53 protein-coding genes, 1 tRNA gene and 2 pseudogenes (2 of these 56 running past the window's edge) are annotated in these 55,187 nt (G+C 67.5%); 20 read left to right on the top strand and 36 right to left on the bottom strand.

The features are described 5' to 3' along the window. A protein-coding gene (gene hisD, locus CLG85_RS07940; RefSeq protein WP_095882844.1) for a histidinol dehydrogenase crosses the window boundary here: on the bottom strand, positions 1 to 75 show its 5' end (the start). Its footprint begins 1,227 nt before the window's first position; the window shows 75 of its 1,302 coding nt (coding positions 1-75); its start codon is at positions 73 to 75; its stop codon lies off the left edge, out of view. 157 nt (positions 76 to 232) lie between these two features. Here hisD and CLG85_RS07935 point away from each other — a divergent pair, with 157 nt between their 5' ends. Beyond that, positions 233 to 658: a c-type cytochrome gene (locus tag CLG85_RS07935; RefSeq protein WP_375796906.1), complete on the top strand. Its 426-nt coding sequence runs from the start codon at positions 233 to 235 to the stop codon at positions 656 to 658. A 90-nt stretch (positions 659 to 748) separates the two neighbouring features. On the opposite strand, the gene CLG85_RS07930 is transcribed toward CLG85_RS07935, so the two are convergent. From CLG85_RS07930 to CLG85_RS07920, 3 genes are read right to left on the bottom strand one after another with little or no spacing between them, the layout of a single operon-like run. Then, complete coding sequence (locus tag CLG85_RS07930; protein WP_176476624.1) at positions 749 to 1,216, bottom strand: DUF2948 family protein; 468 nt, start codon at positions 1,214 to 1,216, stop codon at positions 749 to 751. Beyond that, a complete protein-coding gene (gene murA / locus CLG85_RS07925; protein WP_095882846.1) occupies positions 1,213 to 2,484 on the bottom strand; it encodes a UDP-N-acetylglucosamine 1-carboxyvinyltransferase in 1,272 nt (423 codons plus the stop codon). The genes CLG85_RS07930 and murA overlap by 4 nt, the downstream gene beginning before the upstream one ends. Continuing rightward, entirely contained in the window at positions 2,484 to 2,657 is a 174-nt protein-coding gene (locus tag CLG85_RS07920; protein WP_176476625.1) for a hypothetical protein, read from the bottom strand. The genes murA and CLG85_RS07920 overlap by 1 nt, the downstream gene beginning before the upstream one ends. A gap of 135 nt (positions 2,658 to 2,792) precedes the next feature. Between CLG85_RS07920 and CLG85_RS07915 the strand changes: the two genes are divergently transcribed. Continuing rightward, positions 2,793 to 2,867 (top strand) — tRNA-Thr (locus CLG85_RS07915). Between the two features lie 383 nt (positions 2,868 to 3,250). On the opposite strand, the gene CLG85_RS07910 is transcribed toward CLG85_RS07915, so the two are convergent. Genes CLG85_RS07910 through CLG85_RS07890 form a run of 5 tightly spaced genes read right to left on the bottom strand, consistent with a single transcriptional unit; the run spans position 3,251 to position 6,185 of the window. Next, positions 3,251 to 3,724, bottom strand: coding sequence for a CYTH domain-containing protein (locus CLG85_RS07910; RefSeq protein WP_095882847.1), 474 nt, complete (start codon positions 3,722 to 3,724; stop codon positions 3,251 to 3,253). Continuing rightward, complete coding sequence (locus tag CLG85_RS07905; RefSeq protein ID WP_095882848.1) at positions 3,721 to 4,473, bottom strand: ParA family protein; 753 nt, start codon at positions 4,471 to 4,473, stop codon at positions 3,721 to 3,723. The genes CLG85_RS07910 and CLG85_RS07905 overlap by 4 nt, the downstream gene beginning before the upstream one ends. Continuing rightward, complete coding sequence (locus tag CLG85_RS07900) at positions 4,470 to 5,486, bottom strand: CHAD domain-containing protein (RefSeq protein WP_260348677.1); 1,017 nt, start codon at positions 5,484 to 5,486, stop codon at positions 4,470 to 4,472. The genes CLG85_RS07905 and CLG85_RS07900 overlap by 4 nt, the downstream gene beginning before the upstream one ends. Continuing rightward, the gene (locus CLG85_RS07895) at positions 5,371 to 5,991 is read right to left on the bottom strand and encodes a hypothetical protein (RefSeq protein WP_260348676.1); all 621 of its coding nucleotides are present in this window, start codon (positions 5,989 to 5,991) and stop codon (positions 5,371 to 5,373) included. The genes CLG85_RS07900 and CLG85_RS07895 overlap by 116 nt, the downstream gene beginning before the upstream one ends. Continuing rightward, positions 5,988 to 6,185 (bottom strand): hypothetical protein, encoded by a 198-nt coding sequence (locus tag CLG85_RS07890; RefSeq protein WP_095882850.1) that lies wholly within the window; start codon positions 6,183 to 6,185, stop codon positions 5,988 to 5,990. Before CLG85_RS07890 ends, CLG85_RS07895 begins: the two co-directional genes overlap by 4 nt. Positions 6,186 to 6,369: 184 nt before the next feature. Between CLG85_RS07890 and CLG85_RS07885 the strand changes: the two genes are divergently transcribed. The 4 genes and pseudogenes from CLG85_RS07885 (at position 6,370) to CLG85_RS07870 (ending at position 11,215) form a co-directional block, all read left to right on the top strand. After that, positions 6,370 to 6,651 (top strand): hypothetical protein, encoded by a 282-nt coding sequence (locus tag CLG85_RS07885; RefSeq protein ID WP_095882855.1) that lies wholly within the window; start codon positions 6,370 to 6,372, stop codon positions 6,649 to 6,651. Positions 6,652 to 6,779: 128 nt separating this feature from the next. Beyond that, positions 6,780 to 8,777, top strand: coding sequence for a DNA primase (dnaG, locus tag CLG85_RS07880; protein WP_095882851.1), 1,998 nt, complete (start codon positions 6,780 to 6,782; stop codon positions 8,775 to 8,777). Positions 8,778 to 8,918: 141 nt separating this feature from the next. Continuing rightward, a pseudogene (gene rpoD / locus CLG85_RS07875) lies at positions 8,919 to 10,914 on the top strand (RNA polymerase sigma factor RpoD). A 16-nt stretch (positions 10,915 to 10,930) separates the two neighbouring features. Beyond that, positions 10,931 to 11,215, top strand: a complete 285-nt coding sequence (locus tag CLG85_RS07870; RefSeq protein ID WP_095882853.1) for an HlyU family transcriptional regulator — start codon at positions 10,931 to 10,933, stop codon at positions 11,213 to 11,215. A gap of 173 nt (positions 11,216 to 11,388) precedes the next feature. On the opposite strand, the gene CLG85_RS07865 is transcribed toward CLG85_RS07870, so the two are convergent. Further along, positions 11,389 to 12,300, bottom strand: a complete 912-nt coding sequence (locus CLG85_RS07865; RefSeq protein WP_260348675.1) for an NAD-dependent epimerase/dehydratase family protein — start codon at positions 12,298 to 12,300, stop codon at positions 11,389 to 11,391. Between the two features lie 217 nt (positions 12,301 to 12,517). Between CLG85_RS07865 and CLG85_RS07860 the strand changes: the two genes are divergently transcribed. After that, complete coding sequence (locus CLG85_RS07860) at positions 12,518 to 14,338, top strand: autotransporter assembly complex protein TamA (protein WP_095883653.1); 1,821 nt, start codon at positions 12,518 to 12,520, stop codon at positions 14,336 to 14,338. Between the two features lie 20 nt (positions 14,339 to 14,358). After that, a complete protein-coding gene (locus tag CLG85_RS07855) occupies positions 14,359 to 19,203 on the top strand; it encodes a translocation/assembly module TamB domain-containing protein (protein WP_095883658.1) in 4,845 nt (1,614 codons plus the stop codon). A 96-nt stretch (positions 19,204 to 19,299) separates the two neighbouring features. On the opposite strand, the gene argC is transcribed toward CLG85_RS07855, so the two are convergent. The 8 genes from argC to CLG85_RS07815 all read right to left on the bottom strand — a co-directional run bounded on the left by argC (position 19,300) and on the right by CLG85_RS07815 (position 26,403). Further along, positions 19,300 to 20,274 (bottom strand): N-acetyl-gamma-glutamyl-phosphate reductase, encoded by a 975-nt coding sequence (gene argC / locus CLG85_RS07850; protein WP_095883654.1) that lies wholly within the window; start codon positions 20,272 to 20,274, stop codon positions 19,300 to 19,302. Positions 20,275 to 20,623: 349 nt separating this feature from the next. Next, positions 20,624 to 21,595: a ketopantoate reductase family protein gene (locus CLG85_RS07845; RefSeq protein WP_095883655.1), complete on the bottom strand. Its 972-nt coding sequence runs from the start codon at positions 21,593 to 21,595 to the stop codon at positions 20,624 to 20,626. Then, positions 21,592 to 22,224 carry an urease accessory protein UreG gene (gene ureG / locus CLG85_RS07840; protein WP_095883656.1) on the bottom strand — a complete coding sequence of 211 codons (633 nt, stop codon included), beginning with the start codon at positions 22,222 to 22,224 and terminating at the stop codon, positions 21,592 to 21,594. The genes CLG85_RS07845 and ureG overlap by 4 nt, the downstream gene beginning before the upstream one ends. 17 nt (positions 22,225 to 22,241) lie before the next feature. Next, the gene (locus CLG85_RS07835) at positions 22,242 to 22,877 is read right to left on the bottom strand and encodes an urease accessory protein UreF (RefSeq protein ID WP_260348674.1); all 636 of its coding nucleotides are present in this window, start codon (positions 22,875 to 22,877) and stop codon (positions 22,242 to 22,244) included. After that, the gene (locus CLG85_RS07830) at positions 22,867 to 23,478 is read right to left on the bottom strand and encodes an urease accessory protein UreE (protein ID WP_095884255.1); all 612 of its coding nucleotides are present in this window, start codon (positions 23,476 to 23,478) and stop codon (positions 22,867 to 22,869) included. The genes CLG85_RS07835 and CLG85_RS07830 overlap by 11 nt, the downstream gene beginning before the upstream one ends. 137 nt (positions 23,479 to 23,615) lie before the next feature. Beyond that, a complete protein-coding gene (locus tag CLG85_RS07825) occupies positions 23,616 to 23,834 on the bottom strand; it encodes a DUF1127 domain-containing protein (RefSeq protein WP_092425344.1) in 219 nt (72 codons plus the stop codon). 452 nt (positions 23,835 to 24,286) lie between these two features. Beyond that, positions 24,287 to 26,026, bottom strand: coding sequence for an urease subunit alpha (gene ureC / locus CLG85_RS07820; RefSeq protein WP_095884254.1), 1,740 nt, complete (start codon positions 26,024 to 26,026; stop codon positions 24,287 to 24,289). Positions 26,027 to 26,046: 20 nt separating this feature from the next. Next, positions 26,047 to 26,403, bottom strand: coding sequence for a lysozyme inhibitor LprI family protein (locus CLG85_RS07815; protein WP_176476734.1), 357 nt, complete (start codon positions 26,401 to 26,403; stop codon positions 26,047 to 26,049). 100 nt (positions 26,404 to 26,503) lie between these two features. Here CLG85_RS07815 and CLG85_RS07810 point away from each other — a divergent pair, with 100 nt between their 5' ends. Next, positions 26,504 to 27,346 (top strand): c-type cytochrome, encoded by an 843-nt coding sequence (locus tag CLG85_RS07810; RefSeq protein WP_095884252.1) that lies wholly within the window; start codon positions 26,504 to 26,506, stop codon positions 27,344 to 27,346. A gap of 93 nt (positions 27,347 to 27,439) precedes the next feature. Here the strand turns inward: CLG85_RS07810 and CLG85_RS07805 are convergent, their stop codons facing one another. The 15 genes and pseudogenes from CLG85_RS07805 to CLG85_RS07735 all read right to left on the bottom strand — a co-directional run bounded on the left by CLG85_RS07805 (position 27,440) and on the right by CLG85_RS07735 (position 41,607). Beyond that, complete coding sequence (locus CLG85_RS07805) at positions 27,440 to 27,652, bottom strand: hypothetical protein (RefSeq protein ID WP_095884251.1); 213 nt, start codon at positions 27,650 to 27,652, stop codon at positions 27,440 to 27,442. Between the two features lie 27 nt (positions 27,653 to 27,679). Then, the gene (locus CLG85_RS07800; RefSeq protein ID WP_095884250.1) at positions 27,680 to 28,009 is read right to left on the bottom strand and encodes an antifreeze protein; all 330 of its coding nucleotides are present in this window, start codon (positions 28,007 to 28,009) and stop codon (positions 27,680 to 27,682) included. Positions 28,010 to 28,041: 32 nt separating this feature from the next. Beyond that, positions 28,042 to 28,347, bottom strand: coding sequence for an urease subunit beta (locus CLG85_RS07795; RefSeq protein WP_260348672.1), 306 nt, complete (start codon positions 28,345 to 28,347; stop codon positions 28,042 to 28,044). After that, a complete protein-coding gene (locus tag CLG85_RS07790) occupies positions 28,344 to 28,511 on the bottom strand; it encodes a hypothetical protein (RefSeq protein ID WP_224843777.1) in 168 nt (55 codons plus the stop codon). The genes CLG85_RS07795 and CLG85_RS07790 overlap by 4 nt, the downstream gene beginning before the upstream one ends. Before the next feature lie 59 nt (positions 28,512 to 28,570). Then, positions 28,571 to 28,873 (bottom strand): urease subunit gamma, encoded by a 303-nt coding sequence (locus CLG85_RS07785; protein WP_224843779.1) that lies wholly within the window; start codon positions 28,871 to 28,873, stop codon positions 28,571 to 28,573. 2 nt (positions 28,874 to 28,875) lie between these two features. After that, positions 28,876 to 29,673: an urease accessory protein UreD gene (locus CLG85_RS07780; RefSeq protein ID WP_512699365.1), complete on the bottom strand. Its 798-nt coding sequence runs from the start codon at positions 29,671 to 29,673 to the stop codon at positions 28,876 to 28,878. A gap of 211 nt (positions 29,674 to 29,884) precedes the next feature. Further along, on the bottom strand, positions 29,885 to 30,382 hold the full coding sequence (gene tsaA, locus CLG85_RS07775) for a tRNA (N6-threonylcarbamoyladenosine(37)-N6)-methyltransferase TrmO (protein WP_095884312.1): 498 nt from the start codon (positions 30,380 to 30,382) through the stop codon (positions 29,885 to 29,887). 52 nt (positions 30,383 to 30,434) lie between these two features. Further along, on the bottom strand, positions 30,435 to 31,055 hold the full coding sequence (locus CLG85_RS07770) for a 2-dehydro-3-deoxy-6-phosphogalactonate aldolase (protein WP_095884311.1): 621 nt from the start codon (positions 31,053 to 31,055) through the stop codon (positions 30,435 to 30,437). After that, the gene (locus CLG85_RS07765; protein ID WP_260348669.1) at positions 31,052 to 31,945 is read right to left on the bottom strand and encodes a 2-dehydro-3-deoxygalactonokinase; all 894 of its coding nucleotides are present in this window, start codon (positions 31,943 to 31,945) and stop codon (positions 31,052 to 31,054) included. The genes CLG85_RS07770 and CLG85_RS07765 overlap by 4 nt, the downstream gene beginning before the upstream one ends. A 182-nt stretch (positions 31,946 to 32,127) precedes the next feature. Next, the gene (locus CLG85_RS07760; protein WP_224843789.1) at positions 32,128 to 32,889 is read right to left on the bottom strand and encodes a sulfite exporter TauE/SafE family protein; all 762 of its coding nucleotides are present in this window, start codon (positions 32,887 to 32,889) and stop codon (positions 32,128 to 32,130) included. Positions 32,890 to 33,009: 120 nt separating this feature from the next. Next, on the bottom strand, positions 33,010 to 33,999 hold the full coding sequence (locus CLG85_RS07755; RefSeq protein ID WP_260348668.1) for a beta/alpha barrel domain-containing protein: 990 nt from the start codon (positions 33,997 to 33,999) through the stop codon (positions 33,010 to 33,012). 84 nt (positions 34,000 to 34,083) lie between these two features. Continuing rightward, positions 34,084 to 34,962, bottom strand: coding sequence for a transglutaminase family protein (locus CLG85_RS07750; protein WP_260348667.1), 879 nt, complete (start codon positions 34,960 to 34,962; stop codon positions 34,084 to 34,086). A 15-nt stretch (positions 34,963 to 34,977) separates the two neighbouring features. Then, positions 34,978 to 37,358: pseudogene (locus tag CLG85_RS07745) on the bottom strand (circularly permuted type 2 ATP-grasp protein). Beyond that, positions 37,250 to 40,801: a transglutaminase family protein gene (locus CLG85_RS07740; protein ID WP_446323472.1), complete on the bottom strand. Its 3,552-nt coding sequence runs from the start codon at positions 40,799 to 40,801 to the stop codon at positions 37,250 to 37,252. Before CLG85_RS07740 ends, CLG85_RS07745 begins: the two are co-directional and overlap by 109 nt. Before the next feature lie 131 nt (positions 40,802 to 40,932). Continuing rightward, complete coding sequence (locus CLG85_RS07735) at positions 40,933 to 41,607, bottom strand: SDR family oxidoreductase (RefSeq protein WP_095882778.1); 675 nt, start codon at positions 41,605 to 41,607, stop codon at positions 40,933 to 40,935. Positions 41,608 to 41,819: 212 nt separating this feature from the next. Between CLG85_RS07735 and CLG85_RS07730 the strand changes: the two genes are divergently transcribed. The 4 genes from CLG85_RS07730 to ribD all read left to right on the top strand — a co-directional run bounded on the left by CLG85_RS07730 (position 41,820) and on the right by ribD (position 44,333). Continuing rightward, positions 41,820 to 42,116 (top strand): hypothetical protein, encoded by a 297-nt coding sequence (locus CLG85_RS07730; RefSeq protein WP_260348666.1) that lies wholly within the window; start codon positions 41,820 to 41,822, stop codon positions 42,114 to 42,116. Positions 42,117 to 42,149: 33 nt separating this feature from the next. Next, positions 42,150 to 42,569, top strand: coding sequence for a secondary thiamine-phosphate synthase enzyme YjbQ (locus tag CLG85_RS07725; RefSeq protein WP_095882776.1), 420 nt, complete (start codon positions 42,150 to 42,152; stop codon positions 42,567 to 42,569). Between the two features lie 176 nt (positions 42,570 to 42,745). Then, complete coding sequence (gene nrdR, locus CLG85_RS07720) at positions 42,746 to 43,213, top strand: transcriptional regulator NrdR (RefSeq protein WP_095882775.1); 468 nt, start codon at positions 42,746 to 42,748, stop codon at positions 43,211 to 43,213. Between the two features lie 31 nt (positions 43,214 to 43,244). After that, positions 43,245 to 44,333, top strand: coding sequence for a bifunctional diaminohydroxyphosphoribosylaminopyrimidine deaminase/5-amino-6-(5-phosphoribosylamino)uracil reductase RibD (ribD, locus tag CLG85_RS07715; protein ID WP_260348665.1), 1,089 nt, complete (start codon positions 43,245 to 43,247; stop codon positions 44,331 to 44,333). Between the two features lie 54 nt (positions 44,334 to 44,387). Here ribD and CLG85_RS07710 read toward each other — a convergent pair whose 3' ends face one another. Beyond that, positions 44,388 to 45,824 carry a Glu/Leu/Phe/Val family dehydrogenase gene (locus CLG85_RS07710; protein WP_260348664.1) on the bottom strand — a complete coding sequence of 479 codons (1,437 nt, stop codon included), beginning with the start codon at positions 45,822 to 45,824 and terminating at the stop codon, positions 44,388 to 44,390. 354 nt (positions 45,825 to 46,178) lie between these two features. Between CLG85_RS07710 and CLG85_RS07705 the strand changes: the two genes are divergently transcribed. The 3 genes from CLG85_RS07705 to CLG85_RS07695 are packed head-to-tail and all read left to right on the top strand — an operon-like array spanning position 46,179 to position 48,906. Continuing rightward, a complete protein-coding gene (locus CLG85_RS07705; RefSeq protein ID WP_095880924.1) occupies positions 46,179 to 47,615 on the top strand; it encodes a TadE/TadG family type IV pilus assembly protein in 1,437 nt (478 codons plus the stop codon). Further along, positions 47,612 to 48,148, top strand: a complete 537-nt coding sequence (locus tag CLG85_RS07700; protein WP_095880925.1) for a TadE/TadG family type IV pilus assembly protein — start codon at positions 47,612 to 47,614, stop codon at positions 48,146 to 48,148. Before CLG85_RS07705 ends, CLG85_RS07700 begins: the two co-directional genes overlap by 4 nt. Positions 48,149 to 48,159: 11 nt before the next feature. Continuing rightward, positions 48,160 to 48,906, top strand: a complete 747-nt coding sequence (locus CLG85_RS07695; RefSeq protein WP_235865298.1) for a TadE/TadG family type IV pilus assembly protein — start codon at positions 48,160 to 48,162, stop codon at positions 48,904 to 48,906. A 79-nt stretch (positions 48,907 to 48,985) separates the two neighbouring features. On the opposite strand, the gene CLG85_RS07690 is transcribed toward CLG85_RS07695, so the two are convergent. Both CLG85_RS07690 and CLG85_RS07685 read right to left on the bottom strand, forming a co-directional pair. Further along, positions 48,986 to 49,492 (bottom strand): hypothetical protein, encoded by a 507-nt coding sequence (locus CLG85_RS07690; protein ID WP_224843815.1) that lies wholly within the window; start codon positions 49,490 to 49,492, stop codon positions 48,986 to 48,988. Between the two features lie 21 nt (positions 49,493 to 49,513). Then, a complete protein-coding gene (locus CLG85_RS07685) occupies positions 49,514 to 50,347 on the bottom strand; it encodes a prephenate dehydratase (protein ID WP_095880926.1) in 834 nt (277 codons plus the stop codon). Positions 50,348 to 50,491: 144 nt separating this feature from the next. On the opposite strand from CLG85_RS07685, the gene CLG85_RS07680 reads away from it, so the two are divergent. The 4 genes from CLG85_RS07680 to CLG85_RS07665 all read left to right on the top strand — a co-directional run. After that, positions 50,492 to 51,001, top strand: coding sequence for a c-type cytochrome (locus CLG85_RS07680; RefSeq protein WP_095880927.1), 510 nt, complete (start codon positions 50,492 to 50,494; stop codon positions 50,999 to 51,001). 313 nt (positions 51,002 to 51,314) lie between these two features. Continuing rightward, on the top strand, positions 51,315 to 53,294 hold the full coding sequence (locus CLG85_RS07675) for an extracellular solute-binding protein (RefSeq protein ID WP_095880928.1): 1,980 nt from the start codon (positions 51,315 to 51,317) through the stop codon (positions 53,292 to 53,294). A 1-nt stretch (position 53,295) separates the two neighbouring features. Next, on the top strand, positions 53,296 to 54,408 hold the full coding sequence (locus CLG85_RS07670; RefSeq protein ID WP_095880929.1) for a microcin C ABC transporter permease YejB: 1,113 nt from the start codon (positions 53,296 to 53,298) through the stop codon (positions 54,406 to 54,408). Between the two features lies 1 nt (position 54,409). Beyond that, positions 54,410 to 55,187 carry the 5' portion of an ABC transporter permease gene (locus CLG85_RS07665; RefSeq protein ID WP_095880930.1) on the top strand. 428 nt of this gene lie beyond the right edge of the window, so 778 of the gene's 1,206 nt are visible here — the first part of the coding sequence; the start codon lies at positions 54,410 to 54,412; its stop codon lies off the right edge, out of view.

The following is a 55,187-nucleotide window of genomic DNA, read 5'->3' as shown; positions in this document are numbered from 1 at the left end:
CTCGCGCTTGGCGCTGAGCAGCTGGGCGAACTCCAGCTCGAAATCCGGATCGGTCGTGTCGAGAAAGACGGGCATGGGCGGTCTCCTTGTCGCGGCATTGCTTAGAGAGAAGCGCAGCGCGGCTCAAGCCTTGAGACGGCCGCAGCGCGAAGGCAGTCCCGGCGCGCGGTATGATATGGATCAGTGACAGACATATGTCGGCGGCTGAATATCTTTGAACCGGCATGGGAGGATGCCGGCACATTTCGAGGAGGACATTATGAAATTCAGAGCGATAGGGGTGATTCTGCTCCCCATCTGCCTCGCGGCGGCCGCCCAGGCCCAGGAAGCGGGCATGACCGAATACATGAACGCCTGCGCGACCTGCCACGGCGAAGGCGGCGCCGGTGACGGGCCGCTGGCCGAGTTCCTGACCGTCACCCCCGCGGATCTGACCCAGATCAGCGCTCAGAACGACGGGGCTTTTCCGCTGCTCAAGGTGATCCAGACCATCGACGGGCGCGCGGGCACGCGCGGCCACGGCGGGCCGATGCCGGTGTGGGGCGCGCGCTTCAAGGAGGACCTTTCCGGCGAGATCGGTGCCTACGCGAGCGAGATCGTCACCCGCGGGCGCATCCTGGCGCTGGCGGAATACGTCGAGTCGCTGCAGGCGCAATAGGCACCGTCCGGCAAATGAAAGACGCGGGCGCGAGGTCTCGCCTTCGCCCGCGTCTCCTATGGCTATCGCTCGTGGCGCCCCGCGCCGCGATCAGGCGCCGTGGTCCGGCACCTGACCCGAGATCGCGGTGTAGGGCCGGGTCACATCCTTGAGCCGCAGCTCAAGCGCTTCGACCTCGGCCCGCAGCGCGCCGTCGCCGGCGAAGGTCAGCTCGACGTGGCCGCTGCCCTCTGCCCCGGGCTCGAAATTCACCGCGAGCAGCGACAGCACCGTGTCCTTCTCACCGGGATCGATGCCCTGCGCCCCGACCTTCAGCACGTTCTCGATCACCAGCAGCGACCGGACCCGTTCGGGCGGAGAGACATGCTGCCCGTCCTCGCGGCGCAGCCGGTTGATCAGCAGCGCCAGCCGCTGGTGGCGCTTTTCCCAGGCCACGTCGGCCACGGTCAGCACTGCATCCTGCACCAGCGCCGAGAGCACCTGCAGATCCTCGGGATCCATCGCCCCGAGATTGAGCGGCTGCCCGCCCGCGTCCTCGAATCTTGCGTCTTCGGTCACTCGCCCTTCACCCGTTCGATCTTGGCGCCCACGCCGCGCAGCTTGCGGACCACGTGCTCGTAGCCGCGGTCCAGATGATACACACGGCTTACCACGGTTTCGCCCTCTGCGGCTAGGCCCGCGAGGATCAGCGAGACCGAGGCCCGCAGATCGGTGGCCATAACCGGCGCCCCCTTCAGCTTGCTGACCCCGGTGACCCGCGCGGTGCCGCCGTGCACGTCGATCCTGGCGCCCATGCGCAGCAGCTCGGGGGCGTGCATGAACCGGTTCTCGAAGATCTTCTCTTCCAGCACGCTCTCGCCCTCGGCGGTGCAGAGCAGCGCCATCATCTGTGCCTGCAGGTCGGTCGGGAAGCCCGGGAAGGGCTCGGTGGTCACGTCCACGGCCTTCACCCGGCCGTTCTTGCGCGCCACCTTGAGGCCGGTCGGGGTTTCCTCGACCGAGATGCCCGCCTCGTCGAGCTTCGCGCAGAAACTCTCGACCAGCGCGATCGTGCCGCCGAGGCATTCCACCTCGCCGCCGCAGATCGCCGGGGCAAGCATGTAGGTGCCGAGTTCGATGCGGTCGGTGACCACCCGGTGGGTCGCGCCGCCCAGCGTCTCGACGCCCTGGATCTCGATGGTCGAGCTGCCCTCGCCCTCGATCTGCGCGCCCATCTTGCGCAGGCACTGCGCCAGGTCGACGATCTCGGGCTCGCGCGCGGCGTTCCTGATCACCGTGGTGCCCTTGGCCAGTGTTGCGGCCATCAGCGCGTTCTCGGTGGCGCCGACCGAGGCGAAGGGGAACTCGACAATGCCGCCCTTGAGCCCGCCCGAGGGCGCCTTGGCATGCACATAGCCCTCGCGCAGGTCGAGCTCGGCGCCCATAGCCTCGAGCGCCTTGAGGTGCAGGTCCACGGGGCGCGCGCCGATGGCACAGCCGCCGGGCAGCGAGACCTCGGCATGGCCGAAGCGCGCCAGCAGCGGGCCGAGCACGAGGATCGAGGCGCGCATCTTGCGCACGATGTCATAATCGGCGCGGGTCGAGGTCAGCGCGTGGCTCGACATAGCCAGCACCTGCCCGTCGTGCAGCGCCTGCACCTCGGCGCCGAGCGACTGCAGAAGCAGCGTCATGGTGCGGATGTCCGACAGGCGCGGCGCGTTGGTGAGGGTGAGCGGCTGGTCGGACAGCAGCGTCGCCGGCATCAGCGTGAGGCAGGCGTTCTTCGCCCCGGCGATCGGAATCTGTCCCGAAAGCGGGCCGTTGCCCGTGACGACGATCGAATCCATTAACTGTCCTTTTCACTGCTCGGCCCGTCTTCGGGCTTGTTTTCTTCTGTTGACGCTACGTTGCGCGCCTTGGCCTGCGCCTTGCGCCGGGCGAGATTCGCCTTCAGCGCGGCTTTTAGACGGGTTTCGCGCTCCTGCGCGGGGGAAATTCGGGGGCTGTTTTTCGGCTCCATGAACTTTCTTTACTTGAGAGGCAAAAAACCGTCCAGATTGCGCTTGCACCCCTCGGCGTTTGCCCTTAGACACCGCGCCACGCCACGAGGCACACCGACGCAACCTAGCGCGGACGCTTCGAAAGGCGAACCGGCGCTGCTGTAGCTCAGTGGTAGAGCACTCCCTTGGTAAGGGAGAGGTCGACAGTTCAATCCTGTCCAGCAGCACCACTTAAACCCCTGAAATTGCTAGACTTCACGACAAACCGCCCCCGGCGGTCGTTGGCGTTTTTTTGACCCGGTACATGGGTTTCCGCGTGATCGCGCCGGGATCTGCGTGCGCCTGTCCCTGTAAATCAGGGCCCTAGTGCAGACCGTCGCCCGGACGCTCCGAGCGCCTTCCGGCAGCGCGCGCAGAGCTGCCGTCGGGGCACCCCAAAGACCCCGGATCGAGGCCGCTTTCCGACCCTCGCGAAGCGGCCCCTGCGTCACCCAATTCCGGCTCGCAAACGAGTCGCTACGCGGCGACCCGACTCCGCGATTCCCCGAGGCGCAAAACGCCTCCCGCGAGTCGCCCGGGCGTGCCGCGAGAGGCGAACCTCACGTCACCCAGCTCAGCGCGGCACCCCGTCGTCGGCGAGGGCGCGATTCCTGTAGCGGCGATCCTCGGTCACATCCGCGCCGAACCAGTCCGGCGGTATGAAGACCAAGGCCGCCTCGACCGTATCGAACTCCACTTCGACCATCACCAGCGGCGCCAACGCGCCGGCGAAGACGTCGAGCTCGAAGGTCGTGCCGTCCGCCAGCGCCCCCACATAGCGGGTCTTTTCGACCACCCGCCCTCCGGTGGCCGGCCAGAGTTCCTCGAACTGGGCGCGATCGATCTCGATCTCGCGCTCCATCCGCGCCAGCCCGCCCTCGGACTTCAGCGTCAGGAAATACGCCCCACCCTTTTCGCGCAGGCGCAGCTCGATGGAATCGCCCTTGAGCGTCACATAGCCCTGCCGCACCGGCTTCGCCTTCAGCCCCTCCAGCACCGGCAGGCGGGCGACGAGGAACTTGCGCTCGATCTCCACCCCACCGCTCATTTGCCGAACACCCGGGCAACAAGCTCGTCATGCAGCGCGACATAGGCGGTGCTTGCGACGCTCGAGGGCGCCGAGACCATGACCGGCGCGCGATGCACCCCCATGCGCTCGACGTCCGATGTGAAGGGGATCGACGCCTTCAGCAGGCGCTTGCCATGCTCGCGGCGCATCTCGTCCATCGTCTCGCCGTGCAACGATTTCACCCCCTGCGCCATGGAAAAGAAGCCGTGCAGCTTCTTTGCCGGCAGGTCGTGCTCGCGGAAGAACCCCTTGAGCTGCTCGAAGGTGCGTTGCGAAAGCGTCGTGGGGATCACCGGCACGACGATGGCATCGGAGGCACGAAAGACATTCTCCGACAGCGTCGAGATGTTCGGCGGGCAATCGAGCAGGATCACGTCGTAATCCCCCTTCACCGCCTTCAGCGCCTTTTTCAGCCGCGAGCGCGAGTTGCGCATCCGCGCCAGGAAGACGTCGAAGTCGCGGAAGGTCATGTTGGCGGGCAGGATGTCGAGATTGTCGAAATCGCTGCCGCGGATCGCCTTGGTGAAACGCGCCACGTCATCGAAGAAACGCGTCTCGGTCAGCTTCTTCGACGGCTTCACCCGGAAATAGAACCCCGAGGCGCCCTGCGGGTCGAGATCGCAGAGCAGCACCCGCCGCCCGCCCTGCGCAAGCGCATAGGCGAGATTGACGGAGGTCGCGGTCTTCCCCACGCCACCCTTGTTGGAATAGCAGGCGATGATCTTCATTCTTTTCCCCCGTGGAACAGGTCGCGGAAGGTCTGGCGGGTCTCGTCGCTGTTGAAGGCGGCGAAGCTGCCCACAACCCGGGCGCGCTCGGCCAGCTGGCGCTCGTGCAGCACGAGGACAAGCGCGCCGACGCTCTGGGCGATTTGCAGGTTGCCCGGCGTGGCACCCTCGAGACGCCCGAGGAAGGCCTGCAGGCTCTCCTGCTGCACCGAGTAATCGTTGAAGAGGCCGAGGTTGTCCTGCAGCTTCTTCAGCGGTTTGATGATCTGCTTGAAGGGCTTCCCCGGGAAGAGCGGCGCAAAGAACTCCATGAGGTAGCGCAGCTTCTTGCAGTGGATGCGCAGCTCGTGGACCTCGTGGTCGGGCGTGCCCTCGTCGATGGCCTCGGCAATGGCGCAGATCCTGCGGTAGCGTTTCCAGATCAGCTTGCAGGCAAAGGGATAGGCCGGAAGATCGGCCCTTGCCCCCCGCGCCAGCTTCTTGCGCTTGTCGAAGAGCTTGCTAAGCGCCTTGATCTCCTTGCGATAGGCGGCGCTGCGCAGGTGTGCTGCAAGCGATTGGTGCTCCTCCGTCCGCTCCTCGGCGAAAAGCGCGAACATCCGGTCCAGCCCGCCATGCAGGCTGGCGGGCACCATGGCGTAGAAGCCACCCCGTTCCAGCAGGTAGACATCGAGATCCCGCAGCCGACCGGTGGATGTCATGAGGGCCGAGAACCGCGCCTTCAGCTCGGCGGTCAGCTCTGGATCGTAGACATCCCTGAACAGGCTCAGCACCGAGCGGATCTTGCGCAGCGCGATGCGGTAGTCGTGCAGGAACTCGGTGTCGTCATCGGCGATCACCCCGGCCTCGTTGGCCCGCGCCACCGGCAGGTAGGCGGCGATGATGTCGCTCGCCGCGTCAAAGGCCCTGGTTTCGCGGTCCAGCGGCACCACCGGCTTGGGGCTGTAGTCGCTCCGCCCCGGGAAGAGCTCTGTATAAAGTGCGCAGTCGCCGAGCGCGGCCCCCCCCCGCATCCTCGACCATGCCCCGCAGCCGCAGCAGCGCCTTGTCGTAGCCACGCAACCCCTGCACCTGCAGCCCCAGCGCCGTGCCGCCCTCGGTCGCCGCCAGCTCGAACAGCAGCGCGCGCGCCTGAGTCTTGCCCTCGTCATCGAGCAGCGAGAGCGTCCCCCGCCGCAACGTGCCCGCGCCCACCGGCAGCAGGCAGCGCAGCGGCGATAGGTCTGAAAGCGCGTCCTTCACCGGCCCCTCCGGGAGGTCGGTGACGAAACGCCCTCCCGGGGTGCCGGGCTGCACCAGCGGCGCGCCCTCGGGCCGCAGCAGCTCGACCCGATCTTCCGCCTCGATCAGCAACCTGCCGGAACCGCGCAGTCCCTGATCGAAGCTGTCGCGAACCTGGAAGGGGCTGCTGCCCTCCTGCCAGACCAACCGCGGGACAAGCCCGCCGGCGGACGCCTCCATCAGCTGTTCCAGCGCCGTTTCCGGCAGGAAATAGAGTGACGGCTCCCCGGGGCTCATCGTGCCTTCTTTCTGCGCTTGCGGAGGTAGTCCTCGATCAGTGTCTCGACGATCTTCTGCACGCTCGTATCCTCTTCGATCGCGCGCATCTTGAGCGCCTTCAGCGTCTTACCACTGAGCCGGAGGGAGGTGTTCTTCTTCTCATCGCCACCCTCCTCTGCTTCCCTGTTCTTGGACAGTTTGACCTTCGCCATGCCGCGCACCTTCGTCTTTCATGACGTCATGATGTCATCGGCATGCACCTCCTGCAATGCGGTTTTCCCTAAAGACACCGGGCGCTGACCGCTCATCTGTTCGTGAACGAACAGCGGCCTGTGGATGACAGCCCCGCCAAGAGACCTTAGATAGTTGCCATGGCTGACGAAGGAGATGCAGACCATGCGGAACCTTGTTGTACTCGGGCTGGTGCTTGCCGCTGCCACGCCTCTCTCCGCGCAAAGTGAGAAGGCGGCACGCTGCGAGACCTCGGCCAAGATGGTCATGGAAGCGGTGCAGGCGCGTAAGGACGGAATTCCCCTCAAGCGGACCGAGCGCGAACTGCGCCGGGCGCTCGACCGCGACACCGGCGCCTCTCTGGCGCAATGGATCTACGGCCTGCCCGAGAAGGATCTGACCCTCGATGTGGGCCGGAAGTGGGAGCAGGAGTGCCTCGCGCAGTGAGCGCGCAGACCTGAAAGGCACCGACGTCGAGCTTCCGCGCGGCGCCGGAGTCCGCTATCCGCAACGAATGATGAAATCCCGGGTCGAGTCGCATGGACTCGGCCCCGTTGTGCATTGATACTCCGAGCATGAGTCTTCCACCCGGTTTCCTCGACGAGTTGCGCACGCGCACGAGCCTTTCGCAGGTCGTGGGCCGCAAGGTCATGTGGGACAGTCGGAAATCGAACCAGGCCAAGGGCGACATGTGGGCGCCCTGCCCGTTCCACCAGGAAAAGTCGGCCTCCTTCCACGTCGATGACCGCAAGGGATTCTACTACTGCTTCGGCTGTCACGCGAAAGGCGATGCTATTTCCTTCATCCGCGAGAGCGAGAACGTCGACTTCATGGAAGCCGTCGAGATCCTCGCCCGCGAGGCCGGCATGCCGATGCCCGCGCGCGATCCGCAGGCGGCGCAGAAGGCCGACCGCCGCAGCCAGCTCGCCGAGGTGATGGAACAGGCGCTGCGTTTCTTCCGGATGCAGCTGCGCACCGGCGCAGCCTCCGAGGCGCGCGGCTATCTCGAGCGGCGCGGCCTCAAGCAGGACGTGCAGGACCGCTTCGAGCTGGGCTTCGCGCCCGCCGGGTGGCAGGGCCTTTGGGATCACCTGCGCGGACAGGGCGTGGCCGAGGAGCTGATCCTCGGTGCCGGGCTGGCCAAGCCCTCGGATAAGGGCCGCGCGCCCTATGACGTCTTCCGCAACCGCATCATGTTCCCGATCCGCGACGGCCGCGGCCGCGCCATCGCCTTCGGCGGGCGGGCGATGGACCCGCGCGACAACGCCAAATACCTCAACTCGCCCGAGACCGAGCTCTTCGACAAGGGCCGCAACCTCTACAACCACGCGCCCGCGCGCGAGGCGGCAGGCAAGGGCCAGCCGCTGATCGTCGCCGAAGGCTACATGGACGTGATCGCGCTCAGCGAGGCCGGCTTCGAGGCCTCGGTCGCGCCGCTCGGCACGGCGGTGACCGAGCACCAGCTCGCCCTGCTGTGGCGCATCGCCGACGAGCCGGTGATCGCCCTCGACGGCGACAAGGCCGGGCTGCGCGCCGCCTACCGGGTGATCGATCTTGCCCTGCCGCTGCTGGTGCCCGGCAAGGGGCTGCGCTTTGCCGTCATGCCCGAGGGGCAGGATCCCGATGACCTGCTGCGCGCCAAGGGGCCGCAGGCGGTGAAGGCAGTGCTCGACCAGGCGCTGCCCATGGTGCAGCTGCTCTGGCGGCGCGAGACCGAGGGCAAGGTCTTCGACAGCCCCGAGCGCAAGGCCGCGCTCGACGCCACGCTGCGCGCCGCGATCAAGCGCGTCCAGCACCCCGATCTGCGCCGCCACTACGGCGACGAGATCAAGGACCTCCGCTGGCAGCTCTTCCGCGGCAAGCGCGGCGGCAACAGCGGCAGCGGGTTTTCCGGCGGCTCCGGCCAGTACAGCCCGTTCCGCAGTGGCAAGCGCACACAGAAATGGGGCCAGGCGGTTCCCATCGCGCCGAGCGCCTCGGCCAAGTCATCGCTGCTGGTCGCCGCCGGCGAGGAAGGCACCACCCGCCTGCGCGAGGATGTCATCCTTGCAGTGCTGCTGCGCTACCCGGCGCTGATGGCGGAATTCGAGGGACCGCTGGAAACCCTGCCCTGCCGGGATCCGTCCCACGCGGCGCTGCGCAGCCTGCTGCTGTCGGGCATCACCGACGACCCCGAGGCGCTGCAGGACGAGGCAATGCAGAGAATCGGCCCCGAGGCCCTTGATTCCCTGCTCGCGGCACGCCATGTGGCTGTCGTACCCTGCCTGCGACATTTCGGTGACACCGAGCTCGCCCGCCTCACGGTGGCCGAGGAGTTCGCGAAGATCGCCGCTCAGGCCGGGCTCGTGGCCGAACTCGCCGAGGCTTTGGAGGATATGGAAAGCCTTGCGGACGAAGCCCTTACCTGGCGCCTGGGTCAGGCAGCACAGGCACGCAACCAGGCGGTGATGAACCGCTCGGAGGATGACGTGGAATTCGACGTGGGCGCCAATGGTGCCCGCATGGACAAGGAAGAACGCAGCGCCTTCGACGCGCTGCTACAGCAGATTCGCTTTTCCAAGGGTCAGAACTAGATGGCCATTTAGGGAAACTGGAGGAAAAACCGGTAGACGGGTGGCCGAATCAAACGATTCCCCCCATGATTCGCAAAATCGAATCACTTCACTTGCGCGAGTGCCGGCCAGAACCGGCCCCTCCCTTTGACGGAGCACTTCATGGCAGCCAAAGACAACGACGACGCCAAGCCGGAATCTCAGGACGACGCACATAGCCTCGACATGAGCCAGGCCGCGGTCAAGAAGATGATCGCCGAGGCGCGCGAGCGTGGCTTTATCACCTACGACCAGCTGAACCAGGTTCTGCCGCCCGATCAGGTCAGCTCCGACCAGATCGAAGACGTGATGTCGATGCTCTCCGAAATGGGCATCCAGGTCACCGAAGAGGACGAGGAATCCGAGGACGGCGACGACAAGAACAAGGGCTCGACCGATCTCGTGGACGCCTCGCGCGGCCGCGATGTCGCCGTGTCGTCGGGGGGGCACCGAGAAGCTCGACCGCACCGACGACCCGGTGCGCATGTACCTGCGCGAGATGGGCTCGGTCGAACTGCTCTCGCGCGAGGGCGAGATCGCCATCGCCAAGCGCATCGAGGCCGGCCGCAACACGATGATCGCGGGCCTCTGCGAAAGCCCGCTGACCTTCCAGGCGATCACCATCTGGCGCGAGGAACTCCTCGGCGAGGAAATCCTCCTGCGCGACGTGATCGACCTCGAGGCGACCTTTGGCAACCAGCTCGACGAGGATGGCGAGATTGACGAGCCCGTGGTCGGCGCCGGCGGCGACGCCACGGCGCAGAAGCAGCGCAGCAACGAGCCCGAGCTCGACGCCGACGGCAACCCGCTGCGCCGCGACGACGACGAGGACGAGGATGACCAGGCCAACATGTCGCTGGCCGCGATGGAGACCGCGCTGAAGCCGCGCGTGCTCGAAACCCTCGACACGATCGCCGCTGACTACGAGACCCTGTCGGAGATGCAGGACGCCCGGATCAGCGCCACGCTGAACGAGGACGGCTCCTTCTCGGCCGAGGACGAGGTGCAGTACCAGCGCGTGCGCTCCGAGATCGTCGTGCTGGTGAACGGGCTTCACCTGCACAACAACCGGATCGAGGCGCTGATCGACCAGCTCTACGGCATCAACAAGCGCATCATGATGATCGACAGCTCGATGGTGAAGCTGGCCGACCAAGCCCGCATCAACCGCCGCGAGTTCATCGACGAATACCGTGGCCGCGAGCTTGATCCGAACTGGATGGACCACATGGCGGCCAAGGACGGCCGCGGCTGGCAGATGTTCATCGAGCGCTTCTCGGACAAGGCGGAAGAGCTTCGCGCCGACATGGCACAGGTCGGCCAGTACGTCGGCCTCGACATCTCCGAGTTCCGCCGCATCGTCCAGCAGGTGCAGAAGGGCGAAAAGGAAGCACGGCAGGCGAAGAAGGAAATGGTCGAGGCCAACCTGCGCCTCGTGATCTCCATCGCCAAGAAGTACACGAACCGCGGTTTGCAGTTCCTCGACCTCATCCAAGAAGGCAACATCGGCCTGATGAAGGCCGTGGACAAGTTCGAGTACCGCCGCGGCTACAAGTTCTCGACCTATGCGACCTGGTGGATCCGCCAGGCGATCACCCGCTCGATTGCCGACCAGGCACGGACCATCCGTATCCCGGTGCACATGATCGAGACGATCAACAAGCTGGTCCGCACCGGCCGCCAGATGCTGCACGAGATCGGCCGCGAGCCGACCCCGGAAGAGCTGGCGGAAAAGCTGCAGATGCCGCTCGAGAAGGTCCGCAAGGTGATGAAGATCGCCAAAGAGCCGATCTCGCTCGAAACGCCGATCGGCGACGAGGAAGACAGCCAGCTCGGCGATTTCATCGAGGACAAGAACGCCATCCTGCCGCTCGACTCGGCGATCCAGGAGAACCTCAAGGAGACCACCACCCGCGTGCTCTCCTCGCTCACCCCGCGGGAGGAACGGGTTCTGCGGATGCGCTTCGGCATCGGCATGAACACCGACCACACGCTGGAAGAGGTTGGCCAGCAGTTCTCGGTGACGCGCGAGCGGATCCGTCAGATCGAGGCCAAGGCGCTGCGCAAGCTCAAGCACCCGTCGCGGTCGCGCAAGCTGCGCTCCTTCCTCGACCAGTAAGCGCGGGGGAACGCTCATGTCCTTCTGGTCTCGGCTCTTCGGCGGTGGCCCCGGCCCCGCCAAGACAGAACCGCAGGTGGAAGCCGTCGAATACAACGGCTTCCGCATCTTCCCCGCGCCGCAGCCGGCAGACGGTCAGTTCCGCATCGCCGCCCGCATCGAGGGCGAGGTGAACGGCGAGACCAAGGTGCACGAGCTGATCCGCGCCGACGTCATCCGCGACCACGGCGAGGCTGTCGAGGCCTCGATCCGCAAGGCCAGGCAGATGATCGACGAGCAGGGCGCCCGGCTCTTCGGCTGAGCCCCGCCCCCTGACTGCCCTGACTGCGAAACGCCGCCCTCCTGGGCGGCGTTTCCCATTGCGACCCAGCACCCCCGGCGACGCCCTTTCTTCTAGGTCCAAATATCCCGGGGGAGTCGCGCGCAGCGCGGCGGGGGCAGAGCCCCCCCTTCGCGGCCTTCCCCAGTGCGCCCCTACATCCCGTAGTCCGCGACCATGCGCGCCAGCCCGTCGTCCAGCGACACCCGCGGTGCCCAGTCCAGCACACGCCGCGCGCGCGAGATATCCAGCACGCTCGATTTGACCTCCAGCGCCGAGGGCTCGCTCACGAGATTGAGCTGCCGCCCGGTCGCCCTCTCCATCTTCGCGATGAGCGCGTTCAGCGAACAGCCCTCCCCCGCGCCGAGGTTGAGCCGGGTCACCGGCCCCGGCAGCGGAGTCGTCACCACCCGCGCCACCGCGTCGCAAAAGTCATCCATGTGCAGGTAATCACGCGAGGTCTCGCCGCTGCCATAGACGGTGAAGGGGGCGCCGCCAGCCAGCGCATCCAGCAGCAGCCGCATCACCCCGCGCTCGCGTCCCGGCATCGCCGTGCCGTAGGGGTTGCCGAGCCGCAGGATCGTCAGGCGAAAACCGTGCTGCGCGGCGAGGAACAGCAGCGCCTCCTCCATTGCCAGCTTGTGCAGCGCGTAATAGCCCTTGGGTTGCGGCTCGCGGTTCTCGGGGATCGGCAGATCCTCGGTGTCGCCGTAAACCGCCGCGGTCGACAGGTAGACAAAGTGCCCGCGCCAGCCGCGCGCCGCCAGCGCCTCGACGAAATCTGTCTGAGGCAGGGTGATCTCCTGCGCCAACTCACCGATCGATCCGAAGCGCCGCCGCGCGTCCGACAGGCCCGCGCAATGTACGATCGTGGCCGCCGCGTCGCCCGGCGCCAGCCAGCCCGGGTGCAGCGCGTCGCTCACCCGCACATGCGGCAGGGCCGGCGACCCTTCGGGCAGCGCGCTGCGGGAGATGCCGGTGACCGGCAGGCCCGCCGCGTCGAGCGCGCGCAGGATCTCGAAGCCGAGCACGCCGGCGCATCCGGTCACATAGGTCTGCGTCGCCATCTTTGTGCCCCTGCCATTTTCAACCAATCCGCCTCCCTTTCGGGATAGTGCCGCGGCGACACTACGGCAAGCCGTGACGCGGCATTTCCGCGCCACCGCGGGGCGACCGCGCGGGTCAGCGGTCGCCCCGTCAACCATGAGCGCTAAATCACCCGGAACGCTGACCTTATTGCCGCTGCGCCTAGCCGCAGCACTTCCGCTGCGTTAAGGTGTCCGCATGGTTTCGAGAAAGGACAGTTCATTGCGCCCTCGGCACACGTTTATTTCCCTGAGCCTCGCCCTGAGCCTCGCCGCCCTGCCGGCCTCAGCCTTCGAAACGCTCAGCTTCGCATTTCCGGAGCTCGACCAGGACATCCAGGACCAGATCACCACCTATTCGGCGCTGGTGCGGGCCAAGACCGACGGCAAGACCGAGGGGCCGGACGTGCTTGCCGCGGCGCTGCAGGACTACGGAATCATCGTCGAGACGCTCTATTCCAACGGCTACTACGGGCCCGAGGTCTCGATCCGCATCGACGGGCGCGAGGCGGCGGACATCCCGCTGCTCACCACGCCGCAATCGGTGAACCGGGTCGACGTGCTGGTCAAGCGCGGCCCCAGCTTCCGCTTCGGGCGCACCAGCGTGGCACCGCTGGCCCCGGGGACCGAGCTGCCCTCGGACTTCAAGACCCGCGACCGCGCCCGTGCCAGCACCATCAGCAGCGCCGCGCAGGCGGCCGTCGACGGCTGGCGCAACGCCGGCTACCCCAAGGCCGAGTTGACCCGAGAGGATGTCACCGCCAACCACGTGAGCCGCTACGTCGATGTCGACCTCGGCGTCACCACCGGCCCGCGGCTGCGCTTCGGCAAGCTGCTGAACGTAGGCAAGAGCGACGTGCGCGGCAGCGCCCGACGCCGTATCGCCGGGCTGCCCACCGGAGAGATCTACGACCCCCAAGAGGTCAATGACGCGGTCGACCGGCTCACCCGCACCGGCACCTTCGCCACGGTCACCCTGCGCGAAAAGGATGTTCCCAACGCCGACGGCACGCTCGACTACACGCTGCAGGTCGTCGACTCCAAGCCGCGCCGCGTTGGCGCAGGCGCCGAGATCAGCTCGCTCGAGGGCCTGTCGCTCACCGGCTACTGGCTGCACCGCAACATCCTCGGCGGTGCCGAACGGCTGCGCTTCGATGCCTCGATCACCGACATCACCGATCAGGCCGATACGCTCGATTACACGCTCACCGGGCGGCTCGACGTCCCCGCCGTCATCGGACCGGAGACCAACGGCTACTTCGAGACCGAGCTGCAGCACCTGCAGGAACCGAACTACGATCTCGACAGCATCGAGCTGACCCTCGGCATCACCCGCCAGCTCACCGACCATCTCTATACCGAGATCGGCGTCGGCTATCTCTATTCCGAAACCACGGACGACCTCGGCGAGCGCACCTTCGAGCTGCTGACCCTGCCGATGAAGGCCGAATACGACCGCCGCGACAACGAGTTCGACCCGAGGCACGGCTTTTACATGCTGGCCGAGGCGACGCCCTTCCTGAACCTGCGCGACGATCCCAACGGCGCGCGGCTCTACGGTGATTTCCGCGGCTACCTCGCGCTTGGCGCACGCGAGCGCTCGGTGCTGGCCGGGCGGGTGATGCTGGGCTCGGTCGTCGGCCCCGACATCGACGAAACCCCGCCCGATTACCTCTTCTACTCCGGCGGCGCCGGTACCGTCCGCGGTCAGCCCTACCAGTCGCTGGCCATCGACCTCGGCGACGGCGACACCATCGGCGGCCGCAGCTTCGCGGGCCTCTCGGCCGAGTTCCGGCAGGATATCGGCGAAAGCCTCGGCGCAGTGGTCTTCTATGACGCGGGCTACGTCGGGCGCGACAGCACCCCGGGCGGCGATGACGGCGAATGGCACGCCGGCGCTGGTCTCGGCGTGCGCTACAAGACGGGCATCGGCCCGCTGCGCTTCGACGTCGCCATGCCCGCCGGCGGCGACACCGGCGACGGCGTTCAGATTTACCTCGGGATAGGACAGGCGTTTTGACCCTTCTCAAGCGATTTTTCATGTTGCTGCTCCTGCCGCTCTTTCTGGCGGCGCCGCCTGCGCTGGCGCAGGAGGAAGACGAGGACAGCGGCGGCTTTCTTGAACGGTTGATCGAGGATTCCCTCTCGGGCGCCGGGCGCGACGTGCGCATCATCGGCTTTCGCGGTGCACTGAGCTCCGAGGCGACGCTGGAGCGGATGACCATCTCGGATTCCGAGGGCGTCTGGCTCACGCTGGAGAATGCCAAGTTGAACTGGCGCCGCACGGCGCTTCTGCGCGGCGCGCTGGTGGTCAACGAGCTGAGCGCCGAGCGGCTCGCGATAGCCCGCGCCCCGGTCACCGAGGGCGAGGCCCCTGCCCCCGAGGCCTCGGGTGATTTCGCGCTGCCCGACCTTCCGGTCTCGGTTGACGTCGGCGCGCTGAAGATCGCCCGGGTCGAGCTGGGCGCCCCGCTGATGGGCGAGGAGATCGCGCTAGAGGTCGAGGGCTCGGCCAAGCTCGCGGATGGCGAGGGCAATGCCGACATCTCGGTGAATCGCCTGGACGGGCCGCAGGATTCGCTGACCCTCGCGGGCAGTTATGCCAACGAAAGCGGCACACTGAACATCGACCTCGCGCTCGAAGAGGAGAGCGGCGGCATCGTCGGCACCAAGCTCGGCCTGCCCGGAGCGCCCTCGCTGGCGCTCACGGTTAAGGGCGACGGCGTGCTCGACGATTTCACCGCCGACCTGCAACTCGCCACCGACGGCGAGGAACGGCTCGGCGGCCAGGTCACGCTGAAGGGCAGCTCCGAGGCCGGGCGCCAGTTTTCCGCCGATCTGTCGGGCGATCTGCGCCCGCTGCTGCCAGAGGAACACCGCGACTTCTTCGGCCCCGAGCAGAGCCTGCAGGTCTCGGGCCTGCAGGGCTCGGACGGCACGCTCGATCTGGAAAAGCTGGACCTGCAGACCGCCATGGTCGCGCTCACCGGCACCGCCCGCATTGGTGCCGACGGCTGGCCCGAGCTGATGCAGATCGACGGCAAGATCGCCTCGGACGACGGCAGCCCGGTGCGGCTCGCCATGTCCGGCGACGTGACCATGGTCGACACCGCCACGCTGACGCTCGATTTCGACGCATCGCAGGGCGAGGCTTTCAGTCTCGACGTGGTGGCCGAGGGCATCGACCGGCCCGACATGTCCATAGAACGGGCCGACATCGCCGGACGCGGCACCATCCGCCGCAGCTCCGGCGCGTCCCTGCCCGGCGGGGTCGAGGCGCAGCTCACCTTCGACGCCTCGGGGCTCGACTTCGCCGACGCCTCCATGGCCGACGCCGCGGGCGAGGAGCTGAAGGGCGTGATGCAGATCGATTGGCAGGCGGGTGATCCGCTCTACCTGCGCCAGATCGATTTCGGCGGCGCGGGGGTCTCGCTCGCCGGAGACGTGACCTTCTCCGGCCTCGGCAACAGCGGCAACATCATCATCGAGCCCGATCTCAGCGTGAAGGCCGCGGACATCAGCCGTTTCTCGGGCCTTGCCAAGCGCGAGTTGGGAGGCGATGCCGATCTTGCGGTGAAGGGCTCGGTAGAGCCGGTCGCAGGCCGCTTCGATATCACCGCGCAGGGCCGCACGCTGGACTTGAAGACCGGCATCCCGCAGGCAGACGGCCTGCTCGAGGGTCAGATCGAGCTTTTCGCCTCGGCCGTGCGCAACGAGGAAGGCACCGAATTGCGCCGCCTCGATCTCTCGGGCGAAGGGATCAAGGCGGTCGCCGAGGCCAAGCTGCAGACCGGCGGCAGCACCGGCACCTTCGACATCTCGATCCCGGACGTCTCTAGGGTGCAGGACGGGCTCTCGGGCGCTGTACAAGTCTCCGGCACGCTCGACGAGACCCCCGAGGCCTATCATCTCGACATCGAGGGCAGCGCGCCCGGCGGCACCGACCTTGACGGTCTGGTCACCGCGACCAAGCTCGAAGGCGGTGCCATCGGCACCATCCGCTTCGAGGGCGATGCGGCGGCACAGGACCTCGCGGCCTATGCCCCGCTTGCCGGAAAACCGCTGGCGGGCGGCGTCGATCTCAAGACCGACGTCACCTACACGCTCGACGGTGGCGCCATCGACGCCGTGCTGGACGGCACCTTGAACAACGTCGAAACCGGCATCGCGCAGGTGGACGGGCTACTCACCGGCACCGTCGATCTCGATGCCTCGGTGGCCTACGACGGCGATCTGGCGCAGATCCGCCAGCTCACGGTGAACGGTCAGGCGGTGCAGGTCTCGGCCGAGGGCGAGGTCTATACCGCCGCCCTGCTCGGCGGCACACCCACGTCGGGCGCGGGCCAGAGCAACGCCAGCTTCGACATCTCCCTGCCCGACATGTCGCTGATTCAACCTGAGATCACCGGCCCCGCGCATGTCACCGGCACGCTGAAGGAGGAAGGCAATGCCTACCTCCTCGACCTCGACGCCTCGGCCCCGGGCGATGTCCGCATCACCGGCAAGGCCAGCGCCGAGAAACTCGCCGACGGCAGCCTCGGCACGGTCACCTTCGACGGCGATGTCGCCGCCTCGGACCTGTCGATCTACGAGCCGCTCGCAGGCAGACCTCTGGCAGGCGGGCTGAACCTGACCGCCGATGTCTCCTACGACATGGCCACCGGCGCCGCCGACGCAGTGCTCGACGGCACCACCCGCGATCTCGGGACCGGCATCGCGCAGGTCGACGGGCTGCTGACCGGCACGGTCGATCTCGACGCCTCGGTCGCCTATGACGGCGATCTTGTGCAGATCCGCCAGCTCGACGTGAATGGCCAGGCCATCAAGGTCACCGCGACGGGCGACGTCTACACCGCCGCGCTGCTCGGCAAGGAGCCCTCGGCCGAGAGCGGGCTCAGCAACGCCAGCTTCGACATCTCGCTTCCCGACATGTCGCTGATCCAGCCCGGCGTCACCGGCGGTGCCCAGCTCAGGGGCACGCTGCAGGAGAGCGACAGCGCCTATCAACTCGACTTCACCGGCTCCGGCCCGGGCGAGGCCAGCGCGCAGGGCCGCGTCACCGCCGAGAAACTCGGCGGCGGCAAGCTCGGTGCGGTGGGCTTCGACGGCACCGCCTCGGTCGCCTCTTTGGGCGCCTATGCACCGCTGGTCGGCCAGCCGCTCTCGGGCGGGGTGAATTTCGATGGCAATGTCGCCTACAACCTCGAGGACGGCAGTCTCTCGGCGGACGGGCGGCTCGACACCCGCGCGCTTGCGCTCGGCATCCCCACCGTCGACCAGCTGGTCGGCGGCGACGGCAGCGCCGTGGTGCAACTGAGCCGCGATGCGGACGGTGCGCTGACCGTGCAGCAGCTCGAGGTGCAGACGCGCGAGATCACCGCCACCGCCAATGGCACCTATGGCGCCGGTGACAGCAGCATCACCTACAACGTGGCGCTGCGTGATCTGGGACTTCTGGTTCCCCAGCTTCCGGGCCGCGCCACCGCCGAAGGCACGCTGACCCAGAACGGCGGGCAGTACCAGGTGCAGAGCAACCTCACCGCCCCCGGCGGCACGAGGGCGCAGGTCTCGGGCAGCATCGCGCAGGACTTCGGCAGCGCCAACGTGGCGATCACCGGAAACGCGCCGCTGGAACTGGCCAACCAGGTCGCCTCGCCCAACCTGATGTCCGGCATGGCGAATTTCGACATGCGGCTGAACGGGCCGCTGGCGCTGAACTCCCTGTCCGGCAACGTCACGGTCAATGGCGCGCGGGTCATCGTGCCCACCGCCGGGCTCGAGTTCACCGGGCTCAACCTCAACGCCAATATCTCTGGCGGGCAGACCAACCTGACCGCCTCGACGGCGCTGGCCACCGGCGGGCGGATCAACGTCGATGGCACCATTGGCATGAGCGGCGACTTCCCCGCCAACCTCAGCATCGCGCTCGACAACCTCGTGCTCGAGGACCGGCGGCTCTACCAGGTGCAGCTCGGCGGCAACGTGACGATCTCGGGGCCGCTGCTCACCGGCCCGGCGATCGGCGGCGATATCCTCATCGACAACGCCGAAATCCGTATCCCCGAAACCGGGCTCGGGCCGGGCAGCCATGGATTCGTGCTGACCCATGTCTCCGAGCCCTTCGGCTCGCATGTAACCCGGATCCGCGCCGGGATAGTCGACGATGAGAAGCAAAGCAGCGGCTCGGCCTACTCGCTGCCGCTCGACCTGGTGATCCGGGCGCCTCAGCAGATCTTCGTGCGTGGCCGTGGCCTCGACATGGAGCTCGGCGGCGCGCTGCGCATCACCGGCAGCTCCACCGACGTGATCCCGCAGGGGCGCTTCGACCTGATCCGCGGCCGGCTCGACATCCTCGGCCAGCGGCTCACGCTGGATCGCGCAACCATGGCGCTCACCGGCGAGTTCATCCCGACGCTGGACATCGCGGCCACGTCGGAAGTCGAAAGCACCACGGTGACCGTCAGCATCACCGGGCTTGCCACCGAGCCCGACGTCGAGTTCACCTCGGATCCCTCACGCCCCGAGGAAGAGGTGCTGGCGCTGCTGCTCTTCGGCCGCGACCTCACCGAGATCTCGGGCTTCCAGGCGCTGCAGATCGCAGCGGCGGTCAACACGCTCGCCGGGCGCGGCTCTGGCGCGGTGGACGGGCTGAGAAAGAACCTCGGGCTGGACGATCTCGACGTGACGACCAACGACGAGGGCCAAGCGGGGCTGCGGCTCGGCAAGTACATCTCGGAGGACATCTACACCGACGTCGAGGTCGACTCCGGCGGCGGCAGCGCGGTCAACCTCAACATCAAGATCACCCCCAGCCTCAAGGCCAAGGGCAGCGTGACCTCGGAGGGCGACAGCACCATCGGCATCTATTACGAGCACGACTACTAAGGCGCGCGTTTCCCGCGATAGACGAAGGGCCCCTTGTGGGGCCCTTTGCATTTCGGCGAATGACATAGGATCTGTCGCGTTCCGCGACGCCTTCCCTCATGGCCAGACGGGTGCCCCCTCCAACCCAGCGGTTTCCGGCAGCCCGAAAATCAGGTTCGCATTCTGCACCGCGTGACCGGCGGCCCCCTTGCCGAGATTGTCGACCGCTCCCATCGCAATCACCAGATCGCGCTGTGGATCCGCCGCGTAGCTGACGAAAGACAGGTTCGAACCGGTCGCCCACTTCGTCTGCGGCGGCCGGTCGGTGACCCGCACGAAGGGGCGCTCGGCGTAGAAGTTCCGGGCCGCCTCCATGCATTGCTCCGTGGTGGCGCTGCCGCGGCAGTAGATGGTGACCAGCACGCCGCGTGTCATCGGTACGAGATGGGGCGTGAACACCAGCCCGGCGGCGCTGCCGGCGCCGAGCCGCTCGATCGTCGTCACCATCTCGGGCATGTGGACGTGTTTCAACAGGCCGTAGGGCTGCAGGTTCTCGTTGCTCTGGGCGTAGCCGAAGCTGCCACCGCCGCCCCGGCCTGCCCCGGAGATGCCAGTCTTGGCGTCGATCACGATATTGCCCGGCGCGATCAGCCCGGTCGCCAGCAGCGGCGCCAGCGCGTTTAGCGTCGCAGCCGGAAAACAGCCGGGGTTGGCCACCCGGCTGCGCCCCCTGATCTGCTCCGGCCAGACGTCGGCAAGGCCATAAATCCACCCCGGCGCGTAGCGGTGGTCCCCGCCGATGTCGACGATCTTGACCCGCTCGGGGACTGCCGCCAGCGCCTCGGCCGAGGCGCCCGTGGGCAGCGATGCGAACAGCAGGTCAAGATCGGGCAGCGCCTCAGGATCCCATTTCTCGATAACCAGCCCGGCGAGCGCCTGCGGAACGCCGGGGAAGCGGTCTACGAGACGGCTGCCGGCGCTACCTTCGCCCGCCGCGTAGACAAGGTCGAATGACGGGTGGCTCGCGATCAGGCGCAGCGCCTCGCCACCGCCGAAACCGCTGATGCCGACAATGCCGGTACGAATGCTCATGCTGTGTCCTTCCAGAGTGCGGAATACAAAAGCCCCCGGAGCCGAGGGCTGCGGGGGTTCAGGAACGCGGGTCGGAGGGGCTCCGGCGGGCGGTATCTGCCTGGTGGGGCTACCGCGCCAAGGAACGCTGATCGACGCGCAGCCCGAAGAGCCGCCGCAGGGAGCTGCGGCGTCGGCGTCGATCAAAGAGGGTTGGGTTCCCAAACATGACTGGCAGAAATGTCGTCAAGATCACGTGCGGTCAAGTGAAATATGGGCTACGCCGTCGTGCGCGCAGGCGCACCAAGGGGCCGGAAGCGACAAGCGCCCCGGCGTCCCGGGGCGCTCACTTGAGGCAGTCTGCGTCGGTTCAGAGCCCCAGCGCGGTCTCGACCTCGGCCAGCGTCACCGCACCCGGCACGGCGCCTTCGCGCACCAGCCGGGCGGCGAGCGCGGTGAACCAGTCGTTCCCCGGGGTGGCCACGCCGTGCAGCCGGCCCAGCAGCGAGACTTCGCCGTTCAGGTAGTCGGTCTCGACCGAGCCGGCCCCGCGCGCGAGGCTCTGCGCCGTGGAGCTGCCGACCCGGGTCACCCCCGGCACCTCGACGATCTTCAGTTGGGCCGCGCGTTTGTCGTCGTCCTCGGCGGGGTCGGACCAGGCGATACCCGCGCTGGCAAAGACCGCCTCGGCCTCGGCCTTGAGAGCGGCGACAACCGTCTTGCTGTCGACCCCTTCGCCAAGCGCCGCACCTACGATATTGCCGAGGTTCATCAGCAGCTTGCCGTATTTGCGATCCATCACCGCCGCGCGCGTGGCCGAGGGGAAGCCCGCCGCCTCCAGACACGCCACGAGCGCGGAATCCGCAGCGTCGCAGCCCGAGGGATACCGCCCGACATCGAACGAGCCGATACAGGGGGCGCCGTAGCAGACCACCTCGCCCGGCTGCACGAAATCGGCGGGCAACATCACCGTCACGCCGTGCACGTTGGGGAAGTAGCGCAATGCCAGCCGCTCGTTCTCGACGCCGTTCTGGAAGCAGAAGACGTGCTGGTCCCGCAGCCCCGCGTCGCGCAGCTGCATGAGCGCGGCCTCGGTGTGCTGGGTCTTCACGCAAAGGAAGATCACGTCGTCCGCGCGCAGCTGCGCCTCGGCGGGGCTGGCCACGCAGGGGAAGCCGGCCTGCAGCGCACCCTCGGGCGTCAGCAGGGTCAGCCCGCCGCTGCGGAGCGCCTCGAGCTGCGCACCGCGCGCGATGCCCAGCACCTCCTGCCCGGCAAGGGTCAGCTTGACCGCCAGCGTGCCGCCGACCGCCCCGACGCCGAGGATGACGATGCGGCTCATGACACCGCCTCCGGCAGCGGCAGCCCGCCGATCTTGGCCAGCAGCGAGACGATCTCGTCGACGCCCTTGCCGTGCTTGACCTGCGCGAAGACGAAGGGCTTGCCCGCGCGCATCCGCGTGGCGTCGCGCTCCATCACCTCGAGCGAGGCACCCACATAGGGCGCGAGGTCGGTCTTGTTGATCACGAGGATGTCCGACTTGGTGATCGCCGGGCCACCCTTGCGCGGGATTTCCTCGCCCGCGGCGGTGTCGATCACGTAGATCGTCACGTCGGCCAGCTCGGGCGAGAAGGTGGCCGAGAGGTTGTCGCCGCCGCTCTCGATCAGGATCAGGTCGAGGTCGGGGAAAGTCTCGTTCAGTTCGGCAATGGCGGCGAGGTTGATCGACGCATCCTCGCGGATCGCCGTATGCGGGCAGCCGCCTGTCTCGACACCCTTGATGCGGTCGAGCGGCAGGATCTGCTGGCGCATCAGCTCCTCGGCGTCCTCGCGTGTGTAGATGTCATTGGTCACCACGGCCATCGACAGCCGGTCGCGCAGGGCACGGGCGAGCGCCGCGGTGAGGGTGGTCTTGCCGGCGCCCACGGGGCCGCCGAGGCCGACGCGGAGGGGTCCGTTGGGGGAAGTCATGTCGTCTCCGTCAGGTGTCAGGATCTGAAGATGCGGGAATAGAGCGCCTCGTGGCGCTGGCTGGCAATGTCCGAGAGCGGGGAGAAGGTGCCGATCTCGTCGAGCGACGCGCCTATCGCCTGAGCCGCGAGCGCCTCACAGAGCGGCGAGAGCGCGCGGATCACCCCCTGCCCCTCGGTCTGACCGAGCGGGATGAGGCGGATCCCGGCGGCGGCAAGGTTCGAGGCGAAGGCCAGCAGGTAGAGCTGCAGCGCGGTCAGCAGCGGCAGCTCGAGCGCGCGCACCGCCTGCCCCACCGCGACGGAATAGGGGGCGGGCAGGATGTCAACCTGCCAGAGGTCGCGCACCGTGCCCGCAAAGGCCTCGCCCTGCTTGACGGTCTCGAGCCTCCGCTCCGCCGACGGCGTCAGCGCCGTAGCCAGTTCCGCCAGTTCGGCGGCGTCGGCGCCCCGCGCCACATGTGCCAGCAGCACCGCATCGCTCCAGCCCGCGCCGTGGCGCAGCACCGCCTCGAGCCAGCCCTGCAGCTGCGCGGCGGTGGTGACGCGCCCCTCCTGCACCAGCGTCTCGAGCCCGTGCGAATAGGCAAAGGCGCCCACCGGGAAGGAAGGCGAGAAGAGCTGGTGCAGCGTCAGCAGCGGATCAGTGGTCATGCGTGTGCGCGGGACCGTGGGAATGGGAGTGCGAATGGGTGTGATCGTGGTCGTGCGCATGATCGTGGTCGTGACCATGGGCATGGCTGTGCGCATGCGAGTGGCTGTGCGCCTGCGCTTCGGGACCGTGGGAATGCGAATGATCGTGGCCATGGGTGCGGCCATGGCCATAGGCGCCGCCCTCGGGAGTGAAGGGCTCAAGCACCTCCTCCACCGTCGCGCCGACATGGGCGAGCATGTTGCGGATCACGTGGTCGCGCTGGATCAGCAGCCGCGTTGCCTCGATCTGGCAGGGGGTGTGGCGGTTGCCGATGTGCCAGGCGAGGCGCGGCAATTCGTCCCCGCTTACCGCGAGCAGCGGCTCGGCGGCGGCCTCGACGCGCACCGCGCGGCCGTCAGTCAGCACGAAGGCGTCGCCCTGGTCGAGGCTTTCGGTATGCGCGAGATCGACGAGGAAGCTCTCGCCCTGGTCGCTCTTCAGCACCTTGCGGCGCAGGAAGCGGTCCTCGTAGCTGAGCGTCACGCTCAGGGTCGTCTCGTGGCAAGAACCCTTGCGGGCAATCTCGTGGGACACGGACAGGCTGGTCGAGGGGGCTGTCATGGGGAAGGCTCCGGGATCGTCTGGATTGCGCCAGCACCCTCGGACCAACCGCCGGAAAAGGCAAGGCCACGCGCCGGGATCACCGGGGCGTGGCCTTGGCGTGCCGAGTTCTGCAGCACAAGCGCCGCGTTGGGAACTCAGAGGTAGAAGACGTCCTGGAAGACGTGACGCGCGATGTCTTCGCGACGGATGCCGCGCTCGGCGAGTTGCTCGTCCGACAGGCGCTGCAGGGCTTCGATCTTGCGCAGACGCGGGTTTGCTTCACCCATGGCGACGAGGCCGTTGCCGATGGCGGCGAAGAAGCGCGAGAAGAACGGTGCCTGTTCGGTGCGTGCGGATGCAGTCAGAAATGCCATTTGGAAACCTATCCTAGCGTTTGAGTTCGTTGCGTTGGTTTTGGTTTCCTCCCTTGACACCCAAGATAGGTCACGCACCCGGGAACAACAAATGCTGCATGTGCATAGCTGGCTCCCCAGACACGCAGAGATCACAGATAATTATATTACCCAGCGGGCACATCTGGTTTAGCAAAATTATTAGGCGCTCAAATCAGCGGCGCTTTGAGAAGAATTCTCCGGAAAAACCCTGTGAGATACGTCGTTTAGCCACAGGCTGCCATGCATGAGAGGGGACGCTGCCGAATTTCCGGGCGTCTCTCGGCACGCGCCACCGTGCCACGACATGCGCCTGGTTCAGGCCTCGGGCGCCGTGGACGGCCCTGCGACTCACCTCTGAATGCCAAGACGCCGGCCCGCTGAAACGGACCGGCACCTTTCCTTAGATGCCCAAGTCGGACGGCCTGCGCGGCTCAGTAGAGGAAGTAGCGCTGCGCCATCGGCAGCTCCTTGGCGGGCTCGCAGGTCAGCAATTCGCCGTTGGCCCGCACCTCGTAGGTCTCGGGGTTCACCTCGACATGCGGCAGCGCGTCGTTGAGGATCAGGTCCTTCTTGCCGATGCCGCGGGTGTTCTTCACCGCCAGCGTCTGCTTGGCGATGCCGAGCCGGTCGCGCAGCCCGTCGGCCTGCGCCGCCTCCGACACGAAGATCACCGCCGAGTTCTCGACCGAACGGCCATAGGCGCCCCACATCGGGCGGGTATAGACCGGCTGCGGCGTCGGGATCGAGGCGTTGGGATCACCCATCTGCGCGCAGACGATGGTGCCGCCCATCAGCACCATCTCAGGCTTCACGCCGAAGAAGGCCGGGTTCCACAGCACTAGGTCGGCGCGCTTGCCCTCCTCGATCGAGCCGATGTGCTGGCTGATGCCATGCGCGATGGCCGGGTTGATCGTGTATTTGGCGATGTAGCGGCGGACGCGGAAGTTGTCGTTGTCGCCCTGCTCCTCGGCGAGCTTGCCGCGCTGCTTCTTCATCTTGTCGGCGGTCTGCCAGGTGCGGATGATCACTTCGCCGACGCGGCCCATGGCCTGACTGTCCGAGGCGATGATCGAGAAGGCGCCCATGTCGTGCAGGATGTCCTCGGCGGCGATGGTCTCGCGGCGGATGCGGCTCTCGGCAAAGGCGACGTCCTCGGGGATCGACTTGTCGAGGTGGTGACAGACCATCAGCATGTCGAGGTGTTCCTCGAGCGTGTTCTGCGTGTAGGGCCGGGTGGGGTTCGTGGACGACGGAAGCACGAACTCCTCACCGCAGATCTTGATGATGTCGGGGGCGTGGCCGCCGCCTGCCCCCTCGGTGTGGAAGGCGTGGATGGTGCGGCCCTTCATCGCCGCGACGGTGTTTTCGACGAAGCCGCTCTCGTTCAGCGTGTCGGTGTGGATCATCACCTGCACGTCCATGGCATCGGCGACCGACAGGCAGGTGTCGATCGTTGCGGGCGTGGTGCCCCAGTCCTCATGCAGCTTGAGGCAGCAGGCACCGCCCTTGATCTGTTCCTCCAGAGCGGCGGGCAGCGAGGCGTTGCCCTTGCCGGCAAAGGCGAGGTTCATCGGGAAGGCATCGGCGGCCTGCATCATCCGGCCGAGGTGCCAGGGCCCCGGCGTACAGGTGGTGGCCAGCGTGCCATGCGCCGGGCCGGTGCCGCCGCCGAGCATGGTGGTCAGCCCCGAGTGCAGCGCGTCCTCGATCTGCTGCGGGCAGATGAAGTGGATGTGGCTGTCCATGCCGCCGGCGGTGAGGATGCGCCCCTCGCCCGCGATCGCCTCGGTGCCGGGGCCGACGATGATGTTGACGCCCGGCTGGGTGTCGGGATTGCCCGCCTTGCCAATCTTCGCGATGCGCCCGTCCCTGAGGCCCACGTCCGCCTTGTAGATGCCGGTATGGTCGACGATCAGCGCATTGGTGATCACCGTGTCCACGGCGCCCTCGGCGCGAGTGTACTGCGACTGGCCCATGCCGTCGCGGATCACCTTGCCGCCGCCGAATTTCACCTCTTCCCCGTAGAGCGCGCGATTGCCCCCACCGGCAAGCGAAGCGGTGAGGTCGCGCTCGACCTCGATGATGAGGTCGGTGTCTGCAAGCCGCACCTTGTCCCCGGTGGTGGGGCCGAACATGGCGGCGTAGTCGCGGCGGGAAATCGTTGCGGGCATTCGGATCGTCCTCGGGTTGGTCAGTTCGGCAAGAGCGCGCGCAGGTCTTCGCTGCGGCGCTGGGTTAATCGGGTCAGGCAGCTCACGTGGATCAGCGGCTGGATCGAGCCGCCCTCGTAGGGGGCGGCCTCGGCCAGGCAGGCGGCGTCGCGGAACGGGATCCAGGCGCGCTGCGCGGTGCGGACCTGGGCCATCACGTCGTCGGAGGCGGCAGCCTTGAGCTGGCCGTAGACCGCGTTGAGCTCGGCGTCGGCAGCCTCGTATTCCTCGCCACGGCATTCGCGCATCTCGACCGTGGTGGCGGCATCGCTGCAGGCAGCGCGGGCCGGATCGGCCAGAAGCAGCGCGGGCGCGGCCAAACATGCAAGACCGACCATGCGAATTTTCTTTGTGCGTTTATCGAACGGGAGTACCGTCCGCTTTACTCTAGAGACGTCCATTTTCCCTCCCAGCCAGCGCATCAGCACGGAGATTGAAATGTACAGGTCGACGATTACGGGACTTTCGCTCTTGGCGCTCGGCGCCGGAGCGGCGACGGCCGCGGGGGATGTGACCCGCGGCGAATATCTGGTCAGGGGTCCGGCCGGCTGCGGCAATTGCCACACGCCCTTTGGCGAGGCCGGCTTCGACATGAGCAAGGAGCTCGGCGGCCGCCTCGTCGAGGACAACCCCATGTTCACCGCCTACGCCCCCAATATCACCCCGGGAGGAGAGGTCGCGGACTGGAGCGACGCGGAACTGGCGCATGCGATCCGCGAGGGAATCCTGCCCGATGGCTCGGTGATCGGACCGCCCATGCCCATCATCATGTACCGCGGTCTCGGCGATGACGATCTGGCCTCGATCGTCGCCTTCCTGCGCACGCTGCCGGCGGTCGACAACAAGGTGCCGGACTCGGTCTACAACATCCCCCTGCCCCCGGCCTACGGCCCGCCAGTAGAGAGCGTCACCCCGCCCGAGCGCGGTGTGACAGTCGAATACGGCCAATACCTCGCCAACGCCGTCAGCCATTGCATGGAGTGCCATTCGCCGATGAGCGACAAGGGTCCGATGACCGATCCCGAGCACCTCGGTCAGGGCGGCTTCGAGTTTCACGGCCCCTGGGGCAGCGTCACCGCGCCCAATCTCACCAGCTCCGAGGACGGTCTGGCGGGCTACAGCGACGACGATCTGAAGAAGATCATCACCACCGGCACGCGGCCCGACGGCTCGGCGATGATGCCGCCCATGCCCTACGGCTATTTCGCGCATATGACCGAGGGCGATCTCGACGCTATCGTGCTCTACCTGCGCAGCCTGCCGCCGCTGCCCGACGCCTGAAGCATAGGGGATCCGGCGTGCCAGCCACTGGCGCGCCGGTGCGGGCCGGGCCGGAACGGCATATAGGGAGGGTGCGCGGTGCACTGTGGCCCCTCACTTTGCCCGCGCCGGGCCGCAAATGCCCATCGTCACCACCGGCGCCGGGCGCACGAAGGGCAGCACGGTTGCGCCAGTGGTCGGCATGACCGCGCCCTGCCTGCGGCCATAGGCCAGAAAAGCCTCGGTCATCTGCGCCTGCGCCGCGAACATCTGGCTCGTGCCGCGCAGCATCAGCGCCGCCCAGTCGAAGGGTGTCATGAAGACCATCGCGCGCCCCCCCTGCCCTGACCGCGCCTACCAGCCCGAGCGCTGGCCGGGGCGGAACTGCGGCCCGCGCCGACTCAGCCGCTTGCGGTTGCGGCGGGCTTTCACTTCCAGCGGCCGGGAAAAGGCGTTGATCACCACCGGCGCCGGCGCGCCGCGCATCATCGCCGTGCTCGCCTGCCACCAGGCCTGCATGAAGGCGGGTCCCTTCTCGGCGGTCATCCTGTAAGCCTCGGACGAGGGGACGGACCACATGCCGGCGAAGCCCAGCATCCGCAGGGCGACCACGCTCTGCGCCTCGGCGCCCAAGAAACCCAGCCGCATCATGCTGCCTGTCAGTGCCGTGAATGCTTCGAACATGCTTGCCGTCCCTTTCGCTGGAAGCGGAGACCTCAGAGTGCCCCCATGACCTTCTGGTTGAAGCCGTAGATCTTGCGTTCCCCCGAGAAGGGGATGAGCTGCACCTCGCGGCGCTGGCCGGGCTCGAAGCGCACGGCGGTGCCCGCCGCGATGTCGAGCCGCAGCCCGCGCGCCGCGGCGCGGTCGAAGTCGAGCGCCGGGTTGGTCTCGGCGAAATGGTAGTGCGAGCCGACCTGCACCGGGCGGTCACCGGTGTTGGCGACCATCAGGGTGATCGCCTCGCGGTCCGCGTTGAGCACCAGATCGCCCGGGGCGGGGATGACCTCGCCCGGGATCATTTGCGGCCGCCGCCGTACATGCGCCAGCCGGCGTAGGCCGCGACGCCCAGCACCGCCACGACGGTCAGCCAGGTCTCGGCGCCATGCGGGTGCAGATGCGCGCCGGAATGCGCGAAAGCCGGGGTCGCGAGCGGCAGGGCCATGATCGGAAGGAGGTATTTCATCGTCTCACCTGTGGTCTCTAAAGTGTCTCTTCGCCCCGGAGGTTCCGGAGAACCCGGCTTTACCGAATGGGATTATGCACGGTCACCAGCTTGGTTCCGTCCGGGAAGGTGGCCTCGACCTGCACCTCGTGCACCATCTCGGGGATCCCCTCCATGCATTGCTCGGCGGTGATGACCTGCGCGCCCGCTTCCATCATCTCGGCAACGGAGCGGCCGTCGCGGGCACCCTCGACCACCGCGTCGGTGATCAGCGCCACGGCCTCGGGGTAGTTCAGCTTCACGCCGCGCGCGAGGCGCTTGCGGGCCACCTCGGCGGCCATGGCCACCAGAAGCTTGTCCTTTTCGCGGGGGGTCAGTTGCATGGTCAGATCATCCAGGGTCTTGGGAGTTCGGCGCCCGAAAGGCGCCGCAGTACGGGGCAAAGGTGACGGCGCAGTTCGAACCCGTCAATGGCGAGCAGGCGCAGCACGAGAAGGTCGGGATCGAGCGCCGAGACGCCGCCCGTTTCGGGCAGCATCCCGCGCAGCGCCGCGACCTGCGCCGCCGCGCCGGGCGCTGCGAGCACGACGGTTGCCATGGCGCGCGCGCCCTCGGCGATGGCCGGATCGGCAAGGCAGGCGGCGGCATCGCCGACAAGACGCAGCCGGTCGGACCAGACCAGCCGCCCGGCCCGGGTGATGTCGATGCGGTCGGCGTGGCGCAGGTCGGTGATGCTCTCGCCCATCGCCGCGCGGCCGAAGATCAGCGGCTCGCAGAGCAGCAGCCGCGCGTCCCCGGCCATCTCGACCGAGAGCCTCCGGTCGAGCGCCGCACCGTCGAAGAGGATCGTCTCCTGCGGCAGCCAGTCGAGCCTTGCGCCCTCCTCCAGCACCAGCCGGGTCTCCACCCGCCCGGTCTCGCCGGGCAGCGCGCGATAGACCCGATCGGCAGCCTGCGTGGTGATCGCCAGATGCGCGCCCTCGCGCGCGGTAGCGGCGATGTCGAAGGCATCGCCCCCGGTCACCCCGCCCGAGCTGTTGAGATAGACCGCCTGAAGCGCGTCCAAACCGCGCGGAAACAGCAGCTTGGAGCTGCCGGACATGTGCAGATCACCGATGACGCTCGCCGTTCCGCGCCGCCGCGCAGCCAGCCGGGCACGCCCGCGCGCACGCTGTGCGGCGATCGCCCCCCCGGGAGGCCGCCGGCGCGCTCATCTGGGGCTGGTCATAGGGAATGGGCCTGTCCTCCGCTTGCCTCGCGGACCCTCTGCCAGGGCGCGGCGGACGACAAGAAGCGGGGCGGCGCGAGACAGGATCTCGCCCGCAGCGCGCAAGCTAGACGCACAGAGACGCGGCAAGAATCTCGTAGTTGCACAAAGTTTAGACGATAGTGAATCAGCCATCCTTGGGGCGTCCACGGTGCTCGCAAAGGTCCGGCTTGAGGTCCAGAAGCGGGGTGCCATCAACGCAATCAAGGCCCTGGACCACCAGCACCGCGCCCTCGCGCCGGACCAGCCGGACCGAGGAAATTCCGATCGGGTTGGGCCGCACCGGCGAGCGCAGCGCGAAGGTGCCGCGCGTGCCACCACCGTGCGGACTCTGGGTGAGCAGGTCACGCCGGGCGCGGTCGAGCCAGTAGAGCACCTGAATTCGCTCGGCCCGCTCGATGCCCTCGAGCGCGGGTGCCCACTCGGGGTCGATTTCGATGCGGCACTCCGGACCATCGAGATCGCCCTGCCGGGGACAATCGCGCCGGGTGGCAAAGGGGGTCCGGATGCAGCCGATGAAGCGCAGCTGCGCGTCCTGCGCGGGGGACAGCTCGAGCGCGGTCTCACCGGGGCGGATCACGTCGTCACCCGGTTGCGTGGTCTGGTCAGCCTCGGTTCGGCTCATGGCGCGCGCCCTTCCCTTGCCCCCTGTGGCGGGAAAGGTAGCGCGCCGAGGCTCAGCCCGCCAGTTCCGTTTCCGCCGCGACGTCATAGGCGGCGACCACCTCGCGGGCCCGGGAGGTCACCTCTTCGAGGCTGCGGCCCGGCTTGTAGAGCCAGGTACCAATGCCGAAGCCGGTGACGCCCGCCGCCAGCCACGCGCCCATGTTGCCCGCGCTCACGCCACCCACCGCATAGGTCGCCGTGCCCTCGGGCAACACCGCCTTCATTGCCTTCACGCCCTCGGGTCCGACCAGCGAGGCGGGGAAGAACTTCAGCCCGTCGGCGCCGGTGCGCAGTGCGGTGAAGGCCTCGGTCGGGGTCAGCACGCCGGGGTAGCTGAGCATTCCAGCTTTCTTCGTGGCCATGATCACCCGCTGGTTCATGTCGGGCGAGACCACCATGCGTGCACCGATCTGCTGCAGGCGCAGCACCTCCTCGGGGGCGAGCACCGTGCCCGCGCCGATGATCGCATCGGTGCCGAAGCCCTGCACCATCTTGGCAATGGAATCGAAAGGGCGCGGCGAGTTCAGCGGCACCTCGATCTTGGTGATGCCGGCGCCGATCAGCGCCTCGGTGACGGCGGGCGCCTCCTCGGGGGTGAGGCCGCGCAGGATGGCGATGATCTCGCGGGTCATTCGGTCTTCTCCGTCTTGCGGGCCGCCTTCAGCCCTTCCAGCGTCATGCGTTCGGCGTCGGCGATCACCACCGGCACCGCCAGCGTCTCGAGCGCGCTGCGGTAGTGCGACACCAGCTTCGAGGCCCCGAGCAGCGCCACGCTCTGTCCCAGCCAGTAGGGTTTCGCCGCCGCCAGCTCCATGCCGATCAGCAGGCCCGAGAGCCGCGCGGTGGCCTTCTCCGGGGTCAACCCATGCAGCAGCCCCTCGGCGCGCAGGGTAAAGAGCTCGGCGGCGAACGCGGCGGGACGGCCCATGGCCTGATCCACGCCCTCGGCAAAACTGGCGTCGTCCCAGCCGCCACCAAGCCCGTGCCGCAGCACCGACTTCCGGCTCAGCAGCTCGAAGATCTCGCCGGTCATGAAGCTGCGGAAGGAGACGATCTCGCCGGCGCTCACATGCACCCACTTGCTGTGCGTGCCGGGCAGGCAGATCACCCCGTCGAAGCGCGGGTTGAGCGCAAGGAAGCCCGAGACCTGCGTCTCCTCGCCGCGCATCACGTCGGCGGGGCGGTCCTGCGCCACACCGGGCAGGATGCGCACCTCGAGGCGCGGGTCGCGCGTCGGCACGGTGATCGCCTCGGCGAGCCCGGGCGGGGCGCAGGGGGTCTTGACGTAGGGCGCCTCGGCCCAGCCCTGCCGGGCCCCGGCCATGCCGCAGATGATCACCGGTGTCTCGGCGTCGAGGTCGGGCAGCAGCCCCAGCAGGGTCGGCTCGAAGTCCTCGGGCGAAAGGCGGCCCATGCCAGCGTCGCTCTCGGCGCGGTCCAGCACCGTGCCATCCGCCGCCATACGCCAAAGGCGCAAGTTCGACGTGCCCCAGTCCACCGCGATCCAGTCAGCTTTGGCCATGCGCCCTCCGTGAATTGCAGCTTCGGTGTTACCGCCCGCCCCTGCGGCGTGCAAGCGCGGGAGCCCGCAGGATTCGGCGCTCCGCGTGTTGCGGCGTTTTCAGAAAGGGGCTCTGCCCCCGCCGCGCTGCGCGCGGCTCCCCCGGGATATTTGCGCCTAGAAGAAGCCGGGATAGTGCCCGGTCAGAGCCAGCCCCAAGCGCGGGCGACCTCCCAGAGAAGGCGCAGGCTGAGCAGGCCCAGTGCCGCGCGCACCACGCCGAAGAAGAGCCGCTCGGGCAGCCAGCGCACCAGCCGCTGGCCGGACCAAGCGCCGAAGAGCGCCACGGGCGCGAGCATGGCCATGCGCTGCAGGCTGTCCCATGTCACCTGCCCGGCGACGATGTAGGGCGGCAGTTTCATCCAGTTGATGCAGGCGAAGACGATGGCCTGGGTGCCCACATAAGTCATCTTGGGCATCATCTGCGGCAGGGTGTAGGCCTGGAACGGCGGGCCGCCGGCGTGGGAGATGTAGCTGGTGAAACCCGAGAGCGCGCCCCAGAACAGCCCGCGCGGCACGTCGGCGGGCCGCGCCGCATGGTCCCGCACCAGCCATTTGCGCAGCGTGTCACCGAGGTAGTAGAGCCCGACCAGCGCGACGATCAGCTTGCCGATCTCGGGCGGCACCCGCGAGATGCAGAAGAAGGCCAGCAGGATGCCGACGGCGGCGGCGGGGATCAGGATCTTGAGGTTGCGGGGCGAGAAATTGCGGCGGAACAGCCAGATCGCGTAGACATCCGACAGGATGTACATGGGCAGGAGCAGCCCGGCGGCAGCGGCGGGAGAGATGAAGAGCGCCAGCATCGGCACGCCCAGCATGGCGATCACCGGCATGCCGCCCTTCGAGGCGCCGACGCAGAAGGTCGCCAGAGCCGCCGCGATCCAGAACCCGCTCCCATCTTCCATGACGCACCCTTTCCTGCCGTGCCCCCTTCTGGAGAAAGCCGGCGGGAGGGGAAAGCGGAAAGCGCTGCGGCGGTATGAGATCGAGGCCGCGAACCGGAACGGATCGCGTCCGGGCGGCGCTCAGGCGGCGCGGCTGTGGTTGCGGCTGAGCAGGGGCACGGTCAGCTCCATGTCCTCCTGCAGGGGCCGGATCGGTGGCAGCCCCGCAACCTCGAGGTCGGCGTGATAGGCCTGCACCGCCTCGCGCGAGCTCATGCCCTCGCGCACCACGCGGCGCATGGCACGCATCATCAGCACCGGCTCCTCGCAGGGGAAGTCCAGCCGGCTGAAGCTGGCGGTGCGCGCGCCGTAGCGCTCGCCCTGCGCCAGCCGTTCGAGGCAGTCGCGGGTGGTTCCCTGCTTGCAGCCGGTGAGTCCGAAGATGACCCGCGTAGGATCCCAGTCGGCCAGTTCCTCCATCGCGCGGGGACCATGGTAGCCGACCTCGACGAAGAGCGGGCGCTCCTTGCTGGCGACCCCGGCGAGGCTGCGGGTCAGCACGTCGTTGCGATAGGCGCCATATTCCTCGGTGCCGGTGTCGACGGGGATCGGCGGGTCGGCGACGCGCAGGAAGTGGCGCAGCCCCACCGAGGCGGCGACCTGGCGGAACTCGGCATAGGCCCGCAGCGTGGCATGATCGATGTCGATGTCGTTGTAGAAGCCGAGCGCGTAGAGGCCGAGGTTGGCCACCGGGCGGACGTTTTCCAGCCGCGAGCTGCGGAAGGGCATGGCCGGGAATTGCGCGTAGCGCCCGCCGCGCACCAGCCAGATATCGGTGTTGTCGGTCAGGCGCACGGCGGGGGTGACATTGGAGCGGGCGTAGATCCCCTCCTCGCTGAAGACCTCGGCGTTGGACAGGGAACTGAGCACGATGTCGGCCAAATCGCTTTCGATCACCCGGCGCATGTCGGCGCGGTAGGCCGGCGCGTTGCGCAGCCGGCCGTTTTCATCGCGACCGGCGGCGGAACAGCCGCACAGGAGATCGGCATCCTTGCAGAAGGTCAGGATGAAATCGCGCGGCCCGTAGCGCCCCTGCGCGATCTTCGCCAGTTTCTCGTCGATCCGCCGCATCGCCTGCCCCTTCGCGCCCCTCGCGGCAGCATGCGCCGAAGAGGTTGAGCAAACGTCAACGGCGGCGCGGGCTCTATCAGAGTCTCAGACGGGAACGACGTCCACCTGATGCGTCGTCACATGGCCGCCCTCCGAGCGCAGCGAGCCCCGGGTCGGGGCCACATCGGAATAGTCGCGCCCATAGGCGACGGTGACGTGATCGGCGCCGGCGAACATGTCGTTGGTGGGGTCAACCTCGACCCAGCCCAGCTCGGCCCCGCACCAGGCGCGAACCCAGGCGTGCATGGCGTCGGCCCCCTCGAGCCGCGGCTGGCCCTCGGGCGGCAGGGTACGCAGGAACCCCGAGACGTAGCCCGCCGGGATGCCGAGGCTGCGCAGCGCGGTGATCATCACGTGGGAGATGTCCTGGCAGACGCCGCGGCGGGCGCGGAAGGCCTCGATCGCCGTGGTGGTGACCTCGGTGGCCTCGGGATCGAAGGCGAACTCGGCATGGAGCCGGTGGCTGATCGCCTCGATGGCCGCGCGCACCGACATGGCGGGGCGCAGGGTGTCCCGCGCGAAGGCGGCGATCTCGGGCGCGGCGGGAAGCCGCGGCGAGGCACCGAGGAAGTGATGCGGGCTTTCGGGCCCGATGCTGCGCACTGCGGCAAGCTCCTGCGCCAGCGTGCCGAGCCCGCCCGAGAGGTCGAGCCCGGCCACGGGCCGCGCCTTGCGCACCCGGCCCGAGAAGGCGAAGGCGATCTCGCTCAGCGGCATGTCATGGGCCATCTCGCAGGTGGGATTGCCAAAGAAATCTATCCCGTCGCGGCGCCAGGTCGGGGCAGGATCGGCGCTCACCGCCCCCGACAGCAGCTCCTGCCCCGGCAGGGCGCGCGGCAGCATGCGCAGGAGCGTGCGGCTGGCCCCGGCGGGATGGACGTATTCATAGGTGATCCGCAGCGAGATGTCGTAGAGCTGGGACATGGGGCGGCTCCGCGGTCAGCTCAGGTATTGCGCGGTGAGCGCATGGGAGATCGCCGCGAGGTCGGCGCGGAAGCCGCGCAGGCGGGCGGGGGTGATCTCTTCGGGGGCGGCGACGGCGAGCGCGGTGCGCAGCAGCAGGATGCGCCGCCCGGCCTCGGGCAGGCCACTGCTGCCCGCCGGGCGCAGCCGCGCCTCCTCGGCCATCAGCACGTCGAGCTGGAAGAGCAGCGAGCGCGGGTTGCCCGCGTCGAGCGCCAGAAGGTCGATCACCGTCTCGCGCGAGGTCTCGACCGAGTAGCGGCGGCGGTGGGTCATGGCGCTGTCGCCGACCTCGACCGCCAGGTCGAGCCCGCCTGTCGGGGTGGCCCGGTCGGTGAAGGCGGCAAGGAAGGCGGCCATCTGGTCGGCCCGCTCCAGCGCCCGGCCGACGGTCAGGAAACGCCAACCGAGAAAGCGGAACATGTTCTCGTGCACGAGGCCCGAGAAGCCGGCGATGCGGCGCAGCAAGAGACTCATGGCCCGGGCGGCATCGTCGCCGGGGTGGCAGCCCTCGGAGACCTCGCGGGCCGTGGCGGCAAGATCGGAAAGCGCGCTCCAGCCATCGGTGGAGAAGCGGTCGCGCACCTTGGCCGCGCAGCCGCGCGAGACGTCGAAGAGCTGCAGAAGGCCGGGCGGCACCGGCTCTTCGGACGGATCGAGCCCGTAGCCCGCGAGAAAGCGGGCGAGGCTTTCCACCAGCGGCAGCGCATCGGGGCCGTAATCCTCGAGACGCAGGTGGTAGGCGCGGATCTGCCGCACACCGTTCTCGGCCCGCTCGACATAGCGCCCGAGCCAGAAGAGGTTGTCCGCCGCCCGCGCCGGCAGCAGCCCCGGCTGGCGGCGCAGGAAAGGCCCCTTGTCGCGCGCGCGAGCGTCTCGCTGGCGACCGGCGCCTCCGAGGTGATCCAGACGTCGGCCACCGAGCCGCCCGCCTGCATCGCCAGCGCCGTGGGATCGCCGCTGCGACCGATGCGGGCATAGCCACCGGGCATCACCGTCCAGCCCTGCGGCGTGCGCGCGGCAAAGACCCGGACCACCATGGGGCGCGGCACCAGCCGGTCTCCGACCATGGCGGGGGTGGTCGAGAGCGTCACCGCCTCCTGGCCCACCAGCGTGTCGCCCTCGCGCTCGAGCCAGTCGGTCACCGAGCCATGCGCCGAGCCCCGGAACCGCCCACCGAGCGCGGTGCCGGCGTCGATGTCGAAGGGCAGCTTGGTCGATTGCGCCGGGCCGATCAGCATGCGGTGCAGGTTGTCGCGCACGTAGGCGCGCTCCGAGGGCTGGCCGCACCACCATGTGGCGATGTTCGGCAGCTTCAGCGACTCGCCGGTCAGCGCCTCGCAGATGCGCGGCAGGAAGGCCATGAGCGCCCGCGACTCCAGCGCGCCGGAGCCGAGGCAGTTGACCATGGTGATCGCCCCCGCGCGCAACGCCGAGACCATGCCCGGCGTGCCGAGGGCCGAGCTTTCATCCAGCTCCAGCGGGTCGGCGAAGCGCGAGTCGAGGCGGCGCCAAAGCACCGACACGGGCTCGTCCCCGGCCACGGTGCGCACCTTGAGCTGACCGCTCCGCACCGCCAGATCCTCGCATTCCAGCAGCATGAAGCCGAGGTAGCGGGCGATGTAGGCGTGCTCATAATAGGTGTCGGTGTGCTGGCCCGGGGTGAGGATCGCGACCCGGCTGCCATCCTCGGCGCGCAGCCCGATCAGCGCGTCGCGGAAGCTGCGGAAAAAGCCCGCCAGCCGCTCGACATTGGCCTTGGGGAAGAGGTCGTGGAACACCCGCCCCGTCGCAATGCGGTTCTCCAGCGCGAAGCCCGAGCCGGAGGGGGCCTGCGTGCGATCGCCCAGCACCAGCCACGAGCCGTCCGGCGAGCGGCCGATCTCGAAGGCGAGGAAATGCAGGAAATGCCCCGAGCGCGGCTGCACGCCGACGATGGGCCGCAGCCACTCGGGGTTGCGCGCCACCAGGTCTGCGGGCAGGTAGCCCTGCTTCACCAGATCGCCCGGCCCGTAGAGATCGGCCATGACCCGCTCGAGCAGCTCGGCGCGCTGCACGATACCCTCCGAGAGCTTGGCCCATTCGCGGCCCGAGATCACCACCGGCACATGGCTCAGCGGCCAGCTGCGCTCGGTCGAGCCCTCGCCGGTGTGCTGGCGGAAATAGACCCCGGTGTCGTGCAGATACTGGTCGCCCCGGGCAAAGGCGCGGGCGCGGGTCTCGGCGCTCTGCGCCGCGAGGTGGCGGATCAGAGGCCGCCAGGCGGGGCGGAGGCTGCCATCGGGGCGCAAGAGCTCGTCGGCCACGCCCGGTGGCGGGCTGTAGCCTTGCAGGAACTTGGCCACCGTCTCCGGCAGCGGGCGTGTCGTCTCCGCCTCCAAGGCATCAGATCCCCGGCAGGCGGCGCAGGTCGAGCGTCATCGGGAACTCCGGATGCGGTGTCTCGGGCGCGGGCCAGTAGCTGCCCGGGGTGTGCCCGAGTTTCTCGAAGCGGGCAAGCCGGCGCGCGTCGGCCTCGTTGGTGTTGACCGGGAAGGTGTCGTAGTTGCGCCCGCCCGGATGCGCCACGTGATACCGGCAGCCGCCCAAGGCTCGGCCGGTCCATGTGTCGAAGATGTCGAAGGTCAGCGGCGCATTCACGGGCAGCGTCGGATGCAGCGCCTCGGCGGGTTGCCAGGCCTTGAAGCGCACCCCCCCCGACCCTGACGCCGGAGGCACCGGTCTCGGCCATCGGCACGGCGCGGCCATTGCAGGCGACGATGTAGCGCCCCGGCTCGGTGGCGGTCAGTTGCACCTGCATGCGCTCGACCGAGCTGTCGGTGTAACGCACCGTGCCGCCGATCGCGCCGCGCTCGCCCAGCACGTGCCAGGGCTCGAGCGCCTGCCGCAGCTCGAGGTGGACGCCGTCGTAGTCGACCTCGCCGGCGAAGGGGAAGCGGAACTCGCGCTGCGCCTCGTACCACTCGGGGCGGAAGGTGAAGCCGTGATCGCCGAGGTCGCGAAGCACGTCGAGGAAATCCTGCCAGACGAAATGCGGCAGCATGAAGCGGTCGTGCAGCGTGGTGCCCCAGCGCACGGGCTTGCCCTGGATGGGGGATTTCCAGAACCGCGCCAACAGCGCCCGGATCAGCACCTGCTGGGCAAGGCTCATCTTGGCGTCGGGCGGCATCTCGAAACCGCGGAACTCGACGAGGCCGAGCCGCCCGGTCGGCCCGTCGGGCGAATAGAGCTTGTCGATGCAGATCTCGGCCCGATGGGTGTTGCCGGTGACGTCGATCAGCATGTTGCGCAGCAGCCGGTCGGTCAGCCACGGCAGCGGCGGCTCGCCCTGCCCCGGCGCCGGGAAATGCGCCAGCGCGATTTCCAGCTCGTAGAGGCTGTCGTGCCGCGCCTCGTCGATCCTCGGGGCCTGCGAGGTCGGGCCGATGAAGAGACCCGAGAACAGGTAGCTGAGCGAAGGGTGCCGCAGCCAGTGCAGGATCATCGAGCGCATCAGGTCAGGACGGCGCAGGAAGGGGCTATCATGCGTTGTTTCGCCGCCCACCACCACGTGGTTGCCGCCGCCGGTGCCAGTGTGCTTCCCGTCGATCATGAACTTGTCGGCGCCGAGGCGGCATTGCCGGGCTTCCTCGTAGACGCCGTTGGTGATCGCCTTGCAGTCTTCCCAGCTGTGCGCCGGGTGGACGTTGACCTCGATAACTCCCGGATCGGGCGCGACGCGGATCACGTTGAGCCGGGCGTCATGCGGCGGGGTGTAGCCCTCGATGTGGATTGGCAGGCCCAGCTCCTCGGCGGTGGTCTCGGCGGCGGCGAGCAGGTCGAGGTAATCCTCGAGCGACTCCACCGGCGGCATGAAGAGGCAGAGCCGCCCGTCGCGCGGCTCGATGGCGATGGCGGTGCGCACCGCGCCTCCCGCCGGATCGACGCCCTGCTCCATGATGCGCTGCCTGCGCCCGGCATCACGCGCTTCGCTCACAGGCTGGTCGTGGCCCGGCGTGACCTCGGGCAGCGCGGCCATGGCCTCGCGTTCCTCGGTCGCGATGCGCTCCAACTCCTCCATCAGGCGCGCGCGGCGCTCCTGCTGCAGCGCGTGGAAGTCCGGCAGCGCTGTCTGCGGCACGCTGGGGTCGGTCGGATAGACATAGGGGTAGGCCGAAGGCGGCACATAGGGCAACGCGCCGAGCGGCAGGCGGAAGCCGACGGGGCTGTCGCCGGGAATGAGGAACAGGTGCCCGCGCCGGGTCTTCCAATGTTCCGAACGCCACTTCGGCCCTGTCGCCTTGGACTGCAAGCGCTGCAGCGGCAGGATGAAGCCCGCCGCCTCGTCGAGCCCGCGGGTGAAGACGCGGGCGATGCGGGCGCGGGTCTCGGGGTCCTTGAGCTTGGAATCCTCCGGCGTCACGTTCATCGGCAGGTCGGCTTCCTTGAGGATCCATTCCGCCGGATCCTCGAAGGCCGGGTGCACGTAGCCGCCATCCAGACCCAGCGTCTCGGCGAATTTGGTCAGGAAGGCATCGGCCTGCGCGGCATCGGCGCCCTTGGCGGTTTCCTTCGCCACCAGATCGGGGTTCTTCCACACCGGCTTGCCGTCGCGCCGCCAGTAGAGCGAGAAGGTCCAGCGCGGCAGCGTCTCGCCGGGGTACCACTTGCCCTGCCCGTAGTGCAGGAAACCACCCGGCGCGAAGCGCGTCCGCAACCGGCGGATCAGCTGGTCGGCAAGCGCGCGCTTCTGCGGGCCGACGGCGGCGGTGTTCCACTCGGCGCTCTCGAAATCGTCGATCGAGACAAAGGTGGGCTCGCCGCCCATGGTCAGCCGCATGTCCTGTGCCGCGATCTCGGCATCGACCTGATGGCCGAGCGCGTCGAGCGCCTCCCATTCCTCGTCCGAGAACGGCTTGGTGATGCGCGGGTGCTCGGCGACGCGGCGCACCTGCATGTCGAAGGCAAACTCGGTCTGCGTGTCTGGCGGCGCGGAGTAGCCGCCGACTATCGGCGCGGCGTTGCGGTAATGCGGTGTGGCGGCGAGCGGGATGTGGCTCTCGCCGGTCAGCAGCCCCGAGGTCGGATCGAGCCCGATCCAGCCGGCGCCGGGGATGTAGACTTCGCACCACGCATGCAGGTCGGTGAAATCGTGATCCGTGCCCGCCGGCCCGTCGAGCGAGACGAGGTCGGGCTTGAGCTGGATGAGATAGCCCGACACGAAGCGCGCCGCGAAACCGAGGTGGCGCAGGATCTGTACCAAGAGCCACGAGGTGTCGCGGCAGGAACCCTTGGCCAGTTGCAGCGTCTCCTCGGGGGTCTGCACGCCGGGCTCCATGCGGACGATGTAGCCGATATCCCTCTCGAGCCGCGCGTTCAGCCCGACGAGAAAATCCACCGTACGCGGCGCGCTCTTCTCGATGGTGTCGAGATAGGCCTGCAGCCTCGGACCGGCCTGCTCGGGGGTGCGGTAGATCGACAGATCCTCGGAGAAGTCCTGCGAGTACTCGAAGGGAAACGCCTCGGCGCTTTCGTCCACGAAGAAGTCGAACGGGTTGTAGACCGTCATGTCGGCGACGAGGTCGACCTCGATCTTGAACTCGGTCACCGGCTCGGGAAAGACGAAGCGCGCCAGCCAGTTGCCATAGGGATCCTGCTGGTGATTGACGAAATGCCCCTCGGGCGAGATCTTCAGCGAATGCGAGATCACCCGCGTGCGCGAATGCGGCGCGGGTCTCAGCCGGATGATCTGCGGCCCAAGCGACACCGGGCGGTCGTACTTGTAATGCGTCAGGTGGTAGATACTTGCCGTAATCGCCATTCATCAGGTCCGCGACTGGGGGAAACCTCCCACACCTGAGCGACTTGGCCTGCGCTTGTAAAGCCTTGCGTGACCTCGCGGCAGCACGCGTTGCCGCGCCGCCCGTTCCGCAGGCGGCGCGGCGCGGGACCTCAGTTCACCGGCATGACGAAGACCTCGCGGACGTTGGCGCGCGGGTCGGCCTCCAGCGCGAACATGACCGAGCGCGCGATGTCCTCGGGTTTCAGCTTGTCCGGCTTGGCCTCGTCGAAGAAGGGCGTGTCCACCATGCCCGGAGCGATCACGGTGACCCGGGCGCCCCACTCGCGGAACTCCTCGGCGAGGTTGCCGCCGTAGCCGTGCACGAACCATTTCGAGGCACCGTAGACCGAGCCCTTGATGGTCGTCCGCCCCGCCGCCGAGCCGGTCAGCACAAGGTGGCCCCGGTTCTTGACGAAATAGGCCGAGGCCGCTTTCGCGGTCCAGAGCACCCCGAGGATGTTGAGCCGCACCAGCGCCTCCCATTCCGCCGGATCGCCCTTGCGTGTGCCCGATTGCGCCAGCCCCGTGCCGGCATTGGCGAAGGCGGCGTTCACGTCGCCGAAGTGGGCCGCCAGCTTCGCCATCGCCGCCTCCTGCTCCTGCAGCGAAGTCGCGTCCCCCGGCAGCGCCAGCGCATAATCCCCGAGCTCCTTTTCCAGCTCGGCGATCTTGTCCTCGGATCGGGCGAAGAGGCCGACGTTCCAGCCACGCTCGACCGCGGCACGGGCGGTCTGCGCGCCGATGCCCGAGGAGGCGCCGGTGATGAAGAGCGTCTTGCGGGTCATGATTAATCCTCTCGAAGGGTATTGCCGTGAAACTCGGAGCGCCGGCGGCCCGGCGCGGCTGCGCTCGAACATAGGGCGCAGCGCCCCGGCGCCCATGAAACAGCGCCTCGGCGCGGGCCGATCAGCCCTCACCCGGCGGATATGGAACGATTTTCGACGCACCGGCGTTTTCTTGCCGACCAGTACTTGCTGACCAGTAAGGGAGACCCTTGATGAAACGCCTCGCACTGCTCACTGCCGCCGCCACCTGCACCGCCGTCGCCGCCTATGCCGCGACCGAGGCGCTGAGCCCGGGCGCCGCCACGGTCATCGAGATCGAGGTCGCGCCGCACGAACTGGCAGAGTGCCGCGAGACGCTGCAACAGGTCGCCTCCATGCCCGCCGTAACCGACGACGGCACCCCCCCTCTTCTTCCAATCGTCCGAGGATCTGCCGCAGGTGCGCTGCGTGGTCTCCACGGTCTGAGGCGCTCGGCACTGGCACTCCCGCGCCCCGCTTGCTACGCCTGAGGCTCTTGATCAGCGAGCAAGGCGGACGCACGGATGCAGACCCTCTTCACCATCGAGACGCGGGGCCCTGGCCTCTACGAGGTCACCCGTGACGTGGCGCGGTGGGTCGGCGGGTCGGGTGCCGGGGACGGTTTGCTGACGCTCTTCATCCGCCACACCTCGGCCTCGCTGCTCATTCAGGAGAACGCCGATCCCGAGGTGCGCAGCGACCTGACCGAGTTCTTCCACCGGCTGGTGCCGCCGAGCAGCGATCCCTCGATGCGCTATCTCACCCATACCTACGAGGGGCCGGACGACATGCCCGCGCATATCAAGGCGGCACTGCTGCCGGTCTCGCTCTCCGTTCCGGTCACCGGTGGAAAGCTTGGGCTCGGCACCTGGCAGGGCATCTATCTTTTCGAGCACCGCAGCGCGCCGCACCGGCGCGAGATTTTGGCCCATCTCGGCGCCTGAACCGCGGGCAAGGCCGTTTTCACAGCGTTTTCTGTCCGTCCGCGGGAATTTCTACGCCCTTCATCTTGCGGGGCGATTTGACCTCTACCCAATTTCTGGGCGCTCCCCTATAGTGGCTGTGGATAAATGGGGGATAACCTCATGCCCACGTTGGAACGAAGTGATTGGGGGAAGGCATGCGCTGCCCGTTTTGTGGAAATATCGACACCCAGGTCAAGGATTCACGCCCGGCAGAGGACCATGTCTCGATCCGTCGTCGGCGTTTTTGCCCCGCCTGTGGCGGCCGGTTCACCACCTACGAGCGGGTGCAACTGCGCGACCTCGTGGTGATCAAGACCAGCGGACGGCGCGAGGATTTCGACCGCGACAAGCTCGAGCGTTCGATCCGCATCGCGCTGCAGAAACGCCCGATCGAGCCGGAGCGCGTGGACCAGATGATCTCGGGCATCGTGCGGCGGCTAGAGAGCCTTGGCGAGACCGACATCCAGTCGAAACAGATCGGTGAGATCGTCATGGAGACGCTCGCCCGTATCGACACGGTGGCCTACGTGCGCTTTGCCAGCGTCTACAAGAACTTCCAGGCAGCCGACGATTTCGACAAGTTCGTGAGCGAGCTGCGCCCGGGGACCCACGCCGAGAAGTGAGCCCGAACCGGCAAGAAGGGAGCATGTCCGCGTGACCGAGGATGCCCGCCACATGGCCCACGCCCTGCGCCTCGGGCGCCGGGGCATGGGCAAGTGCTGGCCCAACCCCGCCGTGGGCTGCGTGCTGGTCAAGGAAGGCCGGATCGTCGGCCGCGGCTGGACCCAACCCGGCGGCCGCCCCCATGCCGAGGTCGTGGCGCTGGCAGATGCCGGCCCGCAGGCCCGCGGCGCCACCGCCTATGTCACGCTCGAGCCCTGCGCCCACACCGGCAAGACCCCGCCCTGCGCCTCGGCGCTGATCAAGGCGGGTGTGGCGCGGGTCGTGGCGCCGATCGCCGACAGCGACCCGCGCGTCTCGGGCCAGGGCTTCGAGATGCTGCGCAAGGCAGGCATCGAGGTCACCACCGGCGTGCTCGCCGAGGAGGCGATGCACGATCATGCGGGCTTTTTCCTGAAGACCGAGGAGGGTCGCCCCTGGGTGACGCTGAAGCTGGCGAGCAGCTTCGACGGGCGCATCGCCACCGCCACCGGCGAAAGCAGGTGGATCACCGGCCCCGAGGCGCGCCGTGCCGTGCATGGGCTGCGCGCCTCGCATGACGCGGTGATGGTCGGCGCGGGGACCGCGCGGGCCGATGACCCGGAGCTCACCGTGCGGGGCTGGGGCGAGGTGCACCAGCCGATACGGGTGATCGCCTCGCGGCTGATCGACGTGCCGCTGATGAGCCGGCTGGCCTCGACCGCGCGCGATGTGCCGGTGTGGATTGTGCATGGCTCCGATGCCGCCGCCGAGACCCGACGCGCCTGGAAGAGCTGCGGCGCGACCCTGATCCAGAGCCGCGTCACCGCGGGGCGCCTCGATCCGGGAGCGCTGCTCTCGGCGCTCGGCGCGCAGGGACTGACGCGGGTGTTCTGCGAGGGCGGCGGTCAGCTCGCCGCCTCCTTGCTCGCCGCCGATCTCGTCGACGAGCTTGTCGGCTTCACCGCCGGCCTCGCGCTTGGCGCCGAGGGCCGGCCCGGTGTCGGCGCCATGGGCGTCGACGCGCTGGCCGAGGCGCCTCGTTTCCGGTTGGTGGAGACGCGCGCGCTCGGCAATGACGTGATGCACCGCTGGCTGCGCTAGGCGCGGCCCCGGTGCGGCAAGGGGCACGGCCGCCCCACACCCCTGCCCCAGCGGTCAGAGACCCTTGGCCTTGTAGCTTTTCGCCACCCGGTCGATGGCGACGATGAACCCGGCGGTGCGCAGATCGGTGACGTCATCGCGCCCGTGCCAGATCTCGCGCATCGACTGGTAGGCGGTGCGCATCGTGTCATCGAGCCCCGAGCGCACCAGTTCCAGCTCGTCCGCGCCGCGCAGGTAACGCGCCTTGAACGCCGGATCGAGCGTCCACGCATCCCCCATGGCGATGTCGAGTCGCTCGAGCTCGTCCACCACCAGTTGGTGCCGCGCCTCTTCCTGTCGGCGCTGCATCCGTCCGAAGCGTATGTGGCTGAGGTTCTTCACCCACTCGAAGTAAGAGACGGTGACCCCACCGGCGTTGGCGAAGAGGTCGGGAATGACCACCGTGCCGCGGCTGCGCAGGATGTCGTCCGCGCCCGCGGTGATCGGCCCGTTGGCGGCCTCGATGATCAACCTGGCCTGCACCTTGTGGGCGTTGGTAAGGTTGATCACCCCCTCGAGCGCGGCGGGGATGAGGATGTCGCATTCCTCGGTCAGCACCGCCCCGCCGTCGCGGGTGTGGGTGGCGTCGGGATAGTCCACCAGCCCGCCGTGGCGGGTCATCCAATCCTTCACCGCCTCGACGTTCAGCCCCTCGGGATCGTGAAGCGCGCCGTCGCGCTCGATGATGCCGGTGATGATCGCCCCGTCCTCCTCGGACAGGAAGCGCGCGGCATGGTAGCCGACGTTGCCGAGACCCTGCACGATCACCCGCTTGCCCGCGAGCCCGCCCGAGAGCCCGGCCTGCGCCACATCCTCGGGGTGACGGAAGAACTCGCGCAGGGCGTATTGCACGCCGCGCCCTGTCGCCTCGACCCGCCCGGCGATGCCTCCGGCGTTGAGCGGCTTGCCAGTGACGCAGGCGCGCGCGTTGATGTCGGTGGTGTTCATCCGCGCGTATTGATCGGCGATCCAGGCCATCTCGCGCTCGCCGGTGCCCATGTCGGGCGCGGGCACGTTCTGGCTGGGATTGATCAGGTCGCGCTTGCACAGCTCGTAGGCGAAGCGCCGGGTGATCAGTTCGAGCTCATGCTCCTCGTATTGCGTGGGATCGATCCGCAGCCCGCCCTTTGAACCGCCGAAGGGCGCCTCGACCAGCGCGCATTTGTAGGTCATCAGCGCGGCCAGCGCCTCGACCTCGTCCTGGTTCACCGCGGCGGCGTAGCGGATGCCGCCCTTGACCGGCTCCATGTGCTCGGAATGCACCGAGCGGTAGCCGGTGAAGGTCTCGATCTTGCCGCGCAGCCGCACCCCGAAGCGTACGGTGTAGGTGGCGTTGCAGACGCGGATCTTCTCCTCCAGCCCCGGCGGCAGATCCATCAGCGCCACGGCGCGGTTGAACATCAGGTCGACGCTCTGGCGGAATGTCGGCTCGTTGGATGGTAAGACGTTCATTGGTTCTCCTCCTGACCGAACGCACGCTTGCCGGTCCGCGCCGAGGCACGGATAGCCGTCTTCTGCCGCGGCGCCGGACAGTCCGGAGGAGCAAGAGACGGCGGCCCCTCCTTTCTGACCGAAAACCCGTCTCGGCGAAACCGTTTGCTAACCGCCGGGCAACGCATTGTTCCGACTCCGGAACCGGCCTCTTGGGAGTCCTTGGTATTGTCCCCGGCCCGGGGCCGTAAATCCCAATTTCGCCGCGATATAAGCCGCATTTTAGCCACTAAAGATGCCGATAGTTTCCCTCGTAGTGTGGTGAGTCTTGAAGGCCTTGCGTTAGCAGTGGTCGGGAAAAGGGTATCTTATATCATGGAAAAGCAGACTGCTTGCTGGCGCGCATTTCGCGCCCGGGGCAGGGTCTCGCTGACGGCGCTGATGCGCGGCAGCGATGCCTTTCTCCGTGACGAAGGGGGCAGCATGTCCTACTTCGCGCTTGTGTCCTCGTTGGTGATGATGGCGTTTGGCGGAATTGGTGTGGACATGGTGTTCACCGAGCTGAATCGCACAAAGGTACAGAACACTTTGGACCGCGCGGTGCTTGCCGCGGCGGACCTTGATCAAATTCTCGACCCCGAGGACGTCGTCGCCGATTACATGGCGAAGATGGGACTCGGCGATGCGCTGGTCTCGTCCGATGTGGACGAGGGCCTCAACTACCGGATCGTGACTGCCGACGGCTTCGTCGAGGCGCCGTCGAACTTCCTCGGCCTGCTGGGTATCGACACGACCACGGCCTCGGGGCACGCCCAGGCCACGGAACGGTTCAACAAGGTCGAAGTCTCGCTTGTCGTCGATATCTCCGGCTCGATGGCCAACAACAGCAAGATGGACAACCTCAAGACCGCCGCGGGCGAGTTCATCGACACGCTGCTGACCAGCGGGAGTGACGATCTGGTCTCGATCTCGCTGGTGCCCTACTCCGAGCAGGTCAACGCCGGCCCGGCGATCCTGAGCTACCTGCCGGTGAACTGGAAACACGGCTACTCGCATTGCCTCGAGTTCCCGAATTCGACCTTTGCCTCGGCAGCGCTCGACACGTCGATCAGCTACGATCAGATGCAGCACTTCCAGTGGAACTATTCCTCGGGCAAGAACACGCTGACCGACACCGTCTGCCCGCGTTACGATTACGAGCGGATCACCGCGTTCAGCCAGGACGCCACCGCGCTCAAGTCGCAGATCAAGAAGCTGACGCCGCGCGCCGGCACCTCGATCTTCCTAGGGATGAAATGGGGCGCCGCGCTGCTCGACCCCTCGACCCAGCACATCACCAGCGGGCTGATTTCCGACGGCGAGGTCGACTCGGTCTTCGAGGGCCGGCCGGTCGCTTACGACGACACAGACGTGTTGAAGACCGTGGTGCTGATGACCGACGGCGAGAACCAGAACTCGTTCCGGATCAGCAGCAGCCACTACGACACGCCTTCGGAAATCGCGCAGTGGAACACCTACAACCTGAACTACTACCTCGCGAAATACGTCGATCGCTCGAGGCAGAGCTCGTTCTACTACCAGAAGTACAACGCCAGCATCGGTGACTCGCTGCTGAACAACGTCTGCTCCGCGGCCAAGGCCAAGGGGATCATCATCTGGGCCATCGGCTTCGAGGTCGAGGATCACGGTGCCGAGGTGATGCAGAACTGTGCTTCCTCGCCCTCGCACTTCTTCCGCGTCGAGGGCACCGAGATCAGCGAAGCCTTCTCCACCATCGCGCAAACCCTCAACCAGCTGAGGCTGACCCAATGATCGGCTCTGTGAAATCCGCCCTGCGGCGTTTCGGCCGTGACGAAAACGGCTCGGCCATCATCCCCTTCGCGCTCTGGACGCCGGTCTTCGTGGGCCTGCTCATCGCCAGTGTCGAATCCGGCTTTGCAACCATGCGCCAGACCGCGCTGGACCGCGCGCTCGACGAGACGGTGCGCGAGGTCAAGCTCGGCACGGGGACGCTTTATACTGCGGGCTCGCTCAAGGAGATGATCTGCGAGCGGGCACCGATCCTCGGCAGCTGCGTCGAGACGCTGCAGCTCGAGATGGTCGGCCTCGACATGCGCGACTGGGTTGCGCCGTCGACCGCAGCGGATTGCGTCGACACCAACCTCACGGTCACGCCGATGCGCAATTTCGTCAACGGTGGCGAGCATGAGACCATGCTGCTGCGCGCCTGCTTCAAGTACCGCCCGATCTCGCCCGCCGGGGCGCTGGCCTCGTCGATGTACACGGACGACGAGGGCTACACCGCGTTGGTGGCCACCTCGGCCTTCGTACATGAACCGCTGTGAGGAGTGAGGACATGATGACCAAAAAGAATCCCCTTGCCTCTCATCTGGCCCGATTTGCCCGCGACACCCGCGGCAACGTGACGATAGAGGCGATGATCACCTTGCCGGTGCTGGTGGTGATCTTCGCGGCCTGCTGGGTTTATTTCGACGTCTTCCGCGAAGCCTCGGTGAACCAAAAGGCCAACTACGTGATTGGCGATGCGCTTTCGCGTGAAACCGACGAGATCGACGACACCTACATCGACAACGCCTACAGGCTGCTGAAGCTGTTCACCCGAACCGGCGATGCGGTCTACGACGAGGAAAGTCAGAACGCCGGCTTCGCCGAGGGCGACCTCTATCAGACCGACCTGCGGATCACCGTGGTCAGCTACTCCGAGAAGAAGGACAAATACTCGGTGGAATGGTCCGTCGTGCGCGGCGATCCCGACCCGCTGACCGACAGCGACCTCACCGGCATGACCAACCGCCTGCCGGTCCTCGCCGACGCCGCACAGGTGATCCTGGTCGAGACCTGGGACGACTACTACCCGCTGTTCCACGTCGGTCTCGCCGCCTTCCCGATCGAGGCCTACAGCTTCACCCAGCCGCGCTATGCGCCGCAGCTCCTGTACAACAACAAGAGCGGCAACAACGGCTGGGGCAACGGCGACCAGGATGCCGCGGGCAACTCGCTGTGCAACAACAACGCCGAGAACGCCACCGACTGCGACAACACCGACGGCAGCTACAACAACGAGCCGAGCTGGGACAGCTGATCCCGGCCCGCGCCCACCGCTCTACGCAAAAGGCCGCAGCACCAGCTGCGGCCTTTCTGCTTTTGCGGTCGCGCCGGGATCACATCTCTGGCGGCAGCTCGCCCTCGCGGCGCATGATCAGCACCGAGATGATGTCGGCCATCGGCTTGGTGTCGCGCGCGGCAGTCACCCCGCCCACGGCAACCCGCCGCCCGGTGCGCCACCAGAGCCCCGGGTACCAGGCGCGCTTGCCCGGCGCCTTCAGGGTCAGCGCAAAACCGTTCGAGGGCTTGAGCGCAAAGGCGCCGCGATCCACCTTCACCACGTCGGCGATGCGGGCGATCACCGCGCCCGAGCTGTCGCTCAGTGCCTCGTCGGTGAGCAGCAGCTCGCGCGAGGTCACGCGCCACATGAGCTGCGCCACCCAGAGCGCCGCCACGCCGAGCACGATCAGGAACACCAGCCAGAGCGGGTTTGCCGGCGGCTGCGTCACCGCCAGCCAGAGCAGCAGCAGGCCGAGCCCGCCCATCGTGCCGACGCCGATCACCCGCCGCGGCCCGGTGGCCGAGGCGCGCGCCAGGATCTTGTCGTCCATCTTGTCTTGCATGGGTCCTCCCCCTGCCCCGGATCAGTCGCGGCGCGGATCGCGCGGGTAGACCCCGAGGATTTCAAGGTATTCGGTGAAGTAGTCGAGTTCCTCCAGCGCCCGCTTGACCGCCGGATCCTCGGGATGGCCCTCGATGTCGGCGTAGAACTGCGTCGCGGTGAAGGAGCCGCCGACCATGTAGCTTTCCAGCTTGGTCATGTTGATGCCGTTGGTGGCGAAGCCGCCCATCGCCTTGTAGAGCGCGGCGGGGATGTTGCGCACCTGGAATACGAAGGTGGTCATCATGCCGTGATCGCCGCGGCGCTCGTGATTCGCCTGCGGCGACATGACGAGGAAGCGGGTGGTGTTGTTGCCCTGGTCCTCGATGTGCCGCGCCAGCACGTCGAGGCCGTAGATCTCGCCTGCCAGCTCCGAGGCCAGTGCGGCGATCTCGGGCTTGCCCATCTCGGCCACCTGCCGCGCCGAGCCGGCGGTATCCGCGCCGGTCAGCCGGGCGATGCCATGCTCGGAGAGGAACTTGCGGCACTGGCCCAGCAGCACGGTGTGGGTCATCGCCTTCTCGATCTTCTCGAGCGGCACGCCCGGCAGCGCCAGCAGGTTGATGTGCACCCGGACGAAGGCCTCGCCGACGATGTTCAGACCCGAGTGCGGCAGCAGCGAGTGGATGTCGGCGACGCGCCCATAGGTCGAGTTCTCGACCGGCAGCATGGCCAGATCCGCCTCGCCGCTGCGCACCGCTTCGATCGCGTCTTCAAAGGTGCGGCACGGCAGTGCCTCCATGTCCGGACGGGCGTCGCGGCAGGCCTGGTGCGAATAGGCGCCAAGCTCTCCCTGGAAGGCAATGCGGTTGGTCATGTCAGTCTCGCGTCGTTTTGGAAACACTTGCAGCTTGTGGGCATTTGGTCGCGGCTAGTATACCTTGCCAGACGCCAAGGGAAGCCGTAGACCACTGATCGACGGTTATCTTTCGACGCCCGACCTGGGGAGGACACGCGACACATGTTTGATACCATGACCTTGACCAAAGTGGTGGGCGGCGTCTGCGGCGCCTTCCTGATCTACCTCCTGGGCAGCTGGGTCGGCGAAGGGCTCTACCATGTCGGCGGCAGCCATGGCGAGGAAACGGCCTCCTACGTGATCGAGGTTGCCGATGCCGGCGGCAGCGGCGAAGAGCAGACGGTCGACTTTGCCACGCTCATGGGCTCGGCCGATGCCGGCAAGGGCGAGAAGGTCTTCGGCAAGTGCCGCGCCTGCCACAAGGTCGACGGCACCAACGCTACCGGCCCGCATCTCGATGGCGTCGTCGGGCGCAACATCGACGCGGTGGACGGCTTCTCCTACACCGGCGCGCTCGAGCAGGTCGGCGATGTCTGGACCCCCGAGAACCTCTTCCACTTCCTCGAGAATCCCAAGGGCGTGGCGCCCGGAACCGCGATGTCCTTCGCCGGCCTGAAAAAGCCCGAGGACCGCGTGAACCTGATCGCCTACCTGGACTCGCTGGGCGGCTGATCGCCGGCGCAGCCGGATCACCCCGGCAGCATGTTTACAAAGGCCACGGATCCGCGCCGTGGCCTTTTTCTTTGGGCTGCGGGCAGATGGGGGCTCCGCCCCCGGCCGCTGCGCGGCCTCCCCCGGGATATTTGGACCTAGAAGAAAGCCGGGCCGCACGGCAGGCGGAGCAGCCTGCCCGCGCAGGCGCCCTCGCGCCGAAATCGCGGGCGCTCACGCAAACTCCAGCAAGTTCGGCTTGAATGTCGTCGCGACCGGACCTTAGCTTACATGAAACGGCAGAGCTCAAGCCGACAACCAGAGGGGAGACCACATGATCCGGACGACGCGCCCTGCCGCGGCCGCCATTCGCAGCCTCGATCCGATTGCCTTTCGCCCCCTTCTCGGCGCGCTGACCGCGCTGGGGATCGCCCTCGCCGCCCAGGCCGGCTGGGCCCAGGACGCCAGCCCCGCCGCCGCCGACACGGCCAAGACGAGCGCCGAGGCGACGGATCAGAAGATCATCACCTCGCATGGCTATTCCTATTTCGGCGAGCTCGACTACCCCGCCGATTACGACCACTTCGATTTCGCCAACCCCGACGCACCGAAGGGCGGAGAGATCGTGCTCGGGGCCTCGGGCACCTTCGACAGCATGAACCCCTATTCGCGCAAGGGCCGCGCCGGGGCGCTGACCACGCTGCAATACGACAGCCTGATCGAAAGCACCGAGGATTCCGTCGGCCAGTACTACGGCATCCTCGCCGAGAGCCTCGAATATCCCGAGGACAAGTCCTGGGTGATCTTCCACATTCGCCCCGAGGCGACCTTCTGGGACGGCACGCCGGTGACCGCCGACGACGTGGTCTATTCGCACAAGCTCTTCATCACCCAGGGCCTGCCCTCCTATGCCGCCGCCGTCGGCGAGATGGTGACCGGGGCCGAGGCACTGGATGAACACACGGTGAAATTCACCTTCAACACCGAGCTCACCAAGCGCTCGCGCATCGAGACCGTGGGCGCCACGCCGGTGTTCAAGAAGGCCTGGTTCGAGGAAGACCCCGAGAAGCGCCGTCTCGACGAGCCGCGCATGGAGGTGGCCGTGGGCTCGGGCCCCTACAAGCTCGACAGCTACGAGGTGAACCGCCGCATCGTCTACAAGCTGCGCGACGACTACTGGGGCCGCGACATTCCCTTCAACAAGGGGCGGCACAACTACGGCACCATCCGGGTCGAGTATTTCTCCGACCAGACCGCGTCTTTCGAAGCGTTCAAGGCGGGCGAATACACCTTCCGGGTCGAGAGCGATCCCAAGCTCTGGGCCACCTCCTACGACTTCCCGCGCATCCAGCAGGGCACGGTGAAGAAGGAAGAGATCGCCGACGGCAGCCCGCCCAACCCGACCGGCTTCGTCTTCAACCTTGCCAAGCCGCAGCTCAAGGACAAGCGCGTGCGCGAGGCGATCGCCCTCGCCTTCAACTTCGAATGGAGCAACGAGAGCCTGCGCTACGGGCTTTACAGCCCGCGCTCGTCCTTCGTCGAGGGCACGCCGATCGAGGCCAAGGGCCTGCCCGAGGGCGCCGAGCTGGAGTTCCTCAAATCGCTCGGCGACGCGGTGCCGGAGGATCTCTACAGCACCGACGTCTGGACCATGCACCAGAGCAACCCAGAAGAGCTGATCAGTCGCAGCACAAGGCGCCAGGCGGGCGCGCTGCTGCAGGAGGCGGGCTGGACCGTGGGCGACGACGGGCTGGCGCGCAACGAGGCGGGCGAGACGCTCAAGCTGCACATGATCATTCCCTCCAACATCGAGGCCAGCGTCGAGTCGATGCACGAGACCTATGTGCAGAACCTGCGCGCCATCGGTGTCGATGCCAGCTACGAGAAGGTCGACCCCTCGCAGTACACGCTGCGCCAGCGCGAGCGCGACTACGACATGATCTACTCGAGCCGCTACGGAGCCTTCCTGTCGACGGGCGGCGGGCTCAGCCAGATGTACGGCTCGCGTGAGGCCGAATTCTCGCTCTTCAACCCTGCCGGACTGGCCAGCCCGCTGGTGGATGCGATCATCAAGGCCAGCTTCGAGGCCAGCAGCCAGGCGGAAACCGACGTTGCCCTGATGGCGCTCGACCGCGCGCTGCGCTACGAGTTCTTCATCGTCCCCGACGGTTACATCGCAGATTACTGGGTCGCCTATTACGACATGTACGAACATCCCGAGACCATCCCGCCCTACGACCTGGGCTACCTCAGCCTGTGGTGGGTGAACCCCGACAAGGAGAAGGCCCTCAAAGAGGCCGGCGTGCTGAAGTAATATGGGAGCCTATATTCTCCGCAGACTGCTGCTCATCATCCCCACGCTGGTGGGGATCATGATCATCAACTTCGCGCTGGTGCAGTTCGTGCCCGGCGGCCCCATCGAACAGATCATCGCCCAGATCGAGGGCCAGGGAGACGTCTTCGGCGGCTTCTCCGGCGGCGGCGGCAATGCCCCCGGTGCCGGGATGGACACTGTCGGCGCCGGCATGGGCGGCGGCGGCAACGAGAAATACGTCGGCGCCCGCGGCCTGCCGCCCGAGTTCATCGAAAGCCTCGAGAAGGAGTTCGGCTTCGACAAACCGCCCCTCGAGCGCTTCCTCGGGATGATGTGGAACTACATGCGGCTCGACTTCGGCGAGAGCTACTTCCGCTCGATCTCGGTGATCGACCTGGTGCTGGAAAAGATGCCTGTGTCGATCTCGCTCGGGCTCTGGTCGACGATCATCGCCTATATCGTCTCGATCCCCCTCGGGATCCGCAAGGCGGTCAAGGACGGCTCCACCTTCGACACCTGGACCTCGGGGGTGATCATCGTCGCCTATGCCATTCCGGGATTCCTTTTCGCGATCCTGCTGCTGGTGCTCTTTGCCGGCGGCTCGTTCTGGCAGATCTTCCCGCTGCGCGGGCTGACCTCGGACAATTGGGCAAGCCTCAGCTGGCCGATGAAGATCGCCGACTACTTTTGGCACATCGCCCTGCCGGTGATCGCCTCGACGATCTCGGCCTTCGCCACGCTGACGCTGCTGACCAAGAACTCCTTCCTCGACGAGATCAAGAAGCACTACGTGATGACCGCCCGCGCCAAGGGGCTGAGCGAGAGCAAGGTCCTCTATGGCCACGTTTTCCGCAACGCCATGCTGATCGTCATCGCCGGCTTCCCGGCGGTCTTCATCGGCGTCTTCTTCTCGGGCAGCCTGATCATCGAGACGATCTTCTCGCTCGACGGGCTCGGACGGCTCGGCTTCGAGGCGGCAGTGGCCCGCGATTACCCGGTGATCTTCGGCACGCTTTTCATTTTCGGCCTCATCGGCCTCGTCGTCGGGATCATCTCGGACATGATGTACGTTCTGGTCGATCCGCGGATCGACTTCGAAAAGCGGGAGGGCTGAGATGAGCTACGAGCCCGATCCCCGCTTCGACGACTCCGCGCCGCTGCGCCCGCAGCCCGAGCCCGGAATCCCCGTCGTCCCGCAGCCGAAACCCGGCCGCTTTGCCCTCTCGCCGCTGAACCAGCGGCGCTGGCGCAACTTCAAGCGCAACCGCCGCGCCTTCTGGTCGCTGTGGATCTTCGTCGTGTTCTTCGGCCTGTCGCTGTTTGCCGAATTCATCGCCAACGACAAGCCGATCCTCGTCAGCTACCGCGGCGAGCTGCGGATGCCGATCTTCAACTTCTACCCGGAAACGGCCTTCGGCGGCGACTTCCGCACCGAGGCCGCCTACCGCGACCCCGAGGTGCAGTGCCTCATCCGCACCGGCGGCATCGAGACGTGTTTCGACGACCCCGAGGGGCTGATCGAGACGGTGGACGCGGGCGGCACCCCCGAGGGCGATTTCGTCAAGGGATGGACCATCTGGCCGCCCATCCCCTACAGCTTCAACACCCCGGTCGACCGCCCCGGCGCCGCGCCACTGCCCCCGAACGGGCAGAACTGGCTCGGCACCGACGACACCAAGCGCGACGTGCTGGCGCGGGTGATCTACGGCTTCCGCCTGTCGATCCTCTTCACGCTGGTGGTGACCGTGGTCTCGTCGATCATCGGGGTCGTCGCGGGGGCGCTGCAGGGCTTCTTCGGCGGCTGGCTCGATCTGATCTTCCAGCGGCTGATCGAGATATGGTCGGCAACCCCGTCGCTCTACGTGATCATCATCCTCTTCGCGATCCTGGGCC

The sequence above is a fragment of the Alloyangia mangrovi genome (assembly GCF_002300555.2).
GTDB lineage: Bacteria > Pseudomonadota > Alphaproteobacteria > Rhodobacterales > Rhodobacteraceae > Salipiger > Salipiger mangrovi.
The sequence above is the reverse complement of the archived record's forward strand: the minus strand, read 5'-3'. Positions and strand labels throughout refer to the sequence as shown.

Bases quoted from the DNA above. Each gene is read 5' to 3' on its own strand.
- CLG85_RS07680 (WP_095880927.1), top strand. From the start codon at position 50,492: ATGTTTGATACCATGACCTTGACCAAAGTGGTGGGCGGCGTCTGCGGC.
- CLG85_RS07770 (WP_095884311.1), bottom strand. From the start codon at position 31,055: ATGACCCGCGAGATCATCGCCATCCTGCGCGGCCTCACCCCCGAGGAG.
- tsaA (WP_095884312.1), bottom strand. From the start codon at position 30,382: ATGAGCCGAACCGAGGCTGACCAGACCACGCAACCGGGTGACGACGTG.
- CLG85_RS07700 (WP_095880925.1), top strand. From the start codon at position 47,612: ATGATCGGCTCTGTGAAATCCGCCCTGCGGCGTTTCGGCCGTGACGAA.
- CLG85_RS07810 (WP_095884252.1), top strand. From the start codon at position 26,504: ATGTACAGGTCGACGATTACGGGACTTTCGCTCTTGGCGCTCGGCGCC.
- ureG (WP_095883656.1), bottom strand. From the start codon at position 22,224: ATGACTTCCCCCAACGGACCCCTCCGCGTCGGCCTCGGCGGCCCCGTG.
- CLG85_RS07890 (WP_095882850.1), bottom strand. From the start codon at position 6,185: ATGGCGAAGGTCAAACTGTCCAAGAACAGGGAAGCAGAGGAGGGTGGC.
- CLG85_RS07760 (WP_224843789.1), bottom strand. From the start codon at position 32,889: ATGGAAGATGGGAGCGGGTTCTGGATCGCGGCGGCTCTGGCGACCTTC.
- CLG85_RS07730 (WP_260348666.1), top strand. From the start codon at position 41,820: ATGAAACGCCTCGCACTGCTCACTGCCGCCGCCACCTGCACCGCCGTC.
- CLG85_RS07790 (WP_224843777.1), bottom strand. From the start codon at position 28,511: ATGAAATACCTCCTTCCGATCATGGCCCTGCCGCTCGCGACCCCGGCT.
- CLG85_RS07845 (WP_095883655.1), bottom strand. From the start codon at position 21,595: ATGAGCCGCATCGTCATCCTCGGCGTCGGGGCGGTCGGCGGCACGCTG.
- CLG85_RS07835 (WP_260348674.1), bottom strand. From the start codon at position 22,877: ATGACCACTGATCCGCTGCTGACGCTGCACCAGCTCTTCTCGCCTTCC.
- CLG85_RS07885 (WP_095882855.1), top strand. From the start codon at position 6,370: ATGCGGAACCTTGTTGTACTCGGGCTGGTGCTTGCCGCTGCCACGCCT.
- CLG85_RS07910 (WP_095882847.1), bottom strand. From the start codon at position 3,724: ATGAGCGGTGGGGTGGAGATCGAGCGCAAGTTCCTCGTCGCCCGCCTG.
- CLG85_RS07805 (WP_095884251.1), bottom strand. From the start codon at position 27,652: ATGGTCTTCATGACACCCTTCGACTGGGCGGCGCTGATGCTGCGCGGC.
- CLG85_RS07675 (WP_095880928.1), top strand. From the start codon at position 51,315: ATGATCCGGACGACGCGCCCTGCCGCGGCCGCCATTCGCAGCCTCGAT.
- CLG85_RS07710 (WP_260348664.1), bottom strand. From the start codon at position 45,824: ATGAACGTCTTACCATCCAACGAGCCGACATTCCGCCAGAGCGTCGAC.
- CLG85_RS07690 (WP_224843815.1), bottom strand. From the start codon at position 49,492: ATGCAAGACAAGATGGACGACAAGATCCTGGCGCGCGCCTCGGCCACC.
- CLG85_RS07765 (WP_260348669.1), bottom strand. From the start codon at position 31,945: ATGGCCAAAGCTGACTGGATCGCGGTGGACTGGGGCACGTCGAACTTG.
- CLG85_RS07800 (WP_095884250.1), bottom strand. From the start codon at position 28,009: ATGTTCGAAGCATTCACGGCACTGACAGGCAGCATGATGCGGCTGGGT.
- CLG85_RS07825 (WP_092425344.1), bottom strand. From the start codon at position 23,834: ATGGCATTTCTGACTGCATCCGCACGCACCGAACAGGCACCGTTCTTC.
- CLG85_RS07895 (WP_260348676.1), bottom strand. From the start codon at position 5,991: ATGAGCCCCGGGGAGCCGTCACTCTATTTCCTGCCGGAAACGGCGCTG.
- CLG85_RS07905 (WP_095882848.1), bottom strand. From the start codon at position 4,473: ATGAAGATCATCGCCTGCTATTCCAACAAGGGTGGCGTGGGGAAGACC.
- CLG85_RS07795 (WP_260348672.1), bottom strand. From the start codon at position 28,347: ATGATCCCGGGCGAGGTCATCCCCGCCCCGGGCGATCTGGTGCTCAAC.
- argC (WP_095883654.1), bottom strand. From the start codon at position 20,274: ATGAGCATTCGTACCGGCATTGTCGGCATCAGCGGTTTCGGCGGTGGC.
- CLG85_RS07855 (WP_095883658.1), top strand. From the start codon at position 14,359: ATGTTGCTGCTCCTGCCGCTCTTTCTGGCGGCGCCGCCTGCGCTGGCG.
- CLG85_RS07830 (WP_095884255.1), bottom strand. From the start codon at position 23,478: ATGACAGCCCCCTCGACCAGCCTGTCCGTGTCCCACGAGATTGCCCGC.
- CLG85_RS07935 (WP_375796906.1), top strand. From the start codon at position 233: ATGCCGGCACATTTCGAGGAGGACATTATGAAATTCAGAGCGATAGGG.
- murA (WP_095882846.1), bottom strand. From the start codon at position 2,484: ATGGATTCGATCGTCGTCACGGGCAACGGCCCGCTTTCGGGACAGATT.
- CLG85_RS07785 (WP_224843779.1), bottom strand. From the start codon at position 28,873: ATGCAACTGACCCCCCGCGAAAAGGACAAGCTTCTGGTGGCCATGGCC.
- CLG85_RS07685 (WP_095880926.1), bottom strand. From the start codon at position 50,347: ATGACCAACCGCATTGCCTTCCAGGGAGAGCTTGGCGCCTATTCGCAC.
- CLG85_RS07740 (WP_446323472.1), bottom strand. From the start codon at position 40,801: ATGGCGATTACGGCAAGTATCTACCACCTGACGCATTACAAGTACGAC.
- CLG85_RS07900 (WP_260348677.1), bottom strand. From the start codon at position 5,486: ATGCGGGGGGGGGCCGCGCTCGGCGACTGCGCACTTTATACAGAGCTC.
- CLG85_RS07750 (WP_260348667.1), bottom strand. From the start codon at position 34,962: ATGTCCCAGCTCTACGACATCTCGCTGCGGATCACCTATGAATACGTC.
- CLG85_RS07705 (WP_095880924.1), top strand. From the start codon at position 46,179: ATGGAAAAGCAGACTGCTTGCTGGCGCGCATTTCGCGCCCGGGGCAGG.
- ureC (WP_095884254.1), bottom strand. From the start codon at position 26,026: ATGCCCGCAACGATTTCCCGCCGCGACTACGCCGCCATGTTCGGCCCC.
- CLG85_RS07920 (WP_176476625.1), bottom strand. From the start codon at position 2,657: ATGGAGCCGAAAAACAGCCCCCGAATTTCCCCCGCGCAGGAGCGCGAA.
- nrdR (WP_095882775.1), top strand. From the start codon at position 42,746: ATGCGCTGCCCGTTTTGTGGAAATATCGACACCCAGGTCAAGGATTCA.
- CLG85_RS07870 (WP_095882853.1), top strand. From the start codon at position 10,931: ATGTCCTTCTGGTCTCGGCTCTTCGGCGGTGGCCCCGGCCCCGCCAAG.
- dnaG (WP_095882851.1), top strand. From the start codon at position 6,780: ATGAGTCTTCCACCCGGTTTCCTCGACGAGTTGCGCACGCGCACGAGC.
- CLG85_RS07725 (WP_095882776.1), top strand. From the start codon at position 42,150: ATGCAGACCCTCTTCACCATCGAGACGCGGGGCCCTGGCCTCTACGAG.
- CLG85_RS07735 (WP_095882778.1), bottom strand. From the start codon at position 41,607: ATGACCCGCAAGACGCTCTTCATCACCGGCGCCTCCTCGGGCATCGGC.
- CLG85_RS07860 (WP_095883653.1), top strand. From the start codon at position 12,518: ATGGTTTCGAGAAAGGACAGTTCATTGCGCCCTCGGCACACGTTTATT.
- CLG85_RS07755 (WP_260348668.1), bottom strand. From the start codon at position 33,999: ATGCGGCGGATCGACGAGAAACTGGCGAAGATCGCGCAGGGGCGCTAC.
- CLG85_RS07865 (WP_260348675.1), bottom strand. From the start codon at position 12,300: ATGGCGACGCAGACCTATGTGACCGGATGCGCCGGCGTGCTCGGCTTC.
- CLG85_RS07670 (WP_095880929.1), top strand. From the start codon at position 53,296: ATGGGAGCCTATATTCTCCGCAGACTGCTGCTCATCATCCCCACGCTG.
- CLG85_RS07815 (WP_176476734.1), bottom strand. From the start codon at position 26,403: ATGGTCGGTCTTGCATGTTTGGCCGCGCCCGCGCTGCTTCTGGCCGAT.
- CLG85_RS07695 (WP_235865298.1), top strand. From the start codon at position 48,160: ATGATGACCAAAAAGAATCCCCTTGCCTCTCATCTGGCCCGATTTGCC.